This window comes from Rhodothermales bacterium (genome assembly GCA_040221055.1).
Classification (GTDB): domain Bacteria; phylum Bacteroidota; class Rhodothermia; order Rhodothermales; family UBA10348; genus 1-14-0-65-60-17.
The window spans coordinates 1-57,671 of record JAVJVN010000001.1 but is presented as its reverse complement, the minus strand read 5'-3'; the positions used below and the strand labels follow the sequence as shown (position 1 = coordinate 57,671).

Below are 57,671 nucleotides of genomic sequence, written 5' to 3'. Positions count from 1 at the left end.
AGTACGAGGCATAGGGATATTGGTGCGTCCTGAATACGACCGCCGCGATCAGCAATTGAGTATACCCACAATCATGGACACCCAGGTAATCGAGCTTTTTGGACACAACAGACTGGTTGACGAGCTCCTGACAGCTGGTCCTGAAGTCGCTACCCCGGCTCGTGACCGGGGAATTGATCTGAGAGTGTACGCAGACCTGGTCAAGAATACGGAGCGGTTTACCGCGTGGCATATTCAGACGAAAGTTTCTTCGAACCGTGCATTTGTTACCAACCGGAAGTACGGGAAATTCTCAGGCTTGCTGATAGCGTATGTATGGAACCTCAGGAATCAAGACGACGCGGAAACATACGCCGTTCCCACGTAAACGATGACGAGGGTGGCGATTGACTTTCTCTGATAAGATACCGTGTTTCGAGTCCAGTCGTTGTTAATTGTCAATATTCAATCTTCAAAGTCTCGCGTTCATCTCGAACTACCTCAATGAACATGATCGATCAAAATTTATATTACGCCTTTACAAGTTCCTGGATCTGGTGAGAAGTATTTCGAATATGTGTCACAAACTGAGGCACCGCAAGATAATGTCCTGCCTGGTTAGTCAGTCGAAGTGCTGCGTATCCGCCTATCAACCGATGACCAATCCATCTAGAGTCAATAACATCAGAAACACCTCTGGAATTACACAATAACAAGTAACCCATAAATTGAACGAACTTATCCGGAGACAACAATCCAGTACCATATGCATGAAATGACCTTCCAGAAGCATACACATGCATTCCCGGGTAATTCAAGTCATTACACAAATGTTGTATGGTTCTTTCGACAATACGAAGTGAGATAGCTGAAAAGTCTATCATAGGTATATGGTAGGCCTTGCCATCAACTTGGACTTTGGAGTGAACGGCAATATTCTGATTCGGACGCAGATCAGACAACGCACCTTGGATGCACGCCTTAAACTCGCACAGGCTTGTTAGATAAGTGTTTCGCGATTCAGCAAATGTAAGAGGCTCATATTCATACACTGAAAACTCAACGGATGTCACGCCTGTGGACGAACATATATCGCGAAAGTTCTGTATTAAAAGAAGCGTTAGATCGCAATCCGTCGGAATATCCGAAAAAAGGGAAAATCGCTGAGTATTCATGGTTTAAACCAGTCCAACGTTTGTTCCTTTTAGCATTCTGTAGACCTTGTAGGCATGACTATCGGTCATGCCCGATATATAATCAATCAGTAGAGCAAGTCTCCAATATTGTTCCATATCGGGCTCCTCGGAAACAAAATGCCTATAGGCAAGACAGTGTCGTCTCGGCAATAAAGTAGCAAGCCTTCGTTCTTTTTGCAGTTCATTTCTAGCAGGAGTGCCATCACAATCAGGCATAATCTTGCAAAAATCTTCCTTTCCCAATCTCCATAGACTTAACATCTCATCCATGATCTCGTGAATCATGTGGAAACCTGATAGTTCTATATGAATCGCTTCTCGTGATGTAAACACATGCTTGCGTGTGATATCTTTTAGATACTCAACCACTTCTTTAGTGTCTGAATGGTAGTCCAACAAAGATTGTCTAAATTGACCACTGCAGATTGAATCGACGTTTTCGGCAAAGACTTCTGATGCTCTCTCTGCCAGGACGCGCGCTATGCGGGTTTTAAATACAATGTATTTAGAGTGTCGTGCGGCAGACGATTCATTTAAATCGTTACATTTACTAAACGCCTCAACTGCGATAGAGGGCATGCTATCACAATTAGAAAAAATATGATTCTCGGTCAGTACTCCTTTTTCCAGCGCATCCTCAATATCTGAAACGCAATACGAAATATCATCCGCAGCTTCCATTATGAAGGTCAATGGATACCTCATATTGGGCTCGCCATTGTTGTCGATGTGCATTTCGAAAAATCTCCATACGTCCTCTACAATATCCTTCTCTGAAGAGAAAAAACCGATTTTGCTTGTGAATGCGCTAGATTGTTTGGAAGGTGATGACTTGAGGTATTTGAGCATAGACGCAAGCAAAGGATACGAAAGGTTCAGCCCGTTTTCGTCATTAAGCCACTGAAGTTTGGTTACAAAACGAAATCCTTGAGGATTGCCGTCGTACTGGCAAAGAGAGTCTAGATATCCTACACCTTTCGTACCACAAAACTTTTTAATTTCATTTTCTAATGTAGAATAATTATTTTTTATCCAACTCTGAATTGCATATTCTCCGAGATGACCAAACGGAGGATTGCCAATATCGTGAAGCAGACATGAGTTCTCAACGGTCAATACAAACGGCAGATACAAATCAGGATTACTAAGATGTTTACCACTATTCAGTTTATGATAAATGTCATGTGCAATCCACCTCCCATAGCACGCAACCTCAAGAGAGTGAGTTAATCGTGAACGAACAGCAGCATTCTGCTCTAGGGAAAAAACCTGCGCCTTCGTTTGGAGACGACGGAATAAACTTGACGTAATGATGCGAGAAGAATCACTTAGCGCCTCCTCCGACGGTGATCTCCCCGGGACTGTGGAGTCTCTACGCCTCGCATATCTTAGAAAGTCATCTAAAACCATATCATTGCAGTGTTTAGATATCGTATGTACACAACTTGGGCGGCATGGTCAAGATGTGTGGAAAACTTAACTTCTTGGAATCTCAGCATGATGTACTCGGATTGAGATCAAAAGGGGAGTGTGCGAAATCCCAGATCGGACGGTCACCACTCGTGGCTTCGACTTCAAGACTTCGTCAGCCATTAGACACAAAGCTGTCCGATTGTGGACAACGCTCGCAACTCCAAGGAGATGCTTGCCTCGAAACACTCGTTGTCATAGCCTTGATGGGAGTTGGTCGAGCGGATTCGATCATCACTGTCAGCAACAGAAAACATCCTAAACGCCCAGCGTGCACCGCTCACACATCCCATACATATTCCTCCGCTCGCGTCGGGAGGAGGGTCGTGCTGTCATCTGATTGGGATGGTATCGGTGGCGTCTATCGAGCTGTGTTAGGTCGCCCGACGCCCGGGCCCGCCTGGCGCCCCACCAACTTCTCTTCCATCCGCCCGATCACGTCCTGGATGTAGCGGACGGTGCGGCGCGATGTGGTGGCGCGGATGAGGACGCAGGAGCCGTCCGGTAGGAGTTCGAAGCTTTCGTATATGCCTTCCATGACGCGTTCGGCGGCGACGGTATATTCTGGGAACGGGCCGGAGAGCCGCCCCGCATTGTCTGGGGATGACCAGACGGACGGAAATGGGCAAGGCGAACGGAATTCAATGGAAGAGATGTGCGCGATCGTCAGAAAATGACCCGAAAACCGCCCACTTTCGAGCCCAAAGCAGTGTGCGGTAGGGAGGTTGACCGGCCCCGGCGTCGCCGGGACGTCCGAGCCATGGTTCATCACAGTCAAATCAGCGATATTGGATACGTAACGAATCCGAATTGCTCAGCTTAGGTGGTAATGTTCCAGAGGGCTACGTCAACTATCTGGTCCGAGGAGCCGTAGGCGAGATCCCCAAAATATTACGTTCCAACTGATTCGGCAGTTCGTCCGCCTTCACATCGATCAATATCGCGCAGTCATGCAGTATTCAGGCACAAATCTCCTCTACTCGCCTTCGGACCTGGCCGTTTTCATGAAGTCGGAGTTTGCGACCATCATGGATCGTCATCGTCTTGACGACAGGGATGCATTCATTCCAGATGAGAAGTCACCGTCAGAGCGAATGCTCGCTGACCGTGGGGTTGAGCACGAAACCCGCATTCTGACAGAAATGGAGTCGCGCGGCCAAAAAGTTGTTCGGATTCAGGCTGACTCGGACGTGGAACAAGACCTCTTGACCAGAGAAGCACTTGAAAGTGACGCCGACGTGATATTCCAAGCGAGATTGTCTCATGGTCAGTTCGCCGGGTTTGCCGACTTCCTGCGCCGAGGAGCGGATAACAGGTGGGAGGTCTGGGATTCAAAGCTGGCTAGAAGTGCCAAATCGGAGCACCTGATTCAGTTGTGTTGCTACGCTGAAATGTTGGAGGGAATGACGGGATCTCTGCCAGAACGCATCGGCATCATCTTAGGCAATTCGATCCACCAAGAATTCTCGACGCATGATTTCCTGTACTACTACCGTGAAATCAAGGCTTCTTTCCTTGATTGCATGGCGTCTTTTGATCCTGGCAAACTCCCGGAGCCTACTGGATTCGGATCGAATGGCCGGTGGCAAGCGCGTGCTGAAAAATGGCTGACTGAGAATGACCACCTGTCATTGGTAGCGAATATTCGCAGCACGCAGGTCAAACGCCTTTACAATGCCGGTATTTCAACTGTCACAAACCTGGCGCACACAGAACTACTACGGGTCGACGGTATCGGAGATGAGGTTTTTCAGAGACTTCGCAAGCAGGCCCGCCTACAAATAGAGACCGGGGCAAGCCACGAACCCCGGTTCGAGTTGAACGACCTGGCCCACACTACGGGCAGGCAAGGCCTGCAACTCCTTCCACCACCCTCCGACTTGGACGTCTATTTCGATATGGAGGGTTATCCGTTGATGGAGGGAGGACTCGAATACCTGTTTGGGGCAACTTTCGTGGAGGAGGGCACCTTAGAGTTCAGGGACTGGTGGGCGTGTGACAAATCGGAAGAGGTGAATGCGTTTGAGAACTTTATTGACTGGGTCTACGAACGCTGGAATCGGGATCCATCCATGCACATCTACCACTATGGTCATTATGAGCAATCTGCGCTGAAGCGATTGATGGGGGCCTATGCTTCACGTGAAAACCAGATCGACAATCTTCTAAGGGGCAATGTATTCGTCGACCTCTACCAGGTTATCAGCCAAGGTCTGTGCATCGGAACGCCATCCTATTCGATCAAATATGTTGAGCGACTGTATCGACCATTGCGCGAGGGCGACGTGGATACAGCAGTGGATTCCATTGTCGCATTCGATGCATGGCTACAATCGGGCGAGTCATCCGACTGGCAAGAGTCGACGCTTCTCCGAGGAATCCGGGAGTATAACAAGGATGATTGTGACTCCACGCTCGAGCTGGCGCACTGGCTGCGTGATCGCCAATCAGAGTTCGATATTGAGTGGGTCTCACCGGATTCGGATCCCGAACTCACTGCAGATACCGGTCCCCGATCCGACGCAGAGAGACTCTCGATCGAAATGCTCGAGAGTATGTCGGACAAAGGGGAGGAACCGTCACCGGAAGATTCAATCACTCGGATGCTGGCTTGGCTATTGGAATATCATCGACGAGAAGACAAACCCTCATGGTGGAAATATTTCAACCGAGAGGGCCAGACCACAGAGGAGTTATTTGAGGACATTGAATGCTTGGCCGGGCTTCAGCGAACGGAAAGGCCACCAGAAGTGATCAAAAGATCGCTATCCTATGAGTACCATTTCGATCCGAATCAAGAATCGAAGGTCAGTGCTGAAGGACGATATTACTTGGCGCAAGATCTCAAAACCGGTGTTATCGTTGAATCGATGAATCACGATGAAGGATTGATCTCGTTGAAAATCGGCGCGAGTCGTGGCCCTCTTCCGGACACGTTGGATCTCGTGCCAGGCGGTCCGATCGCCAATGCTGTGAAGCGAGATTCCCTGCTCAGGACAGCACTTCAATGGAAGAGTGAGGGACAACTCCAATCCTGTGTCCGACACTTTCTCGAACGTCGCGAGCCAACTATTCGCGACCGGCTGTTCGGGACGCCTGTTTTGACAGAAGGGGAATCACTTGAGCAAGGAACAGTGCGTGCCGTACTGAATCTCGACGACAGTATTCTATGTATTCAAGGCCCACCGGGGACCGGGAAAACACATGTCGCTGCGAGAAGCATCTTGGCCTTACTGGCACAAGGAAAGCGCGTTGGGGTCACCGGAAACAGCCACAAGGTCATCGTCAATCTGCTGAGCAAAGTATCCGAGCTCGCCGCGGAGACAGCCCAAAATTTCCACGGGATCAAAATCGGTGACAACAACGAATTTGAAAAGGACACAAGAATTGACTGGGTCAAGGATTCAAATAGCTGGACACCTGGCGCAACGGGAGGTCAGCGATTGGCAGGAGCCACCTCGTGGGCCTTTTCTCGTAGCGATTGGGCGGGCTGTTTTGACTATCTGTTCGTAGACGAGGCTGGTCAGGTTTCCATGGCGGATCTCGTAGCGATGGCACCGTCAACCAGGAATCTCGTCATCATTGGCGATCAGATGCAGCTGGAGCAACCTGTCCAAGGCGCCCATCCCGGCAACAGCGCACAGTCGGTCATGGCATACTTCATGGCTGAGCATGCGACCATTCCGCCAGAAAAAGGAATTCTGCTCAACGAATCGTGGCGGCTGCACCCCGGCATTTGCACCTTCATTTCGGATGCCGTGTACGACAGTCGACTGACGAGCAAACCACATTGCATAAACTGCGTCGTAAAAAACAATGGCCTGAACTCAGAAGTATTGACCGTGGAGAGCGGCACGGTCTATATACCGTCCGTACATACTGGCAATTCTCAGTCCAGTGAAGAGGAGGCTGATGTTATTCAAATACTGGTCCAGGAATTGGTTGGAAGGTCGATAACGGGAGTGGACGGTGCCGAGCAGAGAAAGCTTGAATTGAATGATATCCTCTTCGTTGCCCCATATAATATGCAGGTCAACTTGCTTAAGTCCCGTTTGGGTACGACGGCGCGTGTAGCCTCAGTTGATAAATTCCAGGGTCAAGAGGCACCTGTCGTCATACTGTCCATGTGCGCAAGCTCTGCAGACGACGTGCCCCGAGGAATGGATTTCCTTCTAAGCATCAACAGGCTCAACGTGGCCATATCACGTGCTCAATCACTAGCGATTGTTGTCGGATCTCCTTTGCTCAGACGTCCTACATGTACCACGATTGATCAGATGAAGCTGGCGAACTTCTTTGGCAGATTTATTGCCTATGCAGAAGCAGAATAAAACACGGCAATCAGAATGCTTAACTCTAACGAACACACGGTAAAATAAAATGGAATATTATGCCAACAACGGTGGGAATTCAGGAGTGTCCGGCTACTCCATTGCCTCTGACTCGATTACGGTCTACTTCAACGATGGGGCGGCCTATCTCTATACGAATGCGAGCGCAGGTGCCGCAAACATTCAGCAAATGATCCAACTGGCCCGAGCCGGAAGTGGACTGAATAGTTTCATCAGTACTCGTGTAAAAAAAGGATACAGCAGAAGGATTCGTTAACACTTGATCAACATGGAGTATTGCGTAAAGCCCGGGATGCTGGGGCGACGGTCTCCCGCGTGCCGTCCCACCGCCGGATTTCGCGCGGGATGTTCCAGCTGGAACTGCCGTCAATGAACACGACATCGCCGCGCTGGGACACGGCTATGTTGGAGGAGAAGGACGCGATGTTGTGATAGATGCTCTCGCTGATGACGACCGTCGGCCCTGCGCGAACACCACGATGTACGTAACGTCGCTGGCCAGGCGCTCCGGCGCATCGCCCGCGAGGCCGGCCCGTAACCGAGGCCAGGGTCCTCAGAGAACGCTGGCGTACCGAGTACAACTCCGAACACCCTCATTTCAGTCTCGGCTACTCGGTACTTGACTCCTGTTGAGTATGCCGCGACATTCATGCTAAAAGAGCCTGCCAGACCAACATAGAAGTTGGTACAGGAAAGTGGGTCAGGCCAATGGAACTTGAACGGGAGAACCCTCTGTATTTCTCACAAAACGCTTCGAGAAAATGGGAGACATGAATATCTGGCTCATCAATCGCGCCGAATCTCTGGTAGATGGTCACCGTGATGATGTATGTGCCGTTTTTGGCCGCCGCAACCGAAACGGCAACCGATGGAACTCGAATGTCAGACAGAGACCGGTGCCCACCGGCGAGAGCCCGTATCAGCTCATGCCTGCTGTCGAATATTTCGTTCCAATACCACTGAAATGCATCGGCAGGCATTACAAAAATGATGATGGGCCCGACGAGGGTGCCAACGAACTTCTTCGTGGCATCACTAGCTCCTATCCTGAGTGCTTTGGGAGTGAGGATACGTTCAGCTCATGGTGGAGGCAGGATAACGGAAAAGAGTCCGTCGCGGTCGAGACGAACCGGTACATGACCACGCCTGAGGGTGTCGGGTATTATGAACTCATATCCCAATACGACAACAATATCCTCATTGGCTATTCGCAAGGAGGTCTGGTTGCCAGATACCTTGCTTTCCTCGACCGGTACGTCTTCAAACTGAACAAGATCAGAGGCGTCGTCACGATTGGATGCCCCAACTATGGTTCGCCCTTTGCCAACCCAAGAAATCGGGACAGGATTACGGACGCACTCATAGAATTTGTCCTCTCGATGATTTCCGTTTACGGGAAGAATTTTGAGTCCACCTATTCCGACTTTTTCAGCAAGCTCTCGTTCGAAGACTTGAACAGGGTTCTCGAGAGCATGTACATGGATGCCAAGGCCACTCATCATGGTATGGAGGAGCTTCTGGCGACTGCACTCAAGTGGCTCTCAGGACTGAACGAGGACCCGTCGAGCGCTTTCCATGATTTAAGCACTGAGAATTTGATGCCGCATCGGGAGTACTCGACGCTTGCTCTCGTAAATAATCCAGCGTATTCGATGAGTGCTCATGGCGTCAAGCTTGCCTCCATAATCGGAGCCAACAACAGTTTTCAGGAGATACTCGGGTCGCTGATGTCTGCCCTGGCGAGGGGGATAATTTTGCCCAAGGTAGCCGGTGTAGACTTGTTTGGCAGCTCCCTCAAGAACAACATGAAAAAGGCGTCCGAGGTGTATTCTGAACGAGCTCTGGCGGACGACGAATTCGATGACGCACCCGAAGGATGCATCGCCAAAGAGTTACACCGCTGGATTCGGGAAGGGAGGACTATCACCAACCCGCATGACTCGACGGACAGCATGGAGCCTTACCTGCACGACTTTATCATTCCTGCTGCCTATCAGTGTCTACCGGAGCACGAGGTTGACGTGATTGTCGGGCAGTACCTGAATGAGGAGGCTTCCCACAACAGCGGTAAGGACCCACGTCAACCGGCCGGTCAGGCCAACTACACTGAGTTGATCGACCTGCTGGAGAAGCTGAGAGACGACTGGTAGTGAGTCAACTCTACCGCCCGGTAAGGCGGGCGTCCATCCTCCCCACCACGTCCTGGATGTAACGGACGGTGCGGCGGGGTGGGGTGGCGCGGACCAGGATGCCGGAGCCGTCCGGGAGGAGTTCGAAGCGTTCGTATATGCCTTCCATGACGCGTTCGGCGGGGCCGGCGCTGTTGCCGGACGGGCTCATGGGGACGCGGTACAGTTCGGTTCCGCGCTTGTAGTACACGAAGCGGCCGTCGGCGGACCATTTGGGGGCGCGGCCGCCTCCCACGGTAATGCGTTGGCGCGGACGGGTTTCGGGGTAATCGACCACGAAGATGTCGGCCTGTCCGTTGGTCTCGGACGAGAAGGCAATCCACCGTGAATCGGGTGAAATGTCGCTTTCCCGTTCATCGGCCACGTTGCTCTGGATGGGCCGGGCCCCGGCATCGCCCACCAGATCCAGCGCCCACAGTTCGGTGCCGTTCAGGTACAGCAGGAACGTGTTGTCGGCCGACACGGACGATACATACTTGGGCGAGTCGTCCGCGTAAACCAGCTTCACCTCGCCTGTGCGCACGTCCACGGTGTAGATGTCGGACGCACCGTTCCGCTCGGAGGCGAACCAGATAAGCCGTCCGTCGCTCGAAAACAGCGGCTGCGCATCGTAGAGCGGATGGTCGGTAATCTGGCGCGTATCCTTGGTCTGCAGGTCGTACACCCAGATGTCGGGGTCCCGCACCGCATCCTGCCCCGTCATGGCGATGTATCGTCCATCGCGTGACATGGAGTATTGCGTAAAGTCCGGGATGCTGGGCGCGACGGTTTCCCGCGTGCCGTCCCACCGCCGGATTTCGAGCGGGACGTTCCAGCTGGAACTGCCGTCAATGAACACGACGTCGCCGCGCTGGGACACGCCGATATTGGTGGAGAAGGACGCGATGTTGTGGTAGATGCTTTCGCTGATGACGACCGGCGGCCCCATCCGGCGCCCGTCCACGTCCAGGCGGGCGGCCAACAGCCGGGGGCCCTGCGCGAACACCACGATGTCGGGGGCAATGAAGTGCGGGGTGACGCCCGGGCCGAGCTTGTCTATGCGTCCCGATGCGAGGTCCATCATGCGCAGCTCATAACCGTCCAATCCGTAGGCGGTGAACAGCATGGTTTTGCCGCCGGGCAGCACGTCCGGGTAGACGTGCCCGAGGTCACCGCTGTCCCGGTCCGGTTGGGTCACGGTTTCGACGGGTCCCCCGAGCTCGCTTACCCGCGAAATCCCCGTAGCGTAGTCCGCGGCGTAGTACAAATGCCCATCGTCGGCCCAGGAGAGGCCCACGATGTCGGTGACGTTGCTGGCCAGGCGCTCCGGCGCATCGCCCGCGAGACCGGCCCGGTACACCGCTCCGTCTGCAGAGAAGGCAATGAACCGGGAATCGGGTGAAAAGGCGGGCGTCTCTCCCCGCGTGGCAATCCGCCGGGCGGGTTTGCCGGTCGTGAGGTCTTGCACGAAGAGCCCGTCTTCGGACCCCGAACCGACGTAGGCGACCTTGTTGCCGTCCGGCGAGATGGTGAGCAGGTCGGCGGCGTTGGCCGGCTCGCTGTTGATTTTCGCATCGAGGCCCGGAATGCCGAGGGCAATGTCGACAGTATCGCGCGGAACGCTGCGGCCCCAGAGCATCCACGACACGAGCATGCCGGCGACCAGCGCGAGCACCGTAGCGACGGGCCACAGTGTGCTGTGTGGGGCGCGGCGGGCGGGCGGGGTCGGGGCGGAGGTGGCTACGGTCGTTCGTGCGCTCGCGGCGAAGGACGTGCCCGACCCCGCGGCGAGGTCCAGGGCCTTCAAGTCGGCCGCGAAGTCGGCCGCGGTCTGGTACCGCAGGCCGGCATCCTTGCGGAGCGCCTTGTTCACCACCTGCTCCAGTTCCATGGGTACGCCCGTGCGGAGCGCGGTGAGCGGTTCGGGATCGGCGTTCAGGATGGAGTAGACGACGGCCTGCTCGTACGCCCCGCCGAAGGGCAGCCGCCCGGCAATCATTTCGTAGAGGACCGTGCCGAGCGAGTAGAGGTCGCTGCGTCCGTCCACTTCCTCGCCGCGCGCCTGTTCGGGGCTCATGTAGGCGATGGTGCCGAGCGTCGAACCCATGCGGGTCAGCTTGGTGGACTGCGCAGTCTGCGCCAGCCCGAAATCCAGCACCTTGGCCTGCCCGTCCGGCGTCAGCATGATGTTGGCGCTCTTGATGTCACGATGCACAATGTGCTTGGCGTGGGCCGCTTGCAGCGCATTGGCAATCTGGATGGCCAGGCGCACCGCATCGGCAATCTTCAGCGGGCCTTCCTTGATGCGCGCTTCCAGCGTATCGCCCTCAATGAACTCCATCGCGATGAACGGCCGGGGCCCGTCGGATGCCGCCGTCGGCCGACCCTGCGCATCTTCCGGAACGGCCTCGTCGATCTGGTGGATGGCCGCAATGTTCGGATGATTCAGCGCAGCCGCCGCCTTGGCCTCGCGGTAGAACCGGGCGCGGTCGTCCTCGCTCGTCAGGGCCGATGCCGGCAGGACCTTGAGGGCCACGGCCCGGTCCAGTTTCGTGTCGCGGGCGCGATAGACAATGCCCATGCCGCCGCGGCCGAGCTCCGCTTCAATGCGGTAGTGGGAGAGGGTGGTGCCGGTCATGCGGCAAGTTACTGCAGGGGCGCCTGCGTGTCATGTCGATATAATCACGGTTTTCGGGTCGGGACGTAATCGTTTGGCACCACCTCGCCGAGCCGCTCCCAGGCCCAGTACCCGAATCGTTCCATGGAAAGCGGACCGTACACCATGCCCCGTCTGTCGACGACAATACTGCCGCCTGAAAGCGTCAGCCAGGAAGCCTGATAGGGGCGGTTGGCAGCATTCGGATCGCCCGTGGTGGAACGCCAGCGTGACCCGCGCACGTTTATCCTCTCCTGATACTGCACGTATTCTGAAGGCTCCGACTCGCCATGGTACATCACCAGAAGCACCTTCTTGAAGGACAGATTGAAGAGGGGAACGGTCGTATCGGCCCCGACACCCGTCATTTCCGTGATTTCAATCGAGGGTTGGTATTGGGATCCGTGAAGCACGACACCAGGCCGTGGTACCTCCCGGACTTCATACTCAGCGTCGGTCACGGTGCCGGAAACCAATGCGCCAATGAAATGCCGGGTCGATCCCCTGTACGCCTTCAACCGGCGATCATTCCATCTTCTGCGTTGCCGGTTGGACGTGGCCTCGAGCTCTCTGAATTGCATTTCGCCGCCCTGACGCAGTGCCAGGTCCGATCCCGTGAACGAAAAGTCATGGATGGTGAGGGCGTAGCCCAGCGCATTGTTGTGAATGACCAGCGGAGCATCGGCCGTGGCAGATACGACGCCCGTATCCTCATGGAATGAAATGACCAGGTACTCCGGATTCTGGAAGGTGCAATCCTCGCCGTTCCGGGTCGTACTGAACAGCAGCTTCTCCAACCGCGACAGGTTGCGTTTCCATTCCTCGGTGGATGCGGTGACCGAGACTTCGCCGAGCGGGTACACGGTCGCCGCAAGTCGAAAGGGCACGTGCACTTCGTTGCTGGAGTCCAACATGGCTTCTGCGGTTTGCATGTCGAACCCGATCATGGATGCGGCAACGACAATTCCGGGCGAAAACGTCCGGTACCTGAATTGGTACGTGCCATCTGCGTCGGTCATCGTTCCTGCCATGGTGTTCGGTACGAACACATTCACGCCTGCCAGTGGCCGGTTCGTGCCCTCCTCCAGGACACTTCCCCAGATCAAGACGCCTTCGGACTGGCGGGCCTCCGCACTCAATGTCAGGCTGGCTGCCAGGAGCAGGAAGACGGAGACGTTGATGGATCGGGTAGACGGCATGCAGCATAGTATGCAAAACACGGAAGTCATGCGTGCGCCGTGGGACGTGCGGAGATTACGGGGGGTATTCTCCGCAGTATTTGCGGAGAAAGGGTTGCGAGGGCGCCGGAAGCGTGTTCTGGGACACCTGGGCAACAGAAGACCTGAACGAGCGACAAATCATCATGCTCAACAAGCTCCTCGACGAGATGGACGGGCATCTGAACACGTCCAAATGGGCCAAGATGACGAAAACATCCCAGGACTTCGTCTCGCGTGGCGGCCGCAGTACGAGCTATTCGCTGGTGGGTTGAGTACCCATCCTACCGTTCCGATACCGGAAGCTGACTCAAATAATCATGGACGTTGTAATAGCACGACGCCATGATCCGGTCGGACGAGCGGAACTTGTAATACAAAAAGTCCTGCCGTCGGTGCAAATATTCGGCTCTGAGGTCCGGCGGCGGCAACTGTATTCTCGCGCTCTCGCATCCAAGAAGGTCAATGAAGGTCTTTTGCAATTCCAACACGACGGAATCCCCCGGCTGAACCGTGAAGGGAGGGACATCAATCCGGTAGGTGCGCAGGTGACCTCCGCGGAGTTCGTATGTGCCAGGAGGTACTTGCAGCGAGACTCTTCGGAGCGAGTCTGCGATGACATAGTTCACAGAGTTGCCATCAACAACGGCCGCTCTGCGTGAACCAACATGCACAGTAGCTGAATCGGGCAGGGACACCACCTCCGACCGAGCCGCTTCCTGACACGGAATCGTTCTGAACTCTGCTGTGACAGCCTCAGGATGAGCGGACGGATCGTCCGGGCACATGTTGGTGAACTGGACTGAAATCCAGGACGTGCTGTCCACCGTCCGCAAAGAATTCAAGACGTAGCGCTTCTCAAGGTCGAAGTACGTCTGGAACTCTTGTGCCCATGCATTCTGCGTCAACAGGAGGACAGACAGCATGAACAAGTTTCGCGTCATACACCAATATAGAATTGGGACACGGAAATGCGTTACGGACAGCGGTGTGCCGGGTCTTTGAGATAGTGCCGGGGAACCGGTAAGCAGAGAATTGATAACCACCTGAAGCAGTGTTCATTTTTGACCTGAACAAGAGCCGATCCAATGAGCAGAAACATGGCATCTCATTTGGCGAAGCGAAGGAGCTTTGGAAGGACAACTATCGTGTCGAAAAGCCGGTCAAACATATCACGGAATCACGTTTTGCGGTGACCGGCATCATTGATGGAATACTCTGGACGGCCATTATCACGTATCGGGATGAATTCATTAGATTGATTTCGGTCCGACGCTCTCGAAACAATGAAAAAGAAGACTATTACAGCAGACGAGTTTGACCGTCTATTCGACGACGGACACGACATCTGGGATTTTCTGGATCACGACAGTGCTCGTCAACCTGGACTGGAACCCGAGACCGTCAGCTTGGAAATTCCCCAATGGATGGTCTATTGGCTGTACCTGGAGGCGGAGCGACATGGTACCACGAGTGCTCAGGTCATCAAGACGTACCTCGAAGAACGGATCAAGCTGGAAAAGGCGCGAGAAGACGAACAACGAAAGAGTTGACGGAGTGCGGAGAATGAGTCGCAAGGGCGCGCTTTGGGGAAACCATTCGGTTTATCTCCGCATATTATGCGGAGAATAGAGTCATCGTAATGCGCCCCGCTGGAGACCGCCATGTACATATGGGAACGGACGGAATGGCCCGACTTCCAGTGGGACGATGGGTCGTTTGCCACCCTCGAAAAGCAATTCCATCTCGATCTGGGCTGGCTCCTTGGCCGTATGGACGGCTTGGGCTTTGCCCTGAAGGAAAACGCCAATCTGCGCATCCTGACCCAGGAAGTGGTCAAGTCGTCCGAAATCGAGGGAGAACGCTTCAATCCGTTGTCGGTCCGGTCCTCCCTCGGTCGCCGGTTGGGTATGGATATTGCCGGACTTCCCCCTTCCAATCGCTCCATTGATGGTGTCGTGGAGGTCATCCTGGATGCCACGGGGAATCATGCCGATCCATTGACCGAGGAACGGCTTTGCGCGTGGCATGGCGCGCTGTTTCCGACCGGACGGAGTGGGTTGGTTTCCATTCAGACGGGCGCATGGCGCCGTGCGGAAAAAGACCTCATGCAGGTGGTCTCGGGGCCCGTTGGACGCGAAGCGGTCCATTTCCAGGCGCCACCGTCCCGCCGATTGGATCATGAAATGGACCGATTCCTCGCCTGGTTCAATTCCGATCGATTGGAGGCGGGACCGGTCAAGGCCGCGCTCGCCCATCTGTGGTTCGTCACCATCCATCCTTTTGAGGATGGAAACGGACGCATTGCCCGGGCCATCATGGAAATGGTGCAAGCCCGGTTCGAACGGTCGGCCCTTCGGTTCTTCAGTCTGTCCAATCAAATCGAGAAGGAACGGAACGACTACTACGCGGTGCTGCAGGGCACGCAGTCCGGCACGCTCGACGTATCGGCCTATCTCTCCTGGTATTTTTCGTGCGCTGTCCGTGCCATCGCATCTTCCAAAGAGATCCTGGAGGGTGTGCTGACCCGCGGGAAGTTCTGGGACACCTGGGCAACGGAAGACCTGAACGAGCGACAAATCATCATGCTCAACAAGCTCCTCGAGGGGATGGACGGGCAACTGAACACGTCCAAATGGGCCAAGATGACGAAGACATCCCAGGACACGGCCTACCGGGACATCAAGGACCTCGTCTCGCGCGGCATTCTGGTCCAGGATCCGGGTGGCGGCCGCAGTACGAGCTATTCGCTTCACGTCATGTCGATGAAACCGTAAATCATCGACACGTTCTGTTGATGTGTCGATCGTGTCGATGTACTTGAATCAGTCTGCGGTGTCCGCTGGCGTACAGCCGCGTGTTCGAGGGTGGACGGGCGACGGGTACGGGGCGGGCCATGCGCCGCGAGGCGGGATACAGCACCATCAACCTGTTCGGGCTGACCATCGGATTGGCGTCGGTGCTGCTCATCGGACTGTTCGTGCGGGAGGAGTTGTCGTGGGATGCGTTCCACGAGAAGGGCGACCGGATAGTGCGCATGCGCACAACCCAGACGATGTCGGACGGCCGGATCGATGAATGGAACGAGACATTCGGACCGGTGGCCGACGTGCTTCGCGAGCAGGTGCCGGGCGTCTCCGCGGCCGTGCGTGTGCAGAGGCTGTTCGGCCCGCTGGTGGCGGTGGGCGAGAATGCGTGGCTGGAGGAGGATTTCCTGAAGGCCGAACCGTCGTTCTTCGAAATGTTCGACTTTCCGCTGGTGGCCGGGAGCGCAGCCGAGTTGGCCCGCCCCGGAACGGTCATCCTGTCCGAAACGACGGCCCGAAGGCTCTTCGGGGACGCCGATCCGCTTGGCCAGCGCCTGTCGGCCGGCGGGCGGTGGTCGGCCTCGAGTACCGAGTACGAGGTTGTCGGCATCATGGCCGACATGCCCGGCAATACGCATCTGAAAGCGAATTACGTGGCATCGTATGTGCTCGACGCCGAAAATCCGTGGCGTACGATTGCCTATACGTATGCGCTTCTGGAACCGGGTGTCGAGGTTGACGCGGTCATGGAGGCATTCCGTGCCATTGAGGACGGACCGGTCCATTGATCTTTCGCTCCTGGATCCGGTGGTGCTCGCGGGGATCGTCGTCGTGACGGTGCTGCTGGGGCTCGGCGGTGCCCGGGACGAGCACCGGCATCATGTTTTTCGATGAGGGCGAAATCGAGGGCTACGTTCCACCGGAGAACGATGCCCTGTACTTCAATTACATCATGGCCGATGCCGCCTACGGTCCGGCGCTCGGCACGGAACTCGTGGCCGGTCGGTGGTTCCGCGAGGATGAGACCGATACGGGTGTGCTCGTGAACGAGGCGGCGGTCCGGCGGTTGGGCTGGGATTCGGTCATCGGCGTGTTTGAAAACATCCATATGGAGGCGCTGCACAAGGAAGTTCTGCCCATGATCATGACGCAGGACGAGGCATCCTCCCGGTATGTGGTGCTGAACGTGGCGGGCGGGGACGTGACCGGGGTATTGGCCGCCGTGGAGGGCATCTGGAAGGAATTCCTGCCCGATCAGCCGTTCGCCTATTCGTTCCTGGACGACGAATTCGCGGCCATGTATGCCGACGAGCGCCGCGGAGCGCCGCACGAAAGAAATCGGGATCCGGAAGGTGCTCGGCGCATCGGTGGGCGGACTCGTGGGGCTGCTGTCGCGGGAGTTCGTGGCCATGGTGGCGATCGCGTTTATCGTATCGACCCCCATTGCATGGGTGGTGATGTCCCGGTGGCTCGAGACCTTCGCGTATCGCATGGACATCACGTGGACGCTGTTTGCGTGGGTGGGCCTGGCCGGGCTCGTGCTTGCGGTAGGGACGGTTGGGGTGCAGGCGGCGCGGGCGGCCCTCGCCAATCCGGTGGATTCGCTGAGGAGTGAGTAGGGACGGGTGGATCAAGGACGTTCGGCAGGGGAATCACGTCTTCGATCATGTTGGGATCGGACTCGTCGGACCTCTTTGTAGGCAAAAACACCCAGAACCAACGCGAGCGGTGCGAACATGGTAGCGAGTCCAACGACGTTCTTGTCCAGGAAGGCAAGGACTGCCCCAACGAGAATGGATGACAGTGCGAGTGCGAACGCGTACTTCTGACCATGCTGGGATTGTATCAGCGGTTCTTTTTCACACCATTGCCGATGAATCCGTTCCTCCTCAGCAGCGGTGAGAACCCATTGCAACAGCTTTGGATCAATTTTCTTGTACTCCTGAATGGTCCAAGGATCAGGAAGGGGTCCTGAGTGCTGCTTTGAAATTGCTATCGCAAAATTTTCAAGATCTGTCGCAGCTACAGGGTCTTCAGGCGTTCGCGGCGTCGTCTCTTCGCTCATTGGTTCGGCTCATGGAATCGATGGGAGATGGATCCACCGTTCTGTCATGGCTGAACATATCACGCGAAGACAGACGAGCGTTCCCCCGGCTGCGGGTCGCAGCCCGGATGACTCTCTTTTTATCTTCGAGGCAGAGCGAGTCGAAACCAGATTGCAGGGCGGAATCCATATCGCGCCCGACGGCTTGGAAATCTTGACCTATGGCATTCCAAATGCTCTCTCTGGAGTTCCTCTCTGTTGCTCGTGCTTGCTGGGATGCACCACTCAAGTCGAGGACGAAAGAGACACCCTGAAGCCACGATTCCAATTTCTTTCTGAACCCAGTCATATCGGGGGGAACTCCAAGTTCATTCAGTAGAGGCATTTCATTACGCGTGCAGCGCCTGTGTGTTCATTCACGTAAGTCCATGACAGGACGTGGTCGGTAAGACACAGGAGTGGTTCCGTCATACCTTTTGACAAGAATTGATCACATATCGATTGCACGCATCCCAGTTCGAACAAGCCAGTGAACCATGAGTGACGACAGGTATCAGAAAAATCTTGCGTTGTACGACACGTTGATTTCCATAGCGCCAGGGATCGAACGGAAAGGCAAAACAATGCCCTACACGTCATCCAACGGGCACATGTTTTCCCAAATCAACAAGTCGGGCGAAATCGGAATCAGGCTGCCTGAAGAACACCGGGAGGCGTTTCATGAGACGCACTGTGCGGATCCCTTTAAATCGTATGGGGCCGTGATGAAGGAATATGTGCTTGTGCCCGATAGCCTTCTGGAACAATTGGACGTTGTGTCGGCCTACCTGCAGATCGGGTTCAACTACGTGAATTCACTGAAGCCGAAATAGTCTGATTACTTTGATGAGACCAGGAATCATTGGCAACCTCAACGAGCAGGAAGACGTGTTCGGGACTTGACCCGACGGGCCGGGAGTCGTAACTCTGGATTCCTCACGCACCTTCAGCCACCGGAATGATCCTGCTCGTCGCCCAGTCTGTCGTGGTCCTTTTCGGGGTTTTCCTCGTTGGCGTCGGCGTGCTCATGCTCGTCAGGCCCGCCCGGGCGAGGGCGTATCTGCGGAAGGCCGGAAGCACGAACCTCATCAATTACGCTGAAATAACGGTCCGGATGATTCCAGCGGCCGGGATGATTGTCTGTTCCGACGCATCCCGGTTTCCGGAAGCATTCAGTGTGCTGGGGTGGTTCATGATCGCGACGTCGGTCGTGCTCTGGTTCGTGCCGCGGGCCATGCATCACAAATACGCGCTGTGGACGGCCGAACTGCTGACGCCCGTCCGAATCCGGCTGGTCTCCCCGTTCTCCATCCTTTTCGGATGCGCTGTTCTGTATTCTGTGCTCTGACAGCAGGAGGACGGGTGCAACCGGGCGGGCGCGGTTTCGTCCTGTAGGCGTGTGACGTTTCTACCTTTCCCGTCCGGAGACCCATGCGCCCTGTGAAGCCTGCCGTTCTGTTCAGCCTGTTCATGGCGCTCCTGTCCGTCGGGTGTGCCGCCCAGGCCCCGACGGCGGACCCCGCGGTGTTCGATTATGACCGGGACGTGCCGCTTGACGTTGTGGTGAACGCCCGTACCGAGCACGCCGACCATACCGAGCTGGACCTGTCGTACCGGAGTCCGGCCGGTGGGCGGGTGCCGGCGCTGCTGTTCCTGCCTGCGGACGGCCGGGGGCCGTGGCCGGCGGTCATCGTACAGCACGGAATGCCGGGAAGCCGGCGGAATGCGGCATCGTTTGCCGCCGAATATGCACGGATGGGCGCGGTGGCCCTGGCCATTACTGCCCCGTGGGCGCGCCCCGACGACGAGCCCCGCCGAAACATCCTGACCATGACGCGCCAGGACGCGGACGATCAGATCCAACTCATCCAGGACCTGCGCCGGGCCATCGACCTGCTGCAGGCGCGACCGGACGTGAATCCGGACCGCATTGCCTACAGCGGCGGCAGCTACGGCGGAGCCATGGGCGGTCTGCTGGCGGGCGTCGAGGACCGGATTGTGGCCTACGCCCTCTGGGTCGGCGACGGCGGTCTGGTGGCCCACGTGACGGGGCCGGACGATGCGCGCGGCCCGTTCCACCGGATGTCTGAAACACAGCGTACGGCCTGGTTGCGGGCCATGGAGCCGATTGAGCCCTTGCGCTGGGTGGGCCGCGCCGCCCCCGCCGAATTGCTGTTCCAGAACGGCCGGTTCGACGAATTCGTGCCGGTGGCGGATGCCGAGGCGTACCAGGCCGCCGGGTCGGAGCCCAAGACCATCCTGTGGTACGACGAGGGGCATGGTCTCAACGAAGAGGCCCGGCAGGACCGGCGGCGATGGATCATGGAGCGGCTTGCCATTGAGGGTCCCATCGAATAATCTTCGGGGATGAAACACCTCCTTGCTTGCTGCTGCGCCCTCATCCTGCTCTCCTCCTGTTCGTACGTGGCCAACGTGCGCCTGCTGACCGGGGGAGAAATCCGCCGGACCGACTACGTCCAGGTCATTCCTTTCGACTACCGGAAGGATCTGATCGTCATCCAGGCACGGCTGAACGCCGATCCGGAGGCCCGGGAGTTCATTCTCGATACCGGTGCGTTCGACAGCAAGGTTGAAAAAGAGCTGGCGGACCGGCTCGCGCTGGACGTGGTAGCCAGTAAAACCAACAGTACGGCGCAAGGCATCAGCCGTACCATCGACGTCGTCCGGATTGACTCCGTCGGGCTCGGCGAAACCACGGCGTACGATATCGGCGCGGGCAAGCTGACGTATGACCCCTCATCGGCCAGCCAGTGCATTGCCGCCGACGGGATCATTGGCGCCAATCTCATGAAACTGGCCCACTGGAAAATCGACTACCAGGCGAAGGAACTGCACTTCTCCGACGGGGCCTTCGAGGCCGGTGTCGGAGCGCATTCCGTTTCGTTCGACCGGCCCATGCTGTCGGGAACGCCCAGCATCCGCCTGGAAATCGACGGCTTGGAGGTGAAGGATGTGCTGTTCGACGTCGGCTACAATGGGGGCCTGGTCCTGCCCATGGCGCTTGCCGACCGGTTCGACAGTCCGACGATCATGACCGTACATGATCGCTCCACGTCCGGGATCTTCGGCGCGAACACGGACTCCCTGGTGGTCAAGGAACTGACGGTGCGTCTGGGCGACGACCGCATCCGTGTGCCGGTGTCGTTCTCGTCCGTGGGCAAGGCCTTGTTGGGGAACGATTTCCTGGAGCATTTCGGGATCATCATCAACTACGATACCAAGACCATCCATCTCGAACGGCAGGAAGAAGTCCATGTCGATTCGCCCCGCACGTTCATGGTGGCCGGTCTGGGCGATTCGCTCTGGGTGGTCAACCGGACGACGCGGGACCTGGGTCTGGCGCTCGGCGATACGTTGCGCACAGTCAACGGCAAGACGCCCGCCGATCTGTTCTCATCGTTCTGCGACTACTTCCTGAACGTGGACCGGTTGTTCGATGCGGATCCGGTGCGGGTCGAGAAGATGGACGGGTCAAGCATGAGTCTTCGGATGTAATTACCTTGACGCGTCAACTAAATACGCGATGACCATGTCCAGCAAGAAAATCATTACCGTTTTCGGAGCCACCGGCGCGCAGGGCGGCGGGCTCGCACGTGCCATCCTCAACGACCCGCAGGGCGGTTTTGCCGTACGGGCGGTGACGCGTGACGCATCGTCCGACAAAGCCAAGGCGCTGGCGGCAGCCGGCTCCGAAGTGGTGGAAGCCAATGCGGACGACCCGGCAAGCATTGACCGGGCGCTCGAGGGCGCGTGGGGGGCGTTCTTCGTGACCTTCTTCTGGGAGCACTTCTCGCCGGACCAGGAGCGTCAGCAGGCCGCCAACTTCGCCACGGCGGCGGCAAAGGCCGGGCTGAAGCACGCCATCTGGTCGACGCTGGAGGACATGCGCCAGTGGGTGCCGGTCGAGGACGACCGCATGCCCACGCTGCAGGAGCGGTACAAGGTGCCGCATTTTGACGCCAAGGGCGAGTCCGATGCGCTCTTCCTGGAGTCCGGCGTGCCGGTGACGCTGCTCCGGACGTCGTTCTACTGGGACAATTTCATCCATTTCGGGATGGGCCCGCAGAAGGGTGAAGACGGAAGCCACTTCATTGCGTTTCCCATGGGCAACGCGGAACTGGCCGGCATTGCGGCTGAGGACATCGGCAAGTGCGCCTATGGTATTTTCAAGCGGGCACCGGAGTTCGCCGGGCGCACGGTGGGCATTGTGGGCGAATGCGTGAGCGGCGCCGAGATGGCGGCGAAGTTCTCCGACGCGCTCGGTACGAAGGTCCACTACAACGATGTGCCAGCCGACGTCTACCGCAGTTTCGGTTTCCCGGGCGCCGACGACCTGGGCAACATGTTCCAGGTGAAGCGGGACTTCAACGAGGCGTACAACGCGAATCGTGACCGTGCCCTGTCCCGGCAGCTGAACCCGGACCTGCAATCCTTCGACGACTGGCTGGCCACCAACAAGGACGCCATTCCGATGGGGTGACGGGTCGGAATACCCGGATCCGGGTATACCGGGGAATTTTTCGGGACAGGTAATTTTCGGGGGTTGAACCTTGCCAATCTGACCTCCTTTGCCATGTCCCCACGTGCTTCTGCTCCTCGTTTCCTGTCCATGTTGATCCTGCTCATGGCCGTTCTTCCGGCCCAAGCCCAGGACGGCCAGCTGGACTTGACCTTCGACCCCGGAACGGCCACCGGAACGGCGGTGGAATCCGTCACGCTCCAGCCGGACGGCAAGATCATTGTCACCGGTCACTTCGACAGCCGGATCGTGCGGTTGCACGCGGACGGTTCGGTGGACTCCGGGTTCACCCGCCCGGGGCTCTGGGGGGCGGTGCTGTACGCCACCGCTGTCCTGCCGGACGGGAAAGTCCTGGTCGTCGGTCAGTTCTCGACGTATCTGGACGTCCCCGTGAACAACATCGTGCGGCTGAATGCAGACGGCACGGTCGATAACTCGTTCCACTACGGCGACGGCCCGGATGACTACATCACGAACGTGATCGTGCAGCCGGACGGGAAAATCCTGATTTCCGGGCGATTCAAAACGTACGACGGCGTGTCCCGCGCCGGTGTGGCCCGACTGAACGCGGACGGCACGGTCGATCCGTCCTTCGATCCGGGGACGGGTGTCGCCGGGGTGACCGGGGATGTCCAGGCCATGGCCCTGCATGATGACGGCCGGATTGTGCTGGCCGGTCTGTTCACGTCCTACAACGGCGTCAGTCGGTACCGCATTGCGCAGATCAACGCAGACGGCTCGCTCGATACGTCGTTCGAGCCTGCCCGGATTGGCGGTGGGGCCGGCTCCATCCACACGGCCAATTCCTTGGCGACCACGCCGGACGGAAAAGTCGTCGTGGGTGGGCATTTCTCCACGGTGGACGCGACGCCCCACAACAGCATCGTGCGGCTGAATGCCGACGGATCGGTCGATACGTCCTTCACGACCGGTGCAGGCGTCCATACGAACTACGGAACGGCCGTCAATGCGTTGCTGGTGATGGCGAACGGCAAGGTTCTGTTGGGTGGTGCGTTCAACACCGTGGCCGGGGAAGACCGGCGCGGGATAGCCCGGCTGAACGCCGACGGCTCGCTCGACGCATCGTTCACCCCGGGTACCGGCCTGGAATACGGCATCGGACAGTATGCGAACGTTGCATCATTCGCCATGCAGCCGGACGGAAACGTCCTGGTTGGCGGTTTCTTCGTGCGCTACAACGACATCGAACGGCGGTTCGTCCTCCGTCTGACCGTGGGTCTGGCTGTATCTGTGGAAGAAATGCCGTCCCGAGTGGCAGCCTGGTCGACGTGGCCGAATCCGGCCCGTGATGCGCTGTACATGGATGCGGTCGAACCCGGATCGGAAATCACGGTTCACGACCTCCTTGGCCGGACCGTCCGCGTGGCCACGGAGGTGCATGGCCAGGGGCCGCTCCGCATTCCCGTGGATGGCCTGTCCAGCGGTACCTACCTGGTCCGGGTCCGTTCGGGCCAGGCGGTGTCCTCCCGCCCCATCATGATTATGCGTTGATCTGTCGGCGGACCTTCGTCACTCCCGCCAACATCCAGACCATGGCGAGGACGGGCAGCAGGGCAATAACGGCCACGACCGGCCCGGCCCAGGCGCCTCGCAGGTCGGCAGGCCAGATTCCCGTCAGCAGGAAGAGGCTCACCAGGACCAGCACGATCGATGCCTGCAGGGCTGGCCAGCCGCGGGTCCATCCGGGGCCGAACCGGTCATGAACGGCTGCCACGAGGCCCGTGGTGACAATGCCGAGCAGCACCAGGTGGAGCCACGGAATCCGGAGACCCACGACCAGCCCCCAGGAGGCGACCTGCGGGATGGCGAGTCCGATGTGGACGATGATCTTCATGTACATGAGCGCTACCGGCAGGGCCCAGATAGCAGGCAGCCGGCCTTGGACCTCCCGGAGGATGAGCCACAGCCCGGCCGCCGTAAACAGCGCTCCTGCGCTGCCGACCAGTCGGACCGCGCCCGGCAATCGATCAGGCGATACGCCCAGCAGAAAGAGCGTGGGAATGCCCAGGACCAGCAACCGGAAGGCGCGCCGAGGAACGGCCCGCCCGGCCGAACGAAGCATGGCCGCCAGGACACTCAGCATGAGCCATCCCTCGGCGAACAGGTCGAGGAAAACATGCAGCGACAGGTCGTACGGAAGCGAGTGGTCCATCCCCATGGCCATGGTCATACCCAGGCCCCATGCACCGAACGACGAGATCACGAGGAGTACGAGTGCGGCCTGCTGAAGGGGAGATGATTGCAGCATGCCCCGCCGCCGATCCCGCCAGTATCGGATACCAAAGACATACCACGTGAGCATGGTCGAGGTCGAGAGGACAATGGAAATGGGCTTGTATCCCAATAACAGGAACGGTGCCCATGCGAGGAGGGCCAACACCAGCAGCGTCGCAAGAATCCCGCGATACCGGGCCGGATCGGGAAGCATGAGCAGCATGACAACGGGCGTCACCCACCCGAAATACATGACGTGGGTGTGGGCGTGGCGGATGTGACCCATGTCGAGGGGTATTTCGCCACCCGGCCATGGAAGGGCCGGCGGCACGCCAAGGAACTGGATGCTGCGGAAGAAAAACCCGGTCCCGGCTGCCAGGATGAAACATGCGAGGGCGGCGGTCCACACCCGCTTTTCCGTCAAGGTCATCAGGGAATGTTCGCTGTGAACTTCGTGAAACGCCGGATGATGTTGCTGTCTGCGGACATGACCAGGACTTCGAACTGTTGTTGTCCGACGACGCTGACCAGGTCCTGTTCCTGCAGTGTGAAACTCCACGGAGCCTCGGTGAGCTGCATGAGCGGTTCTCCGGCGGTCTCTATTTCAAGGCGACCGATACCATCCGCAGGGCTGACGGTGCAGGTCAGGCGCGCTGCAGCGGGCTCCCGGCTGCAGTCAAGCGTCGGATTCACGTCCACGGTCGGGTTCTCACGGGCGATGGTTCCGAATTCGAACAGCACGTGATCAGGGGGATACAACCCGAACAGGATGACATGCACCAGGAAGATCAGGAAGTTGAGCAACGAGAGGTGCTTGGCCATCCATTTTGCAGGATTCCAACGGAAATGGCGTCGCAAGAACGGTGTCACGATGGGGACGAGCAGCAAGTGCGTGACGGGCCCCCATATGATGACCAGAAACCCATATGCGGCAATGAATTGCACCCACATCCATGAGGGCTCATAGGACAGCAGGAGGTTTCCGGCAGACCAACAGAAAAATCCGAACAGGAACAGGGCTCCGCTCTTCATGAAGCGCCAGGAGGGGGTGCTGGCGTAGTAGATGGCTTTGTAGGCCAGCCACAGCGACTTCAGGGCACCATGCTTCTCCCGTTGGACCGGGCGATGCCGGTGGTGAACATTGCTCGGACGCCTGCCGGGGGCGGCATTTGCCGCCCCCGGATCTGTCCGTTCCATACGCATGGATTTTTCGATGAAGGTCATTCCAGCGTTACCCGATTTCCCACAGTCGTGACAGCAGGTACCAGTTCAGGATATAGGCAATCACGAACACGGCCAGGAAGATGAGCGTGAACGTGAACGTGCCACGCATGGATTGCAGGTGAACCGCACTGCCATCTCCCGTCCAGGAGGCAGCAGGCCGAAATACGGACGACGGTTCCAGCTTCTTTCCGAACAGCAGGGACCCGACGGATATCCCGGCAAAAAGGATGCCCCCGACTATGGCCAGCAGCGCAGCAATGCCGAAAATCACGAACAACGGTTCGGCGGCCCCGAAGTTGAAGTCCGTGCCCGGAATGTCCATGACCGATGCATGTCGCCGCGGAATACCGTACAGGATGCCGAGGTACATCATCATGAGCGTGGCCAGGGCCATGAATCCCGAATAGAACCACGGCTGGATCCGGGCGAGCGGGGCCATGATCAATTCCTTCTTGAACATGGTTTGGATGACAAAGAACACGAGGCCCATGAACGTCATGGTGGTCCCCAGAACCACCGTGGCATGGAAGTGCCCCACTGTGGCCCAGGTGTTGTGCCAGGCCAGGTTGAGCTGCATTTGACCCATCAGTACCCCGGTAATACCGCCCATGAAGCCGAACAGGATAATCGAGAAGATGACCGCCGAGAACACGGGATTGCCCCAGGGGGCCGACCACAACCAACCGAACAGGCTCTTCCCTGCTCCCCGCTTGCGGCGACCGGCTTCGAGCCCCGCCGGAATGGCAAAAGCATGGATCATGCTGGCCAGAACGGCGCCATATGCTGCATATGAGGTGTTCCACACCTTCCAGCTCGCGGCAAGCGCCGGATCGGCCATGAGATGGTGCGCGGCCCCCATGTTGATGAAGAAGAGGTACAGGATGAAGGCCGAGCGGGAAACCTTCTCGCTCACTACCTCGGCGCCACCCACGACATGGGTCAGGAAATACCAGACCGTGACCATGGCCGCAAGATTGATCTGCTGGCTGCCATGCCCGATGATCCAGTACATCTGACGGTACCATGCGGCATCGATATGCTCGATCAATCCAATCCGCCACATGTACGTCGGAATGTAGGTAATCAGGCCACCCAGGAGCGCCTCTACGGCGATGATGGCCGTAATGAATGCGCCGAAGGCCACCAGGGGCAGGCTCCGGTTCGGATGCTCGATTTTCTCCTGCCAGATAGCTGCAAAAAAGGGCAGCGCAGCGATCACCGTACCCAGGATGAAGACGATGGCACTGAGATAGAACCACTCGGACGAAGGCAGCGGGGCATAGGACGTCAGGAGCGGAGCCTGATCCGGAGCAGACGTCGTCATGATGGACCAGTTGATGCCGATGGCCGAAACGAGCATGAGTACGTATCCGACCATGGCGAGCTTCGGAGCAGGCAACTTGCGCCCGAGTACCATGGGACCGCCCACATACAGGATGGCCACCTCCATGAACACCATCCAGAAAATGAGCAGATTCCACGCGTGTACGCTCAGCCAGTTGTAAAACGCGTCCGGCGGCAGCAGCCCGACCACTTCCCAGCGGGTAAGCACGACGAGGATGGCTGAAATACCGCCCATGACGAGAGCCACGACGGCCGTGAGACCAAAGATCTTGACGAAATTCTCGGCCGTGCGGTCAATGCGCATGCCCGTGACAGAGCAGGTGCGGAATCCGTCGGGGCCGTAGTCGTTGGTGAACAGTTCCTTGATCATGGTTTACCTCTGCACGATGAATGAGCCATGCATGGTGCTATGCCCTACACCACAGAACTCGTTGCAGACCACGTGATACACACCCGGCTCGTCGAACTTCATGGGCAACACCCACTCGTAGCCCGGAAGCAGTTGCAGCGACATCTGCTTGCTGAGGGCATGTTCGGGCCGGATGGACAGCCCGTGTTGCACGTCATAGCTGCTCATGTGCACCTGGTATTGCTTGCCAGCCTTCAGCACCACCGGGAATCCGTCAAAGGAGAAGCGCGCGGCGGCAACATATATGTGCTCGTCCGCAGGAATAATGCCCTCTTCCGTCTGGGTCCCGGCCTTCTTGAAGTCTTGGACCTTCTGGATGTATTCCGAGGTGGATACCCGGTACGTCGGGCCATGCTGGTTCTGCTTGCCGTAGGAGGCCCACACAATCATGGATGCGAACAGGATGAGGCACCAGACAACGCTGATCCGGATCCAGGTCTTTTCCAGGACCGATACGCCGGCAATCCACCAGTTACCCTGGGGGGAATGAATGGGTGAACTCATGATCAGCCTCCGTTCGGGATGGTGAGAATGTCAACGAGGCCCCAAACGATGTAGGACAGCACGAAGAAGACAATGGCAGCTCCGGCGAGGAGCCAGATGCTGTCGAAAAGGTGGATCTGCCAAGGGCGGTCAGTATCCGGCGATTCAATCGGGTCAGACATGGCCTGTGCGGGTTGGTGATGGAGGAGGATACGCTGGAGGTCAATTATATACAAAAGAGTATTTTGTCTGTAAATAATTCCTGTGAAAAATGCCGCGTGCTATTCGGGCGAGACCGCTACCTCCTCCATTCCACCAGCGGCGACGGGTAATAGTTGATGCCCAGGATGTCCCAGCGGGGGGCGTGGGTGGCGAGGCGTGTGCGGTAGGTGGTCCAGTCGCGGCGGTCACGGGCCGTCCAGCCGATTTCGGCAACACCCGGCAGGCGCGGGAAGGCCAGCCATTCGAGATCGCGTAGGGTTTCGGCGGTCTCGCTCCAGAGGGGGGCCTCGACGCCCAGGATGGCGCTTTCGGGCACGCCGCCGACGAGCGTGGCCGGGTCCCAGTCGTAGGCATCGCGCGTGTCGTTGAATCCGGCCCAGCGGAGGCCCAGGCGGCTCGACGCATCGTATTTCATGTCGATGTAAATGCGGTCAGCGGGCGAGAGGACCAGGAGGGCGCCACGGCTCACCGCATCAACCAGATGCTGTCCGGTCTCGGCGGTCTGCGGACGCCACACCTGGATAATGGCGCCGGGCGGCAGCGCGAGACGGGTCTCGGCGACTTCGTCCCAGGCCATGAAGAGTTTGCCGTGGCGGGCCACGATGTCCGCCGTGCGGTCCATGAAGGCGTTGTACTCGCTGGCGGTCAGGGTTTTGACCTCATCGCCGCCCACGTGGAAATACGCGCCAGGGCTGCGCCGGGCGATTTCGCGGACAACGTCGTCCACGAACGTGTACGTCTCCTCGCGGTCCACACACAGCGAGCTGAAGCCGACATCGATTCCGGTGTAGGGCTCCGTGCGACGGCCGTCGCAGTTCAGCTCGGCGATCGACGCCAGCGCGGCATTCGTATGGCCGGGCATGTCGATTTCGGGCACGATCGTGATGAACCGGTCGGCGGCGTACGCCACCAGGTCATCCCATTCAGCGAGGGTGTAGTAGCCGCCCGCGCCGCCGCCGACCTGCGTCTGCGCGCCGATGTCCGTGAGCGCCGGGCGCCCGGGGATTTCCAGGCGCCATCCCTGGTCGTCACTCAAATGGAGATGCAGGCGATTCAGCTTGTACATGGCCATGAGATCCATGTAGCGCTTCACGTCCGCGGGGCCGAAGAAGTGGCGCGATACGTCCAGCATGGCCCCGCGCCACTCGAAGCGCGGCTGATCGCGGATGCGCACGGGCGCGACCGAAAGCGCATAGGGCAACGTCCCGGAGTACTCGATGGCGGGTGGAAGCAGCTGCCGGAGTGTTTGCACCGCGTAAAAGTAGCCCGCCCCGGACTGCGCGGTGATGGTAATCTGCTCGGCGCGGATGTCGAGCTCGTATCCCTCGGTGCCGAGGTCGGCGCTGGTGGCCACGCGGAAGACGATGGCCGGGTCCGTTTCGTTCAAGTTCTCGGCGTTCTCGCCGGATTGTCCGGAGCCCTCCACTGGCCGGCTCAGCCCCAGTACTTCCTGCAGGAACCGGGCGGCCGGGCGCGCCGCCGCGTCCTGGACCGTGACCGGGGTCCCGGCCGACACCGCGAACGGCGCGCCCGGCCGCTGCTCGACCGATGCCGGCAGCGGAATCACATTCACCTGGAACAGCATGACAAGCGCCAGTATGTGCATGGTTCAGGGTCGTTTTGGGAGGACGCGAATCAAGTCAATCATTCCAGAAATCCCTGCCGCGTGTACACATGAGTTCCTCTGCAATATCGTTCAGCTGATGCTTGTATTCAGTTTCCGATACGGCCTGACCCTCCAGAGCCATGGAGTCCGAAACACGCGCCAGAAGACGGGAGGCCTTCTTGTAGGCCTGCCTCCGGAGCGTAGCGTGCAGAGATGTCCGAGGAACGAGGGCGTATACGAGATCGCAATCCATGGCGTCGGCCATGGCTTGCAGCGTATCCAATTGGATGGCGCTTCGAACCTCGGAGTCTTCTGCTTGGGCAACGCTGTTCTTGGCCACACCGGCGCGGTCAGCCAGTTGACGCATGGACATTCCGAGAGCCGTGCGGATCAGTCGGATCCAGCCGCCATTTGGGACTTCCCGAAGGAATTCGGCCTGGAGTGGGCGGATTTTGGTATCGAGTTGTCGAATACGAAGCGAATCGTACATATTCAGTTGTACGCCGGGTTGATTATCGTACAAATATGAATATACGGCAGCGGGCTGCACAGGTCGACCCCTATGAATGGAAACCTTGATGTTATTACATGAGCAACGACTGGCATTCTGCACACCTACTCCACCGCAATCAGCCCGGCATCGCCGTCCGGGTTCGGGACTTCCGTTTCGAAGACGGCGTGCGCGACCCCGAAATCGTGTGCGAGGACCCGGCGAAGGCGGGTTTTGATTTCTTCGACCGCCTCCATACGCAGGTCCGCATTGACGACGACCACGGCCTCCATAGCCGTCCGGGACTCATCCAGCCGCCAAACGTGGACGTGTCGGATATCCAGGACACCCGGAACCTCACGCGAGGCATCGGCAAGCGCATGGAGGTCCAGGTCGTCCGGAGCCCGCTCCATCAGCAGGCCCGTGACCTTGCGCATCTCCATGGAAGCGTGGATTATGATGTAGACGGCAATGGCCAGTGTGATGACCGGGTCAATCCACACGATGCCCTTCCACAGGATGAGTGCGCCAGACAGGACGACACCGACCGTGGCCACGGTATCTCCTATCAAATGGATGGCGGCGGCTTTCACATTCACGTTGCCTTTCGTGCTTTTCCACAACACGAGGACAGAAAGGAGGTCTTCGACGAACGCAATGCCCCCGACGATGAGCATGATCATTCCCTGGACCTCCGGCGGATGAATGAGCCGTGAGATGCCCTCATAAATGAGATACAGGGCAATGACGTACAGCGTGGTCAGGTTGATGAGTGCACCGATGGCCTTGGCGCGCTCGTATCCGAAGGTATACTGATGGTCTGCAGGGCGACGCGCCAGTTTCTGCGCCCCCCACGCAATGCCAAGCGCAGCGGCATCCGATCCATTGTGCGCGGCATCACTCAGAAGGGCAAGGCTTCCGGAAAGGAGGCCTCCTATGATCTGGGTGATGGTCAACGCGACGTTCAAGGCAAGTGCGATAACAATGCGCCGACCGGAGACATCCTTCAAATCGTGATCGTGGGGGGCGTGATCATGGCTCATGGTCAGATGGCGTCAGTGCCTCGTTCTCCTGATGAAATGCGAACGGCATCGTGAATCGGCGAGACGTAGATCTTGCCGTCTCCCCGAAGTCCGGTATGTGCCTCTCGCTGGATGACCTGTATGACTTCATACACAAGCTCGTCTTGAACGACGGTCTCGATCTTGACGTATGCGACATAGTCTACCAGATCTTCGCGAAAACTGTGTGCCACATCTTTCGCCCGGCCACGACCGAAGCCTTTGACATCGCTGACGCTGACCCCCGTCAGTCCCTCAATCCGATGAAAAGCACGCGTGACGGAGGAGAGTTTGTGAGGTTTGATATAGGCTTGAATTTGTTTCATGGTGTTGGTTTCACTGCTGGACGTCAACATCGACCGGGAGGGCACCGTCGCTGAACCACCGGTACAGTGCTGGCAACACCAGCAGTGTCAGGACGGTGGAGGTGACCAGGCCGCCGACCACGACGGTCGCCAACGGACGCTGGACTTCGCTGCCGGTGCTTGTCGAAAAAAGAAGTGGAATAAGGCCCAGTGCCGTGGTTGCCGCTGTCATGAGGACAGGGCGCAGGCGCAGCAGGGCGCCCTCAATACTGGCCCGGTCCATGGGTGTCCCGTCCCGGATGAGCTGGTTCAGGTAGGTGACGAGTACCATTCCGTTTTCCAATGCAATACCGAACAGGGCGATGAATCCGACGGAGGCAGGAACGGACAGGTTCTGACCGGTCACCCAGAGGGCCACTATTCCGCCCACGAGCGCGAGCGGGATATTGAGCATGATGAGCGCCGCGTTCTTCAAGGAATTGAAGCTGGCATACAACATGAGCAGGACAATCAACAACGTGATGGGCACGACGATCATGAGCCGCTTGTTGGCTTCCTGTTGCAGCCGGAATTGTCCACCCCATGTGGTCAGGTATCCGGTTGGCAGATCAACTTCCGACTGGATGACGTCCTGGGCCTCCGCCACGAACGAGCCGATGTCACGGCCTTCGACGTTCAATTGAACGGTAATGAAGCGCTGGTTGTCCTGTCGGGTGATCTGTCGTGGGCCTACCACCTGGTTGATAGCCGCCAGTGCACCCAAGGGCACGGTCCCGCCTCCCGGAATCGGGATGAGGAGATTGGCGATGGCCGCCGGTGTCGACCGGGCGCCCTCCTCGAAGCGTACATAAATGGGGAAGCGACGGATACCTTCGAAGATCTGGCCTGCGTTGGACCCACCGATGGCGGTCGCCACCGTGCGCTGGACGTCTGCCACATTGACACCGTATCGGGCAATGGCCTGTCGATCGATGTCGATTTGCAGCTGGGGCGTACCGGTAATCTGGTCGGCCTGGACATCTGCGGCACCCTCGACGGTACGAAGGGCTGCCGCGATTTCATCGGCCTTGGATTTCAGGACGTCCAGGTCGTCGCCAAAAAGCTTGATGGCGAGTTCGGCCTTTACGCCCTCCAGCAATTCATCCACCGTCATCTGGATGGGTTGGCTGAAATTGGTCAGAACGCCCGGTACGTCACCCAATTCGTCGCGAATGGCTGACAGCAGCTCCGCCTGATTGCCGAATCGCCAGTCATCCTGTGGCGAGAGGACCAGGTACATTTCCGCCGAATTGATGGGATCGGCATGTGCACCCACTTCGCCGCGGCCTATCCGACTGACCACGTCCGTGATTTCCGGAATGGCCATCAAACGACGTTCCACCCGCTGGGTGGTCGCCTTGCTCTCGGTGATCGAAATGGACGGCGCCATGGTCAGTCGCATGACAATGGTACCCTCTTGAAGGGTGGGCGTGAATTCACTTCCCAACCGTGGAAAAACAGCCACGCCGACGACGACCAGGCCGACCGCCAGGCCGACGGCCATGGATCGCTTCTTGACGAAATGCGTCACGACAGGGCGATACCATCCGATCATCCGGTCCAACACCTTGGCCGCGAGGGGCTCCTTCAGCGGTTTTCCACTCGCGACGTCGGTTTCGGGGGCACGCATGAAGAAGTGCGACAGTACGGGCGCGAGTACGAGCGCATATACAAGCGATCCCAACATGGCCAAGGCGACCGTGTAGGCCAATGGCCGGAAGGTCTTCCCTTCTACACCCTGCAGTGTGAAGAGCGGCAGGAAAACCACGATGATGATGAGCACGGCGAACGCCACGGGCCGGGCGACCTCTGCGCATGCCCTTGCGACGACGTGAATACGAGGCTCGTCGGGATGGGCCTCCTTTAACATGCGATCGGTATTCTCAATCATGACGATGGCCCCGTCCACCATCATTCCGATGGCAATGGCCAGCCCACCAAGACTCATGAGGTTGGCGGAAATATCGAACTGACCCATGAATATCGCGGCAAACAGGACCGAGAACGGAATGGCGAGAGCCACAACCACGCTTGGACGCCACGATCCCAGGAAGGCCATCAGGATGACAATAACCAGGAGGATTCCCTGCCAAAGTGCGGTGGTCACGGTGGCAACCGCGGCTTCCACGAGCGTTTTTTGCTCATAGTACGGGACGATGTTGACCCCTTCAGGAAGCGCATTATTGATGGCGGCAAGCTGGGCCTCGACACGACCGATGACGGTGGACGAGTTGCTCCCATACAACTTGACCACCATTCCCGAGACCACTTCCTCAACGCCTCCGCGTGTCTGCAGGCCACGCCGGATGGCACCACCGATCTGGACCGTTGCCACATCCTTCACGAATACCGGCGTGCCGTCGGTGGTTCGGACCACGACGTTCTCAAGGTCGGAAACACCGGTCGCCAGCCCAACGGAGCGGACCACGAACTGTTCGGCATTCTGCTCGATGTACTGTGCACCGACGTTGAGATTGTTTTCCTCGAGTGCGCGTGTCAGTTCTTCCAGGGTGACCCGGTACTGCAACAAGGCATCGGGATGTACGACGACCTGGAATTGGCGCTCATAGCCTCCTATACCCAGCACTTCCGTGACGCCGGGAACGGTCTGGAGACTGGTCTTCACGATCCAGTCCTGCATGGTGCGGAGTTCCTCGAGCGAATACTGTCCGGTCGTATCGTCCAGGTAGTAAAACAGGACGAGTCCCATGCCGGTGGAGATGGGTCCCATTTCCGGTTCACCGAATCCCGGAGGAATGGACTCGCGCGCCTCATTCAGGCGTTCACCGACGAGTTGGCGGGCGAAGTAGATGTCCGTTCCCTCCTCGAAATAGACATTCACGACGGACAGGCCGAAATTCGATACCGATCGGACCTGCTCCACGTTGGGCAGGCCGTTCATGGAGGTCTCAACGGGGTAGGTCACGTAGCGCTCTACCTCGGCCGGTGCAAGTCCCTCAGTCACCGTGAAAACCTGGACCAGGGACGGGGAGACGTCAGGAAAGGCATCGATCGGGAGCCCCCGATAGGTCCACCAGCCGGCAGCGACGACTACGACACCCAACACCAGGACAAGAAGCTTGCTCTGCAGCGAGAATTGGATGATTTTGTTCATTTCAGTGCGCATGTCCGCCCTCCAATTCACTTTTACCAAGCTCGGCCTTGAGTGCAAAAGCCCCCGATGCCACGTAGCGTTCGCCTGGCTTGAGGCCCTCCAGGACGGCTACCCGATCCCCGGCGACGTCCCCTGTTTCGACGGGTCGCGGCACGAACCCGTCCACAGTCTGCACGAATACGACGGTCCGGCCTTCGACATCGATCAGTGCCGTGGCCGGTATGAGAACGTCCACCTCCACAGCCCGGACGGTCAAAAGGCCCGTGACGAATTGACCGGGTTTCAATCGTCCTTCCGGATTAGAAACGACCGTGCGGGCAATGGCTGTCCGCGTCTCCTCGCCGACGATCGGGCGCACATAGGAAATGGTGCCCCGTGTCCGGGGTTGCCCCGGACCCGCATCAATGATCACGTCCTGTCCTTCCTGGACGGTCCCGAGGTCCCGCTGGTAGATGGACAGGTCCGCCCATACGGTGGACAAGTCCGCCACTTCGAACGCCTCCGTGGCAGCCTCGACCGCCTCTCCGAAAACCACGTGCTTCTCGATTACACTCCCTGAAATGGGTGCAGTCAGGGGGTAGGCCACCAGGCTGCGTTCTTCCTCAAGCGGCAGGGCTTCGATGTACGCATCCGAAAATCCGAGAGCGATCAGTTTCTGACGTGCGGATCGGGTGCGGATTTGAGCCTCGGCGTTGGCCTGTCGGGCTTCGAGAAAATCGGCCTCGGCCGTGATTTCCTGCTTGTAGAGCCGTTCTTCCCGCTCAAATGAGGCGCGGGCCAGTTCCTGACGTTCAACGGCCGCAAGGTATTCCGCCTTCAGGTCGGCCAACTCCCGACTTTCAATGACGGCCATGATCTCGCCGGCGCGAACGTAACTGCCGACGTTTGCACTCACACTCCGCACCACGCCCGACACGCGGGGCGTGACGTGCGCATACCGGTCTTCGTTGGCGCGTATTTCGCCTGGAAGACTCTTTTGCAGGGACATGGTGCCGGGGCCGGCCGTCCGGATGTCAATTCCGAATTCTTCCACCTCGTCGGCTGTAAGCACAACGAGGTCTGAATTTGCAGGGTCCGTATTGAGGCGTTCGGCCACTGATGACGGGACCGCTGATTGACCGGGTACGACAGCGAACCTCCAGACAAGGAAAGCCACGGCCAGAAGGCCGAGCCAGGTTGCCATGAGCAGAATGCGACGGGTAGTGATTCGGGTATTCATGGTCATCTCTGGTTCGTGTGGGCGTCTTCGACGGCATGGAAAGGGGTGGCGATCAGTCGCTCGACGGCAGCGCGCGCTTGATGGAAATCCGACAAGGCATCCGCGTACGCATTCCGTGTTTCGAGGAATGCACTTTGTGCATCAAGGACGTCGAGAAGCCCATATTCTCCCTCGTGATAGCCGGTCAGGATTCCGTCATACGCGGCCCGGGCGTTCGGCAGGGCATCTTGGTACAGCATGCGGGCTGCATCGGCTGACACGACCAAGGTGCCGTACAGCGTGGTGAGTTCCCTGCGGGCCCGCAGGAACGCCGACTCTGCGTCTGCCTCCGTGGCTGCAATGCGCGCATCGGCAGCGCGGATGGCACCCTTGTTCGTATTGAAAAGGGGAAGCGGAATGGTAATCCCTGACGAGATCGCCGACTCTCCCAATTCATTGAAATACGCGGCGCCGAAACGAACAGTAGCGTCCGGAATGCGTCGGGCGCGCTCCAGACGAGCGTGTGCACGGGCTTCTTCCAGCAGTGTGGCATATTGGGCCAACTCCGGGTTGAGTTGGAGCAGCGGAACAAGCCTTTCGAGTTCGGGCACCGGTGCGGGCTCAGGAAGTGTCCCCTTCACCCTCACGTATTCGACGTCGCCACCGAAGGTGGCGGCGAGTCGGGCCCGCGCATTGTCCAGGAATCGACGTGCTCGCTCGAGGACGGTAACGGCCGTGATGGCGGCCACACGCGCACGACGGGCTTCCAGCGGAGACACGGCTCCTTCTGCGGCGCGGCGTTCGATTGCATCGGCAAGCCGTCGTGCGATCTCCCCTTGTTCTTCAGCGATTTCGAGACGTGCCTTCGCCGCCAGAACGCCGATAAAGGAGTACCGAACCTCGGTAACGACATCCAAGCGGGTGGACTCGACGACCCACGCCGCCCATTCCGCGCCACGTGCTGCGACGTCGGAACGGGCACGACGGTCGCCACCCCACTCCAGTGTCTGTGAAAGGCTACCCCCGATTTCCAGGGATCGGAGTCCAGTTCGCGACCCGATACCGCCGAACTCGTCGATTCCGGCATCCAGTTCCGGATTGGGCAGTCGCGCCGCCTGCGAAGCCTCGTTTTCCCTGGCCTGCTGTTCGAAGGCGGCTGACCTGAGCGTTGGGTTGTATTCGAGTGCTAGAGCGACGGCCTCTTCAAGCGAAAGCGGACGGTCGTATTTGTCCGGAGGAATCGGTACGTGCTTGCCGGACGGTGGAGGAAGGTGGACCGGACGCTCTGAAATTAGGGTGCGGGGCTCCGGATAGGAGGCTTTATAGGAATTTGCGCAGCCGGCAGACATGCCAGCCAGCAAAACCATGACCGACGCCAGCGTCGGCCCGAATGGGATGCGGATCATATGCCTTGAAGTCCTGATCGTGTATGATGCCACCGTTGACGCTCATGGTCGTGCGTACCGGGCGGACGAATCGGGGATCAGGAAAGGCTCAGATCAGCAGGACGACACTGCGATGCAGTGGGGTGGGTCCGTACGTCGACGGAGGCGCGACGCGAGACGCGGGAAGGGGGTGCACGGGTGCCGGTAGATGCGCCACGACGGCCATGACGGCCACCTGAGCCGGGCCACTTTCCGTCTTGAACGAGCTGCACTTGGCATCATTTCCCGTCGGGATGGGGATGTCCAGGCAGTCTTCAACGTGCACGATTTCCGCATCCACATGCCCATCCATGCCGAAACACAGTACAACCTTGCTGGCGTGCGGCCCGAGGGGGGCCAGCGCCATCAGCACCGTCAGCAGCCAGGCTGCCGGCGCCAATCGTGCTTTGATGGTTCGGATAAGGGGCATGCCCTTCCAATCAGCAGCCCGCTGCCAAGTTCCATTTTTCGGCTGATTCAGCGTCGCTTGTCTTTCTTTTCAGCCTGGATACGCTTGTGCAGCTTGCCGGTCTCCTTGTCCTTGCGGCGGCGTTCAGCGAGGCTGCGGTCGTAGTGCTCGGACTCCCGCTTCAGTTTCATATAGCGATCGTAGCGGGCGCGGTCCAGTTCACCCGAGGTAACGGCTTCAAGCAGAGCGCATCCCTCTTCGACCATGTGGGAGCAGTCGCGGAAGCGACAGGCGGTCGCGAGCGCGCCAATGTCATCGAAGGTTTCCGAGAGGCCGGCCTCGGCGCCCAGCAGACCGAGTTCACGCATACCCGGCGTATCAATAAGCCATGCCCCCGAGGGCAGCGCCATCAGGTGACGGCTCGTGGTGGTGTGGCGGCCGCGGTGATCGTCTTCCCGCACGGCGCCGGTGGCATACGCGTCCACGCCCAGCAGGCGGTTCGTGAGCGTGGTCTTGCCGACGCCCGACGAGCCGAGCAGGCAATACGTCTTGCCGGGCTCGAGCCGCGCTGCCAGGGCCTCCATGCCGAGCCCGGATTCGGCCGAGACCAGGTGGATGGGCGCGGTTTCGCCCGACGCGCGGATGGCCGCGACGAGGTCCACCCCGTCCAGCAAATCGGCCTTGTTCAGGATGATTTCGGGCGCCACATCGCCATCCCGGACGGCCACGAGATACCGCTCCAGCCGGGCCAGGTTGAAATCGCGGTCGCAGGACTGCACGATGAATGCGGTGTCCACGTTGGCGGCCATGATCTGCACGGCGGCATCGCCCCCGGCCGCGCGACGGCGGAGCACCGTCCGGCGGGGCTGCACGTCGTGCACAATCGCGAGTGTGTCGTTGTCGAACAGCTCGGCCTCCACCCAATCGCCGACCACCGGCAGGGCCTCGTCCGATTCGGCCATGAACCGGAAGCGGCCCGTGAGCTCGGCGCGGACTTCGGCCTGCCCGACCAGGACGGTCAGGTGGGTACGGTGAACGGAGGAAACGCGGAAGAGGGACACGAAGGGTGGCCGGTATGGTTTATCCTTGCAATCTCGGCATCTGGTGCCAAATATGTAAGGAAAAACGGGCCCGACCCGACCTGATTACGCGTTCCGCTTCTGCTCGTGCTTCTTGCGGTCGTTCGGGTTCAGGTAGCGCTTGCGCAGGCGGATGGACGTCGGGGTGACCTCCATGAGCTCGTCCTCGCGGATGAACTCAATGGCCTCTTCGAGCGACATCCGGCGCGGCGGAATGATCTTCTCGAACGAATCGGAGCCCGAGGCGCGCATGTTCGTGAGCTTCTTTTCCTTGACGACGTTCACGTCGAGGTCCACGTCGCGGCTGTTCTCGCCCACCAGCATGCCTTCGTAGACGGCATCGGTCGGGCCCACGAACAGCTCACCGCGCTCCTGGAGCGACACGATGGCGTATCCCGTGGCCTTTCCGGAGCGGTCGGCTACCAGGGCGCCGGAAGCGCGGTGCGAAATCTCGCCGGCCCATGGCTTGTACTTGTCGAAAAGGTGCGTCAGGATACCGGTGCCTTTGGTATCGGTCATGAACTCCGTGCGGTAGCCGATGAGGCCCCGGCTCGGGAGTTCGAAGTCCAGGCGGACACGGCCCGAGCCGTGGTTCACCATCTTCGTCATGACGCCTTTCCGGGTGCCCAGCTTCTGCACGACGGCGCCCATGAAATCCTCGGCCACGTCAATCATGGCCAGTTCGTACGGTTCGTGGAGCTTGCCGTCGATTTCCTTCGTGATCACGCGGGGCATGCCGACGGAGAACTCGAAGCCTTCGCGGCGCATCTGCTCAATCAGGATGGCCATCTGGAGCTCGCCACGGCCGTAGACCAGGTAGCTGTCGGCCGAATCCGTCTCCTCAATGCGCATGGCCAGATTGGTTTCCACCTCGCGGAACAGGCGATCACGCAGGTTCCGGCTGGTCACATACTTGCCTTCACGGCCACAGAACGGCGAATCGTTCACGCGGAACTCCATGGACATGGTGGGCTCGTCCACGTGCAGCGGCGGCAGCACTTCAGGGTTTTCGGCGTCAGCGATGCTCTCGCCAAGGCCGATTCCCGCCATGCCGGCCACGGCCACGATGTCGCCCGGGCCGACTTCATCGGTCTCCACGCGGCTCAGCCCTTCATATTCGAACAGCGCCGTGACCTGGGCGGGGGTTTTCGATCCGTCGCGGCGGCACAGCACCACGTGCTGGCGGTTCTTCAGCGTCCCGCGTACCACGCGGCCCACCGCGAGCGGACCCCGGTATTTGTCCGGAATCACGTTCGTAACGAGCACCTGGACCGAGCTCTCGGCGTCCTGCGGAGGAGCGGGAATGGTGTTTACGATGGTTTCAAACAGGGGCCGCAGATCGGCCATCTCCTCGCCGAGGTCCAACGTGCACTTGCCGTCGCGCGCCACGGCGTAGACGACCGGGAATTCAATCTGCTCCTCGTTGGCGTCCAGGTCGATGAACAGGTCGTAGACCTCGTTCAGGACTTCCTCGGGGCGGGCGTCGGATCGGTCAATCTTGTTGATGACCACGATGGCCGGCAGGCCGAGGGCGAGCGCCTTGGACAGCACGAAGCGCGTCTGTGGGAGGGGGCCTTCTGCCGCATCGACCAGCAACATGATGCCGTCCACCATCCGCAGCGTCCGCTCGACTTCACCGCCGAAATCGGCGTGACCGGGCGTATCCACGATGTTGATCTTGACATCCCCGTAGTGCACGGCCGTGTTCTTGGCCATGATGGTGATGCCCTTCTCGCGCTCCAGATCCATGGAATCCATGACGCGTTCGGCCACTTCCTGGTTGTCCCGGAACGTGCCGCTCTGCCACAGCAGCGAGTCGACGAGGGTGGTTTTGCCGTGGTCCACGTGGGCCACGATGGCGATGTTGCGCAGGGAAGTGTGCATGGGAGATGCGAGGAATAGGGACGGTGCGCAGGTTGCGCTCCTGAAAATTGGGGTTCAGCCCATGGATACGCCGTGCAGGCGTCCGGGTCCCGGCAGAAGTTGGAAGTTCACGCCAATTCCAGTCGGGCCAGGGCCTCCTGCCGGTACGCCCGGCCCACCGGCAGGCGTTTCCCGGCGACGAGTACGAATTCCGGCGCGTGGGCTTCGACGGCGGCCCCCCGGACCAGGAACGAGTGGTGGATGCGGATGAATCCGGCGCCGGAGAGTTCCTCCTCCAGGCTCGACAGGGCCCGTTTCGTGACCAGCAGGCCGGACAGGGTATGGATGCGGGCGTAGTCCTTCATGGCCTCGATGTACACGATGTCCCCCGTCCGCACGTGTACGTTCTGCCGGTCCACCCGGACGGTAATCCGGGCGACGCTCGATGCGTTGCGCGTGGCGTGGAGCGCCCGAACCCGGTCGACGGCCTTTTTGAACCGTGCCATGGAGACGGGTTTCAGGAGATAGTCGACGGCCTGGAGCTCGAATCCCTCGACCGCATACTCACGATGCGCGGTGGTGAACACCACAGCCGGGGGCTCTGGAAGGAGCGGGATGAGGTCCAGACCGGAGAGCCCGGGCATCTGGATGTCCAGGAAGAGCAGGTCCACGGGGCGTTCGGACAGTACGCTCAGGGCCTCCCTGGCCGACGCGCACGATGCCACGAGTTCGCAGTCGTCCAGGTGCGTGAGGAAGTTCTCCAGCACGCGGCGGGCCAGCGGTTCATCATCCACGATCATGCAGGAAAGGCTCATGGCGCAAGGGGAATGGTCATACGGGCGGTGAACCAGCCATCCTGGACCGATGTGGTCAGCTCGTGCGCTCCAGGATGCAGGTGGGCCAGACGTGCACGCAGGTTTTCCAGGCCGATGCCGCCGCTCCTTTTCGGGTCGGCAGCCGCCAGCGTATTGCGGACCTCGACGTGCAGGCGCCCCTCCGCCACGGTGACACGGATGGCAATCCGGCTCGGCGCATCGGACGGGTGAACGCCGTGCTTGAACGCGTTCTCGACCAGCGGCAGGATGAGGAGCGGTGCCATGGTGGCGGCGGGCGGGTCCGACGGCAGATCGAGCGTGATGACGGCCCGGTCCGCACATCGCACCGACTCCAGATCCACGTACGCCTGGATCATGTCCAGTTCCAGGGCAAGGTCCACGCGGTCCGTACCCGCGCGATAGAGCACGTAGTCGAGCAGCGTGGACAGTTTCAGGATGAGGTCCGGCGTGTCGGCGCTCCGCTCAAGCGCCAGCGCATACAGACTGTTCAGCGCGTTGAACATGAAGTGCGGCTGGATCTGGGATTTCAGCAGGGCCAGTTCGGCTTCCTTCAGGCGGATTTCCATGGCATGGCGCGCCTGCTGGAGACGGTACCATCGCTCGGCAAGGTGGGCGGCTACGGCCAGGGCCACGAAGAAATACATGCCGAGGAGCCCGTCCACCACTCCCGGAAAATCCGGTTGCACGACCATGGATTGGTAGTCCGCGAGCGTCATGTAGAGCACGAAGGACACCAGGAGCTCAAGGTAGACCGATGCGATGACCGTATAGACCAGGTACAGGCCGAACCGCGCGTACTGTCGCGTCAGCAGGTACCGGGGGATGAGCCGATACAGAATGAAATACGTGGTGCCGATCGTGACGGGCAACAGCAGGGCCGCATAGGCCAGGTTCTGGGCAAAATCCCCCGGCTTCTGCCCGTAGTAGAGGGCAAAGAACACCAGGGCGGTCAGCCAGTAGGCGACGTGAAGCAGGATGCGGATGCGCAGGGTCATGACAAAGGGTACAGTTTCCTGCCGACAAGCCCAACGATGATGGTCGACGCGAGACCGTTGATGGTCGATTTTGGTTTCCGGAGCGCGGAGCCCCGGGCTACGTTGCGGCCGAATCCTTACCATCAACACAGTGATTGTCATGTCCTACATCGAAATGGGTGGCGTCTTCATGATGCCCATGCTCCTCATTGGCGTCGTGGCTTTTGTGGCCGGTCTGGCCGGTGCGTTCGGCGTTGGATCCCTCGCCCCGCACGCCGGGAAAATGGCCGCCGCCGTCCGTCATGCCGCCGTATTCCTGCTCATCATGGGCATCCTGTCCCAGGCCATGGGACTGTATCAGGCCCTGTCGGCCATTGAAGGCGTTGGCGGAACCGTGTCTCCGGCCCTGGTCGCGGGCGGCCTGAAAGTATCCTTCATCGCGCCGATATTCGGTCTGGTGGAGTTCCTGGTCCTGTATGTCCTCTCGGCGGTTATCCGCTTCCGGATGGGGTAGTTCGTTGCGTCGTAAATTGGGGGCTGGAACGAACCCCTGACGCGACATGACCGAACTGCTTTCGTACGAACTGGCCGGATGGCCCCTCCTGGAATGGGCCAAACTCCTCGGGTTATGGGTGGTGTTCACCGCGGTGGGATTGGGCATCCGCCGCCTGTTCTTCGGCCGGTTCACCGCGCTGGCCGAGCGGACGTCGAACCGGATAGACGATGTGATTGCCGAACTGCTCGGCGGCACACGCACATGGTTCCTGGCCGTGGTTGCGCTCTATTTCGCGACACGGTACCATACGGACGATGCCCCGGCCCTGGAATGGCTTTTGCGACTGGTGTTCCTGGGGCTGCTGGTGCAGGCCGGGCTGTGGGGCAATGACCTCATCCGGCTCACCACGAAATGGTACTCGGAGGCCCAACAGGAGGATACGTCCCAGGTGACGGCGGTCCGCGCCATCGGTTTGGTGGGCAAGATCGTGCTCTGGTCCGTGCTGTTCCTGGTGGCGTTGGACAATTTCGGGGTGGACATCACAGCGCTGGTAGCGGGGCTCGGGATTGGCGGCATTGCCATTGCCCTCGCGGTCCAGAATGTGCTGCAGGATTTGCTGGCTTATGTATCGATCATTGCCGATCAGCCGTTCGTGTACGGGGATTTCCTGGTACTGGACAGCATGTCGGGGACCGTGGAACACATTGGCATCAAGACCACGCGGCTCCGGAGCTTGTCCGGTGAGCAGATCATCATATCCAACAATGACCTGCTCTCAACACGCGTCCGGAATTTCAAGCGGATGTACGAGCGCCGGATTGTGTTCGGTGTGGGCGTCACGTACAGCACGCCGCACGACAAGCTGCAGGCCATCCCCGACATGTTGCGCGAAGCCGTGGAGTCCTGCTCCGACGTGCGTTTCGACCGCGCGCACTTCAAGGAGTTCGGCGACTTCTCCATCAACTTCGAGACCGTGTACTTCGTGCTGGTGTCCGACTACGCCGTCTACATGGACCGCCAGCAGGAAATCAACCTGGCCCTGCACAAGCGATTCACGGCGGAAGGCATTGAATTCGCCTTCCCGACGCAAACCCTGCACGTGGAATCGTTGCCCGAGCGGGGTGGGGCCGACTGATTCAGGTCAGCGGACTACCAGCGGTCGTGCGTGGGCGCCGGTGTGCAGCACATACATGCCGGCTGGCACGCCCGAGAGGTCGAGTGTCAGCCTGTCGGCGGTGGGGTGTGCAGTCCAGGTCCGGACCGTGCGCCCGAGCAGATCGACCATGTGGATGCGTGCTGAAGAGCCGGGCTGCAAATTGAGGGGCACCGTGACGGCGGTCCGCGCCGGGTTGGGGTAGGGCAGGCCCATGGGGGATGCGTCGAGGGCATCTGGATGTTCAGGGGTTCGTTCGGCGGCCGTGTCGGTGGCCAGCGCGTATCGGTAGATGCCGTTCTGATCGTTGAAACACAGGTTGGCGCTGATGAACAGGTAGTTGCCCGCGAGTTTCGGGACGCCGAAGCACGGCGTGGCGGAGGACGACAGAGGGTATCCCGTCAGATCGAACGCAGCCGTCGCGGTGACGGCGGCGTCGGTGGAGAGGAAGAAATTGGCCCCTCCAACGCTGGTCGTATAGGGTATCCACGTCTCGCCGTTGGCCGCGACCAGGGCATTCGCCCAGTTGAAATCGCCGAACGATGTGTATGACGTCCACGTCGCGCCGCCGTCTTCACTGCGGTGGACCTGTCCGTCACCGACGTTCTTGAGGTAGAACGTGGTGCCGACCTGCCACGCTCCGGAGAAAAAGTTCAGGAAGTTGCCGGGAATGGCAATGGCCGTCCAGGTGGCACCGTCATCCGCCGAGCGGTACGCGAGACCCGACCGGTTGGCCAGGAGCGACCCCGCATTGTCCGTGAGCAGGACACCGGAGCCCGCGCCGCCCGATGAGGACTGGGTCCAAGTTTGCATGTCATCGGTCGAGACGTACAGGAAGGAGGCGGTCGACAGGTACCAGCGTCCGTTCCCGTAGGCGATGGCGCTGGGCTGACCGAGGCCAGGCTGTTCCTTGTAGGACCAGGTGGTACCTCCGTCGTCGGAGGTCAGGAAGGCCACCGCTGTAGCGTTTCCGAGAAGGGCGGCCAGAATCATCCGTCCGTTGACGACGGCTTGAAGAGTGGGAACGCCTGCCACGGGCGTGAAGCCGGCAACCGGGCTCCAGGATGCGCCCAGATCGGCCGACGAGTACAACGATACGACCACGGACGAGGGAGCGGTCCACAAGGTGAAGAGGGTCTGCCCGTCATACCACAGGCCAGCAGGCACGCCATCGGGAAGCCCGGCGTTCCGATCCATCCGTTCCCACTGGGCGAGGGCGGGTTGGGACGTGACGCCCAGAAGGGTGAACAGGGCCAACAGGCCTAGGGATCGGAGGAAGAAATCGGTCATGGCGGGAGTACGGGGAAAGTGGTTCGTGTGCCAAGTTACCGGCACGCATGGCCGCCCCAATACCCGCCCGCGGGTATTCATTCCCGTAAGGCCAATCGGATGATGTCCTCGGCGCTCGTCAGATCGGGGTTCTTCTTGAGCACGGACCGGACCGCCTTGTCGGCTGCTCCGCCGGACAGACCGAGCGCCTCGAGTGCCGCGAGCGCATCGGCACGGAATGAGGCCGGCGTGGCGACGCCACCGCCGGGAGACGTCGCATCGGACGGATCCACCTTCTCGAACCGGTCGCGCAGCTCCACGATCATCCGCTCGGCAGTCTTGCGGCCCACACCCGGAATGCGGGTCAGCAGCGCCGCATCGCCTTCCAGAATGCGTTCCCGGATCTCGTTGGGCGGCAATGCGCTCAGGGCGGCCAGCGCCAGTTTCGGACCCACGCCCGAGACCGCGAGCATCATCCCGAACACCACGTACTCCGATTCGCGGGCGAAGCCGTAGAGCATTTCGGCATCCTCCCGGACGTGATGGAACGTGGTCAGGTGGACTTTCTTGCCCGTGGCGGGGAGTTGTTCGAAGGTGGAGGTCGGCACGAGCACGCGGTAGCCGATGCCGCCGACGTCCACGATGACCTCGGTGGGTTTCTTGGAAACGAGGACTCCCGATACGTAGGCAATCATGGTAAGAGGGCGTCGATGGCGGCCCGGTCCAGGTTCATGACAATGGGCAGGCGCCGTCCGGCGCCGAAGGCCTTGGAAGATACGCGCAGCCCGGGTGGGGCCTGGCGGCGCTTGTACTCGTTCCGGTCGACCACGCGCAGCAGGCCCTCCACGAATGCGGTCGGATGCCCGGTCTGGCGGGCAATCACGTCCACGTCTTCCCGGTATTCAATGTAGCGCTTCAGGATGGCGTCCAATTCATCGTATGGCGGCAATGAATCTTCGTCCCGCTGATCCGGACGCAGCTCGGCCGACGGGGGCTTGTCGATGGTGGCCTGCGGAATGATATCGCGGCCGGCCCGCCGGTTCATGTAGTTGGCCAGCGCAAAGACGTCGGTCTTGAAGACGTCGGAGAGCACAGCCAGGCCGCCGGACATGTCGCCGTACAGGGTGGCGTAGCCCATGGCCAGCTCGCTCTTGTTGCCGGTGGTCAGCAGCAGGTGACCGAATTTGTTGGAGATGGCCATCAGGGTCAGTCCCCGCGCCCGCGCCTGGATGTTTTCCTCGGCCACGCCCGGCTGGGTGCCGGTGAACAGCGGCTCCAACATGTGGTGGAAGGCCTCCACGGCCGGCTCAATCGGAATGGTATGCAGGGTCATGCCCAGGGCGTCGGCCAGCGCCACGGAGTCCTCCACGCTGCCTTTCGACGAGAACCGCGAGGGCATGGTCACGCCCAGTACGTTTTCGCCGCCAAGGGCCTCGGCGGCAAGGGCCGCCGTGACGGCCGAATCGATCCCGCCGGACAGCCCGACGAGGGTCTGCTTGAAGGCGCCGGACTTGCCGACATAGTCGCGGATGCCGAGCACGAGCGCATCGTGCAGGTCGGCAATACGGTCCGCGGGGCGGGGCAGCGCGGTGGGCGTGATGGCGTCTGCTTCGGGCAGGTCGTACCAGGTGAGGGTCTCCTCGAAGGAGGGCGCCACATGAACGAGCGTGCCGTCGGCCGCATGCACGCGGCTGTCCCCGTCGAAGATCAGTTCGGTGTTGGCGCCTACCTGGTTGACCACCAGGAACGGCGCGCCATGCGCCCGGCAAATGCCTCCAATGACGCCGCTGCGCAGCGCGTGCTTGCCGTGCGAGAAGGGCGACGCGGAGATGTTCACGAACAGGTCGACGCCCTGGTCGGCCAGTTCCTGGAGCGGATCCCGGTCATAGAGGTGGTATTCGGCCACCTCCTCGTTATTCCACATGTCCTCGCAGATGTGGACGCCCAGGCGGACGCCGCGGAAGGACATGACCTGTTGTGCGGCCGCGGGCTCGAAGTAGCGGTATTCGTCGAACACGTCGTACGTCGGGAGGAGCATCTTGTGGACGACCTGCCGGGGTTGGTCGCGCTCCAGCAGGACGGCGGCATTGAAGAGCCGTTTGCCCTTGGGACTCGTATTCGGGACCGGCGTGCCGACGAGCGCGGCCACCCCGTCCGGAAGATGGGTTTCAATGTGCGTCAGCGCCTTCTGCGCGGCCGAAATCACGTAGTCCGAGTGCAGCAGGTCGAGCGGTGGATATCCCGTAATGCACAGCTCGGGGTATACGACCAGGTCCGCGCCTTCCTCGGCCGCTTGTTGCGCGTAGTGGAGGATGCGCTCCACATTGCCGGCTATGTCGCCGACCGTGGTGTTGATCTGTGCGAGGGCTATGCGCATGTGGTAGCCGCTCGATACGCCGTCTTCAGCATGGATTGGAAATGATGCACGCCGTTCTCAAGGTCGTAGGAGAACCGCCCCCGGTCGTAGGCGCGGCTTGCGAGGCCGCGTTGGACATGCTCGCAGATATGGATGTCTTCCTGTTGCACGCGGTCACTGAACGCGCGGTCCTCGTCGATGTTGTGCTCAGCCGTGGCGTAGTAGTCGAAGAGGGTCCGGCACCGGTCCGGGGCGAGCGCATCCACCCGGTTCACCTGCAGGCGGCCCGGCAGGATGTTCAGCATGAGATTCGGAAACACGAAATAGTAGTACGCCGCGCCGTCGGCCGGCCCGTAGGCGGTCGATGCGTTCTTGATGGGACTGTGCTGCAGCGAGTAATGGGTGAAGGTCTCGGTCTCGTAGGACCGGTAGTCCAGCAGCTCGCAGAGCTCCGGATGCACCAGCGGGATATGGTAGCCCTCCAGGTAGTTGTCCACGTAGACTTTCCAGTTGCACGCCACGTCGTAGCTGTCCCTGACGCGGAAGGCCGGGTCGGTGAGCCGGATGGGCGCAATGTGCTCGGGGATACCGGCGAACAGCTCGGCAATCGGGGTGGCGTTTTCCGGTTCCAGGCACACGAACAGCAGACCCTCCCAGATTTCGACACCAATCGGTGTCAGGCCGTAGTTCTTCTTGTCGAACAGTTCGGTCCGGTCGAAGCGGGGCACGCCGCGCAGCATGCCGTCCATGCGGTAGGTCCAGCCGTGGTACTGGCAGCGCAGCATCTGGGCGCGACCGCACCGGTCGGTGGCCAGGGGGCCGCCGCGGTGCTTGCAGACATTGTAGAACGCGGACAGGGCGCCGGTGCGGTCGCGCGCAACCAGGACGGGGTTGCCGGCGACGAAGTCGGTCACGTACGAGCCGGGCTCGGCGACATCCGAAGCCGGGCCCACGTACTGCCAGGAACGGGCCAGGACCGCCGCCAGGTCGAACGCATGGAACGCGGGGTCGGTGTACCACGCGGACGGAATGGTCTCGCTCGTCGCCAGGGGCGCGATTTCGAGGTCCACGGGGTTGATGTTCGGTGTGTTCAAGGGTACTCCCTCGGTGAAAGGGCGCCGCGGACCGACAGCGTATCCATTTTCCGGCCGGTCCAGCGCTCGAAGGCCGCTGCGGCCTGACCGATGAGCATGTCCATGCCGCCCTGGGTGCGTGCACCCTGCTCGCGGGCCTCGCGCAGCAGGCGGGTCTCGGCCGGATTGTAGACCAGGTCATACACCAGATGATGCGCGCCGAGGCACGCCGGGTCGTCGAGCGGCGACGCATCCACCTCCGGCCACATGCCGATGGGCGTAGCGTTCACGATCAGTTCGACCGATGCGATGGCGGCGTGGCGCTCTTCCCAGGGTATGGCCATTATTTCTCTAACGACTCGGTCTTCCCGCCCCGCCGAAAGCGCATGAACGAGCGCATCGGCCTTTTCCGGCGTGCGGCCAGTGACCAGGACCCGATCCATGCCGAGTTCGTGCAGGCACGCCCAGGCGGCGGCGCGCGCGGCGCCCCCCGTGCCGAGCACGAGGGCCGACGCGAGCCCCCGCTCGCGTATGGGCGCCGTGAACCCGGCGATGTCGGTGTTGTCGCCGACCAGGCGGTCCTCGGCGTCGCGGAAAACCGTGTTCACGGCGCCCACCGCGCGCGCCGCCGCCGTCAGGTCGTCCAGGAATTCGATGACCCGCTGTTTGTGCGGTATCGTGACATTGGCACCCAGGATGCCGAGCGCATGGATGGCATCCACCGCCTGGGCCAAGTCACAATCCCGGACACGGCAGGCCACATAGACGAGGTCTATCCCCGCGGCCTTTGCCGCCGCGGTCATGATGACCGGGGATTTCGAGTGGGCCACCGGATCTCCCATGAGGATGGCGAGTTGTCTGGAAGCGCTTTTCGCATCCATAATTGAATCAGCAGGCACGTTGCGATTACGCTTCCAAGATAGTAGCCTGTCACCGGATTTCTGAACCTGAACCAACTCCAAGACCCATGTCCGCATCCTTCCTGGCACAAGTTGACCGAATGTTCGCCAAAGCGAGTGCCCTGACCTCCCATCCGGAGGGTCTGCTGAAACAGATACAAATCTGTAATAGCATGTACCACATGAAGTTTCCGCTGAAGAAGGATGACGGCACCATCGAGGTCATACAGGCATGGCGGGCCGAGCACAGCCACCATCGCCTGCCCGTAAAAGGCGGCATCCGGTATGCCGACAACGTGAATGCCGACGAAGTGGCCGCGCTGGCCACGCTCATGACCTACAAGTGCGCCATCGTGAACGTCCCGTTCGGTGGCGCCAAGGGCGGCATCAAGATCAACCGCCACAACTACTCCGAGGCCGAGCTCGAGCGCATTACCCGCCGCTATACGTACGAGCTCATGAAGAAAAACTTCATTGGCCCGGGCATTGACGTCCCCGCCCCGGACTACGGGACGGGTCCGAAGGAGATGGCGTGGATGTTCGATACCTACAATTCCATGTCCGACGATCCGTTGACCGCCGCTGGTTGTGTGACGGGCAAGCCGGTCGCCCAGGGCGGCGTCCGCGGTCGGACCGAAGCCACCGGACGTGGCGTGTACTACGGCATCCGGGAAGCCTGTAACAACCCGGAGGACATGAAGGCGGTCGGCCTCAGCGTCGGGCTCGAGGGCAAGAAATGCATTGTACAGGGCCTTGGAAACGTGGGCTACCATGCGGCCAAGTACCTCCAGGAAGGCGGGGCCATCCTCGTCGGGCTCATTGAATGGAACGGGGCCGTTTACAATCCGAATGGCATTGACATAGAGGCTGCCATGGCGCACAAAAAGGAAACCGGCGCCCTGCTGGGCCTGGCTGGCTGCACCGATGTCGGCAATCCTGCTGCCGCGCTGGAAATGGACTGCGATATCCTCGTTCCGGCGGCGCTCGAAGCCCAGATTACCAAGGAAAACGCGCCGCGCATAAAGGCCAAGCTCATTGGCGAAGGCGCCAATGGTCCGGTTACGGCCGACGCCGACGCCATGTTGCTCGCACGGGGCGTCCTGGTCATTCCCGACGTCTACCTGAATGCCGGCGGCGTCACCGTTTCGTACTTCGAGTGGCTCAAGAACCTCTCCCACGTCCGATTCGGGCGCATGAGCAAGCGCTTCGAGCAGACCTCCAACGAAAACATCATCCGCTCCATCCTGTCGGCCACCGGCATCAATCTGCCGGCCGAGCAGATCACCAAGCTCTCCCAGGGGGCCGACGAGCTCGATCTCGTCAACTCCGGTCTCGAGGAAACTATGATCTCGGCCTACATCGAGAACAGCGAGATCGCCAAGGCGCACAAGACCGACCAGCGGACGGCGGCGTTCGTGAATGCCATTGACAAGGTGGCGGTGTACTACAATGCACTCGGCATCTTCCCCTGATCCGGGGTCGTATCGGGGCGCATACCTGTGTTGCCGCTCTCGCCCTCAGACAACATGATCCTCGTCCTTGGATACCTTCGGATCCAACCCGGGCAGCGGGATGCGTTCCTGGCCGGGTCGCTCCCTGCCGTTTGCGCGGCACGGAAGCGTCCCGGCTGCGTGGATTTCTCGGTGTCGGCCGACCCGCTGGACGAGAACCGGATAAATGTCAGCGAGCAATGGGAGTCGCGCCGGGAGCTGATGGCCTTCCGCGAATCGGGTCCCGAGGATGATCTCTGGTCGCTCGTGGCGTACGCCGACGTCCAAGAGTATGAGGTAGCGTAACGTCGAACGATCCGGAATAAGACTTGAATCTGGATTCCGGGGGGGATATTATGTTTCTGTTTCCGATTAACCAAACCGGAATTTCATGAAACTGCTCGTTGCTCTCTTCGCCTTGCTGATCGTCAGCCTGATTCCTGTAAAATCAACGACCCCTGTTTCAAGCAATTCGTGCTCGGCTGCTGAAGGACCTTGTACATGCATCCCTGCGCTCGGTGATTATTGTCAGCCGGACAGCGGCATTGTGTGGGACTTCAAGTGCAGAGAATAAGGTTTCTCTGGTGGGTATTGCTCCTCCCGTCAGGCTGTGGTCCGACACCATCGTTTGAGTACAACGTTCCGACCCAATCGGTCGATTTGTCGGCAGTTCCAACTTGGAATCTGTCAACGCAGGAAGTTGCGACCGGGATTGATGTCGCGTTGCCCATGGACCTTGCGCTTGGCGAATCCAGCATAGTAGTAACCGATGCGTCCAGCGGCTCTCCGTTGAGACTGTATGATAGAGCATCCGGTGTCCTGACGGATAGTGTGGATGCGGTCGGAGAAGGCCCCGGAGAATTGAGGCGTGTTTGGTCACTGCATCAAATGCATCCGAATAACTTTGCGTCAGTGGATGTTGCGAATCGCAACACGTTTCATCTTCACGTGACGGAGACCAAAAAGATGGCGTTGTCCGGATTTCGTCCGATGCCCACGGAAGGAATGGTAACGCACGTTCTACAGTCTGATTCCACGGTGAGCACCGTTCTTGGTGGAAGCTTCGGTTCCCAACGGTTCATTGAGGTCGCCGCTGACGGTCAAGTACTGAGGAAATTTGGAGATCTTCCAATCCTCTTGTCGAACACGGGCACCGATTATGACCTCAGGGGAGAATACAGAGCCTCTCCCGATGGATCGAAGGCCGTGGTCGTCCTCACACGTGCCGACATCATCGAAATCCACGATTTGCGGTCCGGTGAACCTCTTGCAATAACGTGGGGTCCGTTCGAGCACGATCCGTTGAATGGAGACCGCGGGTACATTGATGTATCCGCCGGATCGGATGCCATCTATGCTCTGCTCAGCTTTCAGTCAGATCTGCATCCGTCCCACTTGGGAAACACCATTCTGGCATTCGATTGGACCGGCGAACTGAAGGGACGAATCATACTCGACGGTGGTTTCACGGCGCTGGCGGTCGATGAATCATCTTCGGAGTTTTTCTTGTCTCGGCACGACCCGACGCCAGCCATTGTGAAAGTCAGGATTCCAGAGGGGCTGAGGTGACGCGCCGCTCGGCCTCGGCCCAGCAGGTTTCGGTTTCCTGGACCCGCACGCGGACGGCGTGGATGCGCCGCGCCCTCAGCATGTCGATGGACGTTTCAATGAGGTGGTCCGCCACGAAAATGCAGATGTTCTCGGCCGTTGTGTCGTAGGGCAGGACGGCGTGGCGCCAGCCGGCATCCTGCATGATGCCGAGCAGCTTGGCATCGCCTGCGGCCACCAACGTGCTGTGGTCCCAGGCGTCGACCAAGGGGGCCAGGGCGTTCTTGACGTGCTTGAAGTCCACGAGGAGGCCGTTCTCGTCGGGCTCACCCTCGAGTTCGACGAACATGGTGTAGGAATGCCCGTGCAGGTCGCGACAGCGGCCCTCGTGCCATGGCAGGCGGTGGGCACCTTCCCATCGGAATCGTTTGGCAATTTTCATGCCCGCACAAACGACGCCCCACCGGCTCGGTTTCCTATTCCCGCCGCAGGCTGTCCACCGGATTCGCCAGGGCCACCCGGAGCGCGTGTGAACCCACCGTCAGAACGGCAACGAGCACGAGCAGCGCCCCCAACAGCAGGAAACTCACGGCTCCCGGGACGTCCCGGACCGCGAACCGAGCGAGCCAGTCGCCCATGAGCCACCAAACGAGCGGGGCGGCCAGCACACAGGCCACCACCAGGAGCCGGACCGATTCGCCCACGAGCAAGCCGGCTACACGAACAGAACCGGCGCCGAGAACCTTCCGAATGCCGATTTCCTTGGTCCGCCGTGCGGCCGCCAGGGCACTCAGCCCGAATAGCCCGAGAGTCGCAATCAAGAGCGCGAACAGCGTTGAATACCGTACAATGCGGGCCCAGGCGGCGCTTCCCGACGCGCGGTCCCCCAGGTTGTCCGACAGGCGGTAATAGGACATGGGGGTGTCGGGGGCGAGCAGCCGCCATGCGTCCTGGACGGCACTGAGGGCATCCTGCTCGCGCCCAGCGGCGTGCCGGACCAGCAGATAGCCGGCCGACTCCGGCTGTTCGAGTGGCAACAGGGCCATCGGGCCAATGGCGCGCGTGACCGACAGGAAGTGGAAATCCTCGACGATGCCGCCCACCCGGTATGCATCCGTCAGCATGGTGCCCACGGGCGCTCCGCCCAGTTCGTTGGCCAACGTCCGGTTGATGAGGACATGGGATGGATTCGATGCATCGATGGGCGTGCCTTCCGTCACGTCCAGCCCCAGCAGAGCCACGTATTCGGCCGATACGCCGAACGTATGGATGCGCCGCGTTTCATCCCCATCCGGGATTTCCATGGTACGAAGGCTGCGGGAGAGCATGCCGTTGGAGAGCGCGACGCCCGAAATGGCCGGGTCGGTTGAGGCGGACAACTGCGCATGCAGCGCCGGGATGGTGGCCCCGTTCGTGAAATCGGGCTCAACGACGAGCACGTTTTCCGCGTCCAGGCCCAGGTCAATCCGGTTCAGGAAAGCCAGTTGATGCGACATGATCCAGGCCGATGCCAGGAGTACCGCCGTCGCCACGAACTGCAGCACGACCACCGATTGGATGAGCCGGGACCGGCCCCGTCCGTCCGATGCGCCTTTCAGGGCGTCAACCGGTTGGACCCGTGCCAGGTGCCACGTCGGAATGGAACCGGCCAGAACCCCCACCAGGATGACGCCGAGTGCCACCAGTACGCCGAACTCCAGACGAGTCAGCACCGACAGGTCCACGGTCTGTCCCATGAGCGTGCCGAACGCCGTGGACAGCAGATCGGCCAGGCCGATCCCGACCAGGGCGGCGATCGACGTTTTCAGGAGCGCATCGCCCAGATACTCGGCCGCAATGTTCAGGCGACTGGCCCCGACCACCTTCCGGATGCCCACGGCCCGGTTCTGCTGGACGCTCCGGGCCAGGGAAATGGTCGTGAAATTGGAACAGGCAATCAGGATGATGAGCAAGGCCAGACCGATCAAGACGTCGGCACGCTGCTTGTCTCCCGTCCGGACAATGCCCAGGGTGGACGCCTCGCTCAGGAAGTACATGTCCTCCACGGGCGTCAGGAAGAACGAAAGCCGCTCGTGCTCGGGAAGACGCACGTCCGCCGCCTGCACGCCATCCGCAAGCCGAACGAACGTGGCCGCCTGCCCGTGCCCGGCATCGTGTTGGCGTGCCTTGCCCGGTTGCGCGCGAGCCGTCTCGTACGGAAGGAGGATGCCCCACTGAAGGCTCGACCAGGCCGGGGAATCTGCCACGACGGCGTCCACCCGGAACGATTCGAAGGCCCCACCGATGTTGATTTCAATCAGTTCGCCGATGGGCGACCCGAACGGGACGTAACGGCGCGCCTCGCTCGCGGTGAGCACCACCGATTCCGGGGAGCGCAGGGCCTGCTCCACATTTCCCGCCAGCACATCCACGTCGAACAGGTCCAGGAACGAGGGATGCACGTACCATATCCGGTTGTATTCCAGGACACTGCCCGCCCGAACGACCGAGAATTCCGGCAGGAAAACCGACGCCGCATCAATGCCCGCACCCGACTCCCGGAGATCGTCCGCCAGTCTGTATGGCGTATCGGCCCAGTGCGTCCGCTGCCCATCGTCCTCGGACCAGGCATCCACCCGGTACATCCGGTCGGCTTCCGGCCAGCGCGCATCGTGGTCATATTCCTGGAGCGCGAACGCCAGGATGAGGAAACCCACCGCGAGACCGATGGCCATCCCCGTGATGTTGATGGCGGTCAGGAGGCGGTCACGGACCGCGCCGCGGAGCAGTCTTCGGATGAGGGACATGGGCGATCAGGGAGAGATTCAGGATGTCCCCGGAAATGCAATCCTTGTGCCAGTCCTTCCGGAGCCGGTTGCATGGCTCATTCCGGGCCCGTTCATGCGTGCTCGGCGTTCAGGAACGTCCGATTCCGGACAGCCCGCTGCCCGCCTGCGAACAGGGCGATCAGAATGAGGGCATGCCCGATGGTGCATTACCGGCATTGACTTCCAACAGGGGCTGGACCGTGCCATCCGGCGTCACCGCCTGCTGGCGCAGCAAATACGGCGCTTCGTCCGTCACGCACGAGCGCAACGTGTAGGCGGCCGAGCGCCGCTCCCACCAGGTGCATCCGGTGGCCGGGTCCTTGGCGTCTGCGCCGACCGCCCGGTGGTACACGGAAACCTGCTGGATGGGCCCCGACGGCGTCATCTGCCACGTCGGTACCGAAACACTGTCCAACTCCGTGGTCTTCATGACGCCGAGCATCCAGTTGGCCCACGTGGCGTCGATGACCGGATAAACCAATTCCTGGCTGGTCCGCGTGGCCTCGTCGCTGTCGTGGGGCTGACGGAATACGATCAGGGAGTCCCCGACCGTGCCGGCCAGCACCCGTTCGGGTTGTGCGCCGAAATAATCGAAAGAACGCCGGACGAACGCTCCCCAGGCATCGTGCTCCAGCGTATCGGCCAGGATGCGGCCGGAGCCGGGCAATTGCGTTTCGATGACCGCGCGCGTGAGTCCGGGCTCCGGATGCGTCACGGACAGCGCCATGGGCATGCCGCCCTGGATATAGAAGGCGGAAAACGCATCGACCTGTCCAATCCGGCCACCATCATCCACCACCTCAGTGGTGCGCGTCACAATGAAATCCACAATCCGTTCGCGTACCGATTCGTCCGATGCGACGAGCGTCATGCCATGGAGACTGCCGTCCGGCATCAGGAATTCCGCGCGATTCTCCAGGCTCCGTACCAGGGTCCGGACCGGCTCGACGGCCGATGCGTCACCCCGGGAAACAATGCCGAGCACCGAAACCGGGCGCGCCCCATACAGCGTTTCGAGTCCGTTGTCGGTGGCCCCTCCACTGACCGCTACGAAGGCACGCAGGTCCGGGAGCTCATCTACCAGGTCCGCCAATCGATATGCCCCGCAACTGGTGCCCGCGACCGCTGTGACAGTGTATTGCAGACGGGCGTAGGACACGATGTTGCGGGTGTCGCTGCCAAAGGCGCTGCGGATGGCATCCGTGTGGGCCGGATTCGACAGGTCGAAGGCGTCCGTACGACTGCCTCCGGTGCCACGGAAATCGTGGGTCATGACCGCAAATCCTTCGGCTGCCAGCGCTCGCGCCAGTTCCTCATACAGCCCCTGCTGGGCCGTGCGACTGCATTCATTGAACAGCAGGACGGCCTCCGTGACGCCTTCCGGCTCATACCACGTGGCCGCCAACGCGAATCCGTCCGGCATGGTGACGCTGTCCGTGCGGACTTCGACCGGCGTCTGTTTACAGGCCGGGAGCAGAAGGAGGAGAAGAAGCAGCGCCAGCGGGAGTGGACGGAACGTTCGGGACATGGGCATGCAAATGGGGACGAAGGTACGGATGGTGGAGTCGAGGCTGTTGACGGGGCTGCCGTCCGGACGTACGTCTCATTCCGCGCGAGGTTTTGCCAAAAAAACAGCGCCCGGCGGTCCCACCAACCGCCGGGCGCCCCCCGTTACTGGGAGGAGGGTTACAACGACCGCCTCCCAGAAATCTCTTTGTCGGCTCGGGTTCGTTGGATTTATAGGGCCGCCCACCCCGGCGGGGCCCCAGGTGCCGAGAAAACAACGTAACCGAACC

Annotated in this window: 52 protein-coding genes (1 of these 52 running past the window's edge); 21 read left to right on the top strand and 31 right to left on the bottom strand. The window is 60.0% G+C overall.

Annotation, left to right across the window (positions count from 1 at the left end; genetic code table 11):
- Positions 1-14, top strand: the end of a protein-coding gene (locus RIE53_00260; GenBank protein MEQ9103105.1) for a hypothetical protein. Its footprint begins 2,578 nt before the window's first position; the window shows 14 of its 2,592 coding nt (coding positions 2,579-2,592); the start codon falls outside the window, past its left edge; its stop codon occupies positions 12-14.
- 1,143 nt (positions 15-1,157) lie between these two features.
- Here RIE53_00260 and dgt read toward each other — a convergent pair.
- Together dgt and RIE53_00250 are read right to left on the bottom strand one after the other, a co-directional pair.
- Entirely contained in the window at positions 1,158-2,585 is a 1,428-nt protein-coding gene (gene dgt / locus RIE53_00255) for a dNTP triphosphohydrolase (protein MEQ9103104.1), read from the bottom strand.
- Positions 2,586-3,006: 421 nt separating this feature from the next.
- Positions 3,007-3,183 (bottom strand): hypothetical protein, encoded by a 177-nt coding sequence (locus tag RIE53_00250; protein MEQ9103103.1) that lies wholly within the window; start codon positions 3,181-3,183, stop codon positions 3,007-3,009.
- Positions 3,184-3,649: 466 nt separating this feature from the next.
- On the opposite strand from RIE53_00250, the gene RIE53_00245 reads away from it, so the two are divergent.
- On the top strand, positions 3,650-6,976 hold the full coding sequence (locus tag RIE53_00245; GenBank protein ID MEQ9103102.1) for a TM0106 family RecB-like putative nuclease: 3,327 nt from the start codon (positions 3,650-3,652) through the stop codon (positions 6,974-6,976).
- A gap of 947 nt (positions 6,977-7,923) precedes the next feature.
- Positions 7,924-9,147, top strand: a complete 1,224-nt coding sequence (locus RIE53_00240) for a hypothetical protein (protein MEQ9103101.1) — start codon at positions 7,924-7,926, stop codon at positions 9,145-9,147.
- 10 nt (positions 9,148-9,157) lie between these two features.
- Here RIE53_00240 and RIE53_00235 read toward each other — a convergent pair whose 3' ends face one another.
- On the bottom strand, positions 9,158-11,803 hold the full coding sequence (locus RIE53_00235; protein MEQ9103100.1) for a protein kinase: 2,646 nt from the start codon (positions 11,801-11,803) through the stop codon (positions 9,158-9,160).
- A 44-nt stretch (positions 11,804-11,847) separates the two neighbouring features.
- On the bottom strand, positions 11,848-13,020 hold the full coding sequence (locus tag RIE53_00230; protein ID MEQ9103099.1) for a carboxypeptidase-like regulatory domain-containing protein: 1,173 nt from the start codon (positions 13,018-13,020) through the stop codon (positions 11,848-11,850).
- A gap of 164 nt (positions 13,021-13,184) precedes the next feature.
- Between RIE53_00230 and RIE53_00225 the strand changes: the two genes are divergently transcribed.
- Complete coding sequence (locus RIE53_00225; protein MEQ9103098.1) at positions 13,185-13,313, top strand: hypothetical protein; 129 nt, start codon at positions 13,185-13,187, stop codon at positions 13,311-13,313.
- 9 nt (positions 13,314-13,322) lie between these two features.
- Here the strand turns inward: RIE53_00225 and RIE53_00220 are convergent, their stop codons facing one another.
- Positions 13,323-13,964: a hypothetical protein gene (locus tag RIE53_00220; protein MEQ9103097.1), complete on the bottom strand. Its 642-nt coding sequence runs from the start codon at positions 13,962-13,964 to the stop codon at positions 13,323-13,325.
- A gap of 360 nt (positions 13,965-14,324) precedes the next feature.
- Here RIE53_00220 and RIE53_00215 point away from each other — a divergent pair, with 360 nt between their 5' ends.
- From RIE53_00215 to RIE53_00195, 5 genes are all read left to right on the top strand, one after another.
- Positions 14,325-14,591, top strand: a complete 267-nt coding sequence (locus RIE53_00215; GenBank protein ID MEQ9103096.1) for a hypothetical protein — start codon at positions 14,325-14,327, stop codon at positions 14,589-14,591.
- Between the two features lie 111 nt (positions 14,592-14,702).
- Complete coding sequence (locus RIE53_00210) at positions 14,703-15,815, top strand: Fic family protein (GenBank protein ID MEQ9103095.1); 1,113 nt, start codon at positions 14,703-14,705, stop codon at positions 15,813-15,815.
- Between the two features lie 119 nt (positions 15,816-15,934).
- Positions 15,935-16,633, top strand: coding sequence for an ABC transporter permease (locus tag RIE53_00205; GenBank protein MEQ9103094.1), 699 nt, complete (start codon positions 15,935-15,937; stop codon positions 16,631-16,633).
- The gene (locus tag RIE53_00200; GenBank protein ID MEQ9103093.1) at positions 16,605-16,739 is read left to right on the top strand and encodes a hypothetical protein; all 135 of its coding nucleotides are present in this window, start codon (positions 16,605-16,607) and stop codon (positions 16,737-16,739) included. The genes RIE53_00205 and RIE53_00200 overlap by 29 nt, the downstream gene beginning before the upstream one ends.
- Complete coding sequence (locus tag RIE53_00195) at positions 16,726-17,460, top strand: hypothetical protein (protein ID MEQ9103092.1); 735 nt, start codon at positions 16,726-16,728, stop codon at positions 17,458-17,460. The genes RIE53_00200 and RIE53_00195 overlap by 14 nt, the downstream gene beginning before the upstream one ends.
- 15 nt (positions 17,461-17,475) lie before the next feature.
- Here the strand turns inward: RIE53_00195 and RIE53_00190 are convergent, their stop codons facing one another.
- Positions 17,476-17,910: a hypothetical protein gene (locus tag RIE53_00190; protein ID MEQ9103091.1), complete on the bottom strand. Its 435-nt coding sequence runs from the start codon at positions 17,908-17,910 to the stop codon at positions 17,476-17,478.
- Positions 17,911-18,425: 515 nt separating this feature from the next.
- On the opposite strand from RIE53_00190, the gene RIE53_00185 reads away from it, so the two are divergent.
- The 6 genes from RIE53_00185 to RIE53_00160 all read left to right on the top strand — a co-directional run bounded on the left by RIE53_00185 (position 18,426) and on the right by RIE53_00160 (position 23,980).
- Complete coding sequence (locus RIE53_00185; protein ID MEQ9103090.1) at positions 18,426-18,761, top strand: hypothetical protein; 336 nt, start codon at positions 18,426-18,428, stop codon at positions 18,759-18,761.
- 125 nt (positions 18,762-18,886) lie between these two features.
- On the top strand, positions 18,887-19,276 hold the full coding sequence (locus tag RIE53_00180; GenBank protein ID MEQ9103089.1) for a hypothetical protein: 390 nt from the start codon (positions 18,887-18,889) through the stop codon (positions 19,274-19,276).
- Positions 19,277-19,359: 83 nt separating this feature from the next.
- Positions 19,360-20,286: a dienelactone hydrolase family protein gene (locus RIE53_00175; protein ID MEQ9103088.1), complete on the top strand. Its 927-nt coding sequence runs from the start codon at positions 19,360-19,362 to the stop codon at positions 20,284-20,286.
- Positions 20,287-20,295: 9 nt separating this feature from the next.
- A complete protein-coding gene (locus RIE53_00170; protein MEQ9103087.1) occupies positions 20,296-21,444 on the top strand; it encodes an aspartyl protease family protein in 1,149 nt (382 codons plus the stop codon).
- Positions 21,445-21,478: 34 nt separating this feature from the next.
- The gene (locus RIE53_00165) at positions 21,479-22,429 is read left to right on the top strand and encodes an NmrA/HSCARG family protein (GenBank protein ID MEQ9103086.1); all 951 of its coding nucleotides are present in this window, start codon (positions 21,479-21,481) and stop codon (positions 22,427-22,429) included.
- A gap of 93 nt (positions 22,430-22,522) precedes the next feature.
- Positions 22,523-23,980: a T9SS type A sorting domain-containing protein gene (locus RIE53_00160; protein MEQ9103085.1), complete on the top strand. Its 1,458-nt coding sequence runs from the start codon at positions 22,523-22,525 to the stop codon at positions 23,978-23,980.
- Here the strand turns inward: RIE53_00160 and RIE53_00155 are convergent.
- The 17 genes from RIE53_00155 to RIE53_00075 form a co-directional block, all read right to left on the bottom strand.
- On the bottom strand, positions 23,970-25,133 hold the full coding sequence (locus RIE53_00155; GenBank protein MEQ9103084.1) for a hypothetical protein: 1,164 nt from the start codon (positions 25,131-25,133) through the stop codon (positions 23,970-23,972). The genes RIE53_00160 and RIE53_00155 overlap by 11 nt on opposite strands.
- Entirely contained in the window at positions 25,133-25,906 is a 774-nt protein-coding gene (locus tag RIE53_00150; GenBank protein MEQ9103083.1) for a hypothetical protein, read from the bottom strand. The genes RIE53_00155 and RIE53_00150 overlap by 1 nt, the downstream gene beginning before the upstream one ends.
- Positions 25,907-25,934: 28 nt before the next feature.
- Positions 25,935-27,641, bottom strand: coding sequence for a cbb3-type cytochrome c oxidase subunit I (locus RIE53_00145; GenBank protein ID MEQ9103082.1), 1,707 nt, complete (start codon positions 27,639-27,641; stop codon positions 25,935-25,937).
- A 3-nt stretch (positions 27,642-27,644) separates the two neighbouring features.
- A complete protein-coding gene (locus tag RIE53_00140) occupies positions 27,645-28,184 on the bottom strand; it encodes a cytochrome C oxidase subunit II (GenBank protein MEQ9103081.1) in 540 nt (179 codons plus the stop codon).
- Between the two features lie 2 nt (positions 28,185-28,186).
- Positions 28,187-28,345 (bottom strand): hypothetical protein, encoded by a 159-nt coding sequence (locus RIE53_00135; protein ID MEQ9103080.1) that lies wholly within the window; start codon positions 28,343-28,345, stop codon positions 28,187-28,189.
- A 116-nt stretch (positions 28,346-28,461) separates the two neighbouring features.
- Complete coding sequence (locus tag RIE53_00130) at positions 28,462-29,991, bottom strand: beta-N-acetylhexosaminidase (GenBank protein ID MEQ9103079.1); 1,530 nt, start codon at positions 29,989-29,991, stop codon at positions 28,462-28,464.
- 34 nt (positions 29,992-30,025) lie between these two features.
- Entirely contained in the window at positions 30,026-30,481 is a 456-nt protein-coding gene (locus tag RIE53_00125; GenBank protein MEQ9103078.1) for a mobile mystery protein A, read from the bottom strand.
- Positions 30,482-30,606: 125 nt separating this feature from the next.
- Complete coding sequence (locus RIE53_00120; protein ID MEQ9103077.1) at positions 30,607-31,524, bottom strand: cation diffusion facilitator family transporter; 918 nt, start codon at positions 31,522-31,524, stop codon at positions 30,607-30,609.
- 2 nt (positions 31,525-31,526) lie between these two features.
- Positions 31,527-31,868, bottom strand: a complete 342-nt coding sequence (locus RIE53_00115; protein ID MEQ9103076.1) for a P-II family nitrogen regulator — start codon at positions 31,866-31,868, stop codon at positions 31,527-31,529.
- 10 nt (positions 31,869-31,878) lie between these two features.
- Positions 31,879-35,013 carry a CusA/CzcA family heavy metal efflux RND transporter gene (locus tag RIE53_00110; GenBank protein MEQ9103075.1) on the bottom strand — a complete coding sequence of 1,045 codons (3,135 nt, stop codon included), beginning with the start codon at positions 35,011-35,013 and terminating at the stop codon, positions 31,879-31,881.
- Positions 35,003-36,220, bottom strand: a complete 1,218-nt coding sequence (locus RIE53_00105) for an efflux RND transporter periplasmic adaptor subunit (protein ID MEQ9103074.1) — start codon at positions 36,218-36,220, stop codon at positions 35,003-35,005. The genes RIE53_00110 and RIE53_00105 overlap by 11 nt, the downstream gene beginning before the upstream one ends.
- Positions 36,221-36,222: 2 nt before the next feature.
- Entirely contained in the window at positions 36,223-37,605 is a 1,383-nt protein-coding gene (locus tag RIE53_00100; GenBank protein MEQ9103073.1) for a TolC family protein, read from the bottom strand.
- 88 nt (positions 37,606-37,693) lie between these two features.
- Positions 37,694-38,053, bottom strand: a complete 360-nt coding sequence (locus tag RIE53_00095; protein ID MEQ9103072.1) for a hypothetical protein — start codon at positions 38,051-38,053, stop codon at positions 37,694-37,696.
- Between the two features lie 47 nt (positions 38,054-38,100).
- Positions 38,101-39,093, bottom strand: a complete 993-nt coding sequence (rsgA, locus tag RIE53_00090) for a ribosome small subunit-dependent GTPase A (GenBank protein ID MEQ9103071.1) — start codon at positions 39,091-39,093, stop codon at positions 38,101-38,103.
- A gap of 84 nt (positions 39,094-39,177) precedes the next feature.
- Entirely contained in the window at positions 39,178-40,995 is a 1,818-nt protein-coding gene (gene typA / locus RIE53_00085) for a translational GTPase TypA (GenBank protein MEQ9103070.1), read from the bottom strand.
- Positions 40,996-41,102: 107 nt separating this feature from the next.
- Complete coding sequence (locus tag RIE53_00080; GenBank protein MEQ9103069.1) at positions 41,103-41,789, bottom strand: response regulator transcription factor; 687 nt, start codon at positions 41,787-41,789, stop codon at positions 41,103-41,105.
- On the bottom strand, positions 41,786-42,805 hold the full coding sequence (locus RIE53_00075; GenBank protein MEQ9103068.1) for a histidine kinase: 1,020 nt from the start codon (positions 42,803-42,805) through the stop codon (positions 41,786-41,788). The genes RIE53_00080 and RIE53_00075 overlap by 4 nt, the downstream gene beginning before the upstream one ends.
- A gap of 139 nt (positions 42,806-42,944) precedes the next feature.
- Between RIE53_00075 and RIE53_00070 the strand changes: the two genes are divergently transcribed.
- Both RIE53_00070 and RIE53_00065 read left to right on the top strand, forming a co-directional pair.
- Positions 42,945-43,298: a hypothetical protein gene (locus tag RIE53_00070; protein MEQ9103067.1), complete on the top strand. Its 354-nt coding sequence runs from the start codon at positions 42,945-42,947 to the stop codon at positions 43,296-43,298.
- Between the two features lie 46 nt (positions 43,299-43,344).
- Positions 43,345-44,415, top strand: coding sequence for a mechanosensitive ion channel family protein (locus RIE53_00065; GenBank protein ID MEQ9103066.1), 1,071 nt, complete (start codon positions 43,345-43,347; stop codon positions 44,413-44,415).
- A 6-nt stretch (positions 44,416-44,421) separates the two neighbouring features.
- On the opposite strand, the gene RIE53_00060 is transcribed toward RIE53_00065, so the two are convergent.
- The 5 genes from RIE53_00060 to aroE form a co-directional block, all read right to left on the bottom strand.
- Positions 44,422-45,723 (bottom strand): T9SS type A sorting domain-containing protein, encoded by a 1,302-nt coding sequence (locus RIE53_00060; protein MEQ9103065.1) that lies wholly within the window; start codon positions 45,721-45,723, stop codon positions 44,422-44,424.
- A gap of 77 nt (positions 45,724-45,800) precedes the next feature.
- Positions 45,801-46,397, bottom strand: a complete 597-nt coding sequence (ruvA, locus tag RIE53_00055; protein ID MEQ9103064.1) for a Holliday junction branch migration protein RuvA — start codon at positions 46,395-46,397, stop codon at positions 45,801-45,803.
- The gene (locus RIE53_00050; protein MEQ9103063.1) at positions 46,394-48,079 is read right to left on the bottom strand and encodes an NAD+ synthase; all 1,686 of its coding nucleotides are present in this window, start codon (positions 48,077-48,079) and stop codon (positions 46,394-46,396) included. Before RIE53_00050 ends, ruvA begins: the two co-directional genes overlap by 4 nt.
- Positions 48,070-49,152 carry an SRPBCC family protein gene (locus RIE53_00045; protein ID MEQ9103062.1) on the bottom strand — a complete coding sequence of 361 codons (1,083 nt, stop codon included), beginning with the start codon at positions 49,150-49,152 and terminating at the stop codon, positions 48,070-48,072. The genes RIE53_00050 and RIE53_00045 overlap by 10 nt, the downstream gene beginning before the upstream one ends.
- The gene (gene aroE / locus RIE53_00040; protein ID MEQ9103061.1) at positions 49,149-50,030 is read right to left on the bottom strand and encodes a shikimate dehydrogenase; all 882 of its coding nucleotides are present in this window, start codon (positions 50,028-50,030) and stop codon (positions 49,149-49,151) included. Before aroE ends, RIE53_00045 begins: the two co-directional genes overlap by 4 nt.
- 173 nt (positions 50,031-50,203) lie before the next feature.
- Between aroE and RIE53_00035 the strand changes: the two genes are divergently transcribed.
- The 4 genes from RIE53_00035 to RIE53_00020 all read left to right on the top strand — a co-directional run bounded on the left by RIE53_00035 (position 50,204) and on the right by RIE53_00020 (position 53,089).
- A complete protein-coding gene (locus tag RIE53_00035) occupies positions 50,204-51,502 on the top strand; it encodes a Glu/Leu/Phe/Val dehydrogenase (GenBank protein MEQ9103060.1) in 1,299 nt (432 codons plus the stop codon).
- A gap of 54 nt (positions 51,503-51,556) precedes the next feature.
- Positions 51,557-51,826, top strand: a complete 270-nt coding sequence (locus RIE53_00030; GenBank protein ID MEQ9103059.1) for an antibiotic biosynthesis monooxygenase — start codon at positions 51,557-51,559, stop codon at positions 51,824-51,826.
- Positions 51,827-51,911: 85 nt separating this feature from the next.
- Positions 51,912-52,094 carry a hypothetical protein gene (locus RIE53_00025; GenBank protein MEQ9103058.1) on the top strand — a complete coding sequence of 61 codons (183 nt, stop codon included), beginning with the start codon at positions 51,912-51,914 and terminating at the stop codon, positions 52,092-52,094.
- 155 nt (positions 52,095-52,249) lie between these two features.
- Positions 52,250-53,089 (top strand): BF3164 family lipoprotein, encoded by an 840-nt coding sequence (locus RIE53_00020; GenBank protein ID MEQ9103057.1) that lies wholly within the window; start codon positions 52,250-52,252, stop codon positions 53,087-53,089.
- Here RIE53_00020 and RIE53_00015 read toward each other — a convergent pair.
- From RIE53_00015 to RIE53_00005, 3 genes are all read right to left on the bottom strand, one after another.
- Entirely contained in the window at positions 53,064-53,510 is a 447-nt protein-coding gene (locus RIE53_00015) for a 6-carboxytetrahydropterin synthase (protein ID MEQ9103056.1), read from the bottom strand. The genes RIE53_00020 and RIE53_00015 overlap by 26 nt on opposite strands.
- A 34-nt stretch (positions 53,511-53,544) precedes the next feature.
- Entirely contained in the window at positions 53,545-55,854 is a 2,310-nt protein-coding gene (locus tag RIE53_00010) for an ABC transporter permease (GenBank protein MEQ9103055.1), read from the bottom strand.
- A 160-nt stretch (positions 55,855-56,014) separates the two neighbouring features.
- Positions 56,015-57,403, bottom strand: a complete 1,389-nt coding sequence (locus RIE53_00005; protein MEQ9103054.1) for an alpha/beta hydrolase — start codon at positions 57,401-57,403, stop codon at positions 56,015-56,017.
- Positions 57,404-57,671: the final 268 nt, after the last annotated feature.

Bases quoted from the DNA above. Each gene is read 5' to 3' on its own strand.
- RIE53_00070 (MEQ9103067.1), top strand. From the start codon at position 42,945: ATGTCCTACATCGAAATGGGTGGCGTCTTCATGATGCCCATGCTCCTC.
- RIE53_00080 (MEQ9103069.1), bottom strand. From the start codon at position 41,789: ATGAGCCTTTCCTGCATGATCGTGGATGATGAACCGCTGGCCCGCCGC.
- RIE53_00215 (MEQ9103096.1), top strand. From the start codon at position 14,325: ATGAAAAAGAAGACTATTACAGCAGACGAGTTTGACCGTCTATTCGAC.
- RIE53_00050 (MEQ9103063.1), bottom strand. From the start codon at position 48,079: ATGCGCATAGCCCTCGCACAGATCAACACCACGGTCGGCGACATAGCC.
- RIE53_00205 (MEQ9103094.1), top strand. From the start codon at position 15,935: ATGCGCCGCGAGGCGGGATACAGCACCATCAACCTGTTCGGGCTGACC.
- RIE53_00035 (MEQ9103060.1), top strand. From the start codon at position 50,204: ATGTACCACATGAAGTTTCCGCTGAAGAAGGATGACGGCACCATCGAG.
- RIE53_00005 (MEQ9103054.1), bottom strand. From the start codon at position 57,403: ATGTCCCGAACGTTCCGTCCACTCCCGCTGGCGCTGCTTCTTCTCCTC.
- RIE53_00140 (MEQ9103081.1), bottom strand. From the start codon at position 28,184: ATGAGTTCACCCATTCATTCCCCCCAGGGTAACTGGTGGATTGCCGGC.
- RIE53_00145 (MEQ9103082.1), bottom strand. From the start codon at position 27,641: ATGATCAAGGAACTGTTCACCAACGACTACGGCCCCGACGGATTCCGC.
- RIE53_00235 (MEQ9103100.1), bottom strand. From the start codon at position 11,803: ATGACCGGCACCACCCTCTCCCACTACCGCATTGAAGCGGAGCTCGGC.
- RIE53_00060 (MEQ9103065.1), bottom strand. From the start codon at position 45,723: ATGACCGATTTCTTCCTCCGATCCCTAGGCCTGTTGGCCCTGTTCACC.
- RIE53_00030 (MEQ9103059.1), top strand. From the start codon at position 51,557: ATGATCCTCGTCCTTGGATACCTTCGGATCCAACCCGGGCAGCGGGAT.
- RIE53_00025 (MEQ9103058.1), top strand. From the start codon at position 51,912: ATGAAACTGCTCGTTGCTCTCTTCGCCTTGCTGATCGTCAGCCTGATT.
- RIE53_00135 (MEQ9103080.1), bottom strand. From the start codon at position 28,345: ATGTCTGACCCGATTGAATCGCCGGATACTGACCGCCCTTGGCAGATC.
- RIE53_00165 (MEQ9103086.1), top strand. From the start codon at position 21,479: ATGTCCAGCAAGAAAATCATTACCGTTTTCGGAGCCACCGGCGCGCAG.
- dgt (MEQ9103104.1), bottom strand. From the start codon at position 2,585: ATGGTTTTAGATGACTTTCTAAGATATGCGAGGCGTAGAGACTCCACA.
- RIE53_00155 (MEQ9103084.1), bottom strand. From the start codon at position 25,133: ATGACCTTGACGGAAAAGCGGGTGTGGACCGCCGCCCTCGCATGTTTC.
- RIE53_00245 (MEQ9103102.1), top strand. From the start codon at position 3,650: ATGAAGTCGGAGTTTGCGACCATCATGGATCGTCATCGTCTTGACGAC.
- RIE53_00010 (MEQ9103055.1), bottom strand. From the start codon at position 55,854: ATGTCCCTCATCCGAAGACTGCTCCGCGGCGCGGTCCGTGACCGCCTC.
- RIE53_00190 (MEQ9103091.1), bottom strand. From the start codon at position 17,910: ATGAGCGAAGAGACGACGCCGCGAACGCCTGAAGACCCTGTAGCTGCG.
- RIE53_00095 (MEQ9103072.1), bottom strand. From the start codon at position 38,053: ATGCCCCTTATCCGAACCATCAAAGCACGATTGGCGCCGGCAGCCTGG.
- RIE53_00185 (MEQ9103090.1), top strand. From the start codon at position 18,426: ATGAGTGACGACAGGTATCAGAAAAATCTTGCGTTGTACGACACGTTG.
- RIE53_00195 (MEQ9103092.1), top strand. From the start codon at position 16,726: ATGTTTTTCGATGAGGGCGAAATCGAGGGCTACGTTCCACCGGAGAAC.
- RIE53_00015 (MEQ9103056.1), bottom strand. From the start codon at position 53,510: ATGAAAATTGCCAAACGATTCCGATGGGAAGGTGCCCACCGCCTGCCA.
- RIE53_00175 (MEQ9103088.1), top strand. From the start codon at position 19,360: ATGCGCCCTGTGAAGCCTGCCGTTCTGTTCAGCCTGTTCATGGCGCTC.
- RIE53_00100 (MEQ9103073.1), bottom strand. From the start codon at position 37,605: ATGATCCGCATCCCATTCGGGCCGACGCTGGCGTCGGTCATGGTTTTG.
- RIE53_00020 (MEQ9103057.1), top strand. From the start codon at position 52,250: ATGGACCTTGCGCTTGGCGAATCCAGCATAGTAGTAACCGATGCGTCC.
- RIE53_00230 (MEQ9103099.1), bottom strand. From the start codon at position 13,020: ATGCCGTCTACCCGATCCATCAACGTCTCCGTCTTCCTGCTCCTGGCA.
- RIE53_00220 (MEQ9103097.1), bottom strand. From the start codon at position 13,964: ATGCTGTCTGTCCTCCTGTTGACGCAGAATGCATGGGCACAAGAGTTC.
- RIE53_00110 (MEQ9103075.1), bottom strand. From the start codon at position 35,013: ATGCGCACTGAAATGAACAAAATCATCCAATTCTCGCTGCAGAGCAAG.
- RIE53_00130 (MEQ9103079.1), bottom strand. From the start codon at position 29,991: ATGCACATACTGGCGCTTGTCATGCTGTTCCAGGTGAATGTGATTCCG.
- RIE53_00225 (MEQ9103098.1), top strand. From the start codon at position 13,185: ATGCTCAACAAGCTCCTCGACGAGATGGACGGGCATCTGAACACGTCC.
- ruvA (MEQ9103064.1), bottom strand. From the start codon at position 46,397: ATGATTGCCTACGTATCGGGAGTCCTCGTTTCCAAGAAACCCACCGAG.
- RIE53_00065 (MEQ9103066.1), top strand. From the start codon at position 43,345: ATGACCGAACTGCTTTCGTACGAACTGGCCGGATGGCCCCTCCTGGAA.
- RIE53_00120 (MEQ9103077.1), bottom strand. From the start codon at position 31,524: ATGAGCCATGATCACGCCCCCCACGATCACGATTTGAAGGATGTCTCC.
- RIE53_00240 (MEQ9103101.1), top strand. From the start codon at position 7,924: ATGCCTGCTGTCGAATATTTCGTTCCAATACCACTGAAATGCATCGGC.
- RIE53_00170 (MEQ9103087.1), top strand. From the start codon at position 20,296: ATGAAACACCTCCTTGCTTGCTGCTGCGCCCTCATCCTGCTCTCCTCC.
- RIE53_00160 (MEQ9103085.1), top strand. From the start codon at position 22,523: ATGTCCCCACGTGCTTCTGCTCCTCGTTTCCTGTCCATGTTGATCCTG.
- RIE53_00150 (MEQ9103083.1), bottom strand. From the start codon at position 25,906: ATGCGTATGGAACGGACAGATCCGGGGGCGGCAAATGCCGCCCCCGGC.
- RIE53_00125 (MEQ9103078.1), bottom strand. From the start codon at position 30,481: ATGTACGATTCGCTTCGTATTCGACAACTCGATACCAAAATCCGCCCA.
- RIE53_00105 (MEQ9103074.1), bottom strand. From the start codon at position 36,220: ATGAATACCCGAATCACTACCCGTCGCATTCTGCTCATGGCAACCTGG.
- RIE53_00210 (MEQ9103095.1), top strand. From the start codon at position 14,703: ATGTACATATGGGAACGGACGGAATGGCCCGACTTCCAGTGGGACGAT.
- RIE53_00180 (MEQ9103089.1), top strand. From the start codon at position 18,887: ATGATCCTGCTCGTCGCCCAGTCTGTCGTGGTCCTTTTCGGGGTTTTC.
- RIE53_00250 (MEQ9103103.1), bottom strand. From the start codon at position 3,183: ATGGAAGGCATATACGAAAGCTTCGAACTCCTACCGGACGGCTCCTGC.
- RIE53_00075 (MEQ9103068.1), bottom strand. From the start codon at position 42,805: ATGACCCTGCGCATCCGCATCCTGCTTCACGTCGCCTACTGGCTGACC.
- RIE53_00115 (MEQ9103076.1), bottom strand. From the start codon at position 31,868: ATGAAACAAATTCAAGCCTATATCAAACCTCACAAACTCTCCTCCGTC.
- typA (MEQ9103070.1), bottom strand. From the start codon at position 40,995: ATGCACACTTCCCTGCGCAACATCGCCATCGTGGCCCACGTGGACCAC.